Source organism: Sphingobacterium chuzhouense, from assembly GCF_014692525.1.
GTDB classification, from domain to species: Bacteria; Bacteroidota; Bacteroidia; order Sphingobacteriales; family Sphingobacteriaceae; genus Sphingobacterium; species Sphingobacterium chuzhouense.
This window is the reverse complement of the sequence record NZ_JACNYL010000002.1, coordinates 403,699-461,369: the sequence shown is the minus strand read 5'-3', so window position 1 is coordinate 461,369 and position 57,671 is coordinate 403,699. Positions and strand designations below refer to the sequence as shown.

The window sequence follows — 57,671 nt, the reverse complement described above, 5'->3', positions numbered from 1 at the left end:
TATAACAAGTCGTAGCGAAGATTACTCGCAATGGTATAACGACTTAGTCGTCAAGGCTGATTTGGCAGAACATTCTGCCGTTCGCGGTTGTATGGTCATCAAGCCCTATGGCTACGCTATATGGGAGCGTATGCAGGCAATATTGGATAAGAAATTCAAAGATACCGGGCATTCGAATGCTTATTTCCCACTATTTATCCCCAAATCCTTTTTCTCTAAAGAAGCTTCGCATGTGGAGGGTTTTGCAACGGAATGTGCCGTGGTAACGCACTATCGGTTGAAAAATGATGGCGAAGGAAATATTGTGGTGGATGAAACGGCAAAATTGGAAGAAGAACTAATTGTGCGGCCTACTTCAGAAACTATTATCTGGAATACGTATAAAGGCTGGATTGAGTCTTACCGTGATCTACCTATTCTAGTAAACCAGTGGGCGAATGTGGTACGATGGGAAATGCGTACCCGTTTATTTTTGCGCACCGCGGAGTTTTTATGGCAGGAGGGACATACAGCGCATGCTACAAGTGAGGAGGCTGTTGAAGAGGCTGAACGTATGCTGGAGGTATATGCAGATTTTGCAGAACAGACATTGGCTGTTCCTGTGATCCGAGGTGTAAAGACGGAAAATGAACGCTTTGCAGGTGCATTAGAGACGTATTGTATAGAAGCGCTGATGCAAGATGGTAAGGCATTACAAGCGGGTACATCACACTTCCTAGGACAAAATTTTGCGAAAGCTTTTGATGTGAAATTTACATCGAAAGAAGGAAAATTGGAGCATGTTTGGGCAACTTCTTGGGGTGTATCTACTCGCTTGATGGGCGCATTGATTATGGCACACTCCGATGATCAAGGGCTTGTGTTGCCACCAAAATTAGCTCCTATTCAGGTGGTTATCGTCCCTATTTACAAAACAGAAGAAGAAAAGGCGAACATCGATGGCTTTGTTAATAAGCTAACAAGCGAATTGCAAGACATGGATATATCGATAAAATATGACGATAGGGATACGCAACGTCCGGGTTTTAAATTTGCAGAGTGGGAAATGAAGGGCGTGCCTTTACGTGTTGCTGTTGGTGCGCGTGATATACAAAATGGCACCGTGGAATTGGCACGGCGCGATACACAAACAAAAGAAACGGTATCACAGGAAGGGCTGGCAGTGACCATCGAAAATCTATTGGGTATTATCCAGGAGAATATCTACCATAAAGCGTTGTCTTTCCGTAGCGAACACATTACGGAGGTGAATTCTTATGAAGAATTTAAAGACGTTTTGGAGAATAAAGGAGGTTTCATTTCCTGTCATTGGGACGGTACGGTAGAAACCGAAAAACGTGTGAAAGACGAGACGAAAGCAACCATACGTTGTATTCCTTTGGATGCGAAAGATGAAGTGGGCGTTTGTATCTTCACAGGTAAGCCATCCGGTAAGCGTGTATTATTTGCGAAAGCGTATTAACTATATATAGATGGTGTCCGAACAGACAAAAGTACCTTTTCGGACATCCTCTAAGAAGAGATTAAAAAGAGATATGTTTAAAAAAATAGTCGCCGTAGAGCCGCTAAACTTAATTCCCTCGGCGGAAAAAGCGTTATTCGATTATGCGGAGAAAGTTGTTTTCTATCCGAACAGTCCGCAGTCTGCAGAGGAGATGGCTTTACGGATTGGCGACGCCGATGCTGTTTTAATCAGTTATATTTCCCCTTTGGGAAAGGATGCACTTAAAAAATGCCCTAACGTGAAATATATTGGTATGTGCTGTTCGCTGTACAGCCCAGAAAGTGCTAATGTGGATATCCGGTATGCTAATTCAAGAGGTATTGCCGTTTTAGGCGTTCGGGATTACGGAGATGAGGGTGTTGTGGAATATGTTGTGAGCGAACTGGTGCGTTGTTTACATGGCTTCGGGAAGCACGATGATGGTACGCAACGTGCGCCGTGGGATGGTGTGCCCCGGGAAATTACGGACACGAAAGTCGGTATCTTAGGTTTAGGCAAATCGGGTGGTATGGTGGCGGATGCGCTTGCGTTCTTTGGTGCGGAGATCTCTTATTTTGCACGTTCGGAAAAAGAGGACGCTAAGCGAAAAGGCTATCGGTTTTTACCGTTAAGGCAACTCTTAAAAGAAAATGAAGTTATTGTTGCTTGTTTAAATCGCGGTGTTGTTTTGATGCATGAAGAGGAGTTCGCCGAAATGGGTGACAGGAAGATCTTGTTTAATACCGGACTTTCACCAGCTTGGGATGAAGAGCCTTTTGCAAGGTGGATAGACCGGGATAATCGCTGTTACTGTGATACCTTAATTGCCTTGGGAAATGAGAAGTTTCTGACGCATACGAATGTACATTGTATGCAGGTTTCGGTAGGCCGTACCCGCCAGGCGTTTATACGCCTGAGCGAGAAAGTGCTGGCCAATATCGAAAACTATCTTAAAACACAATAGGCGAAACGATATTTCGCAACGTGTTTACAATGCTCCATCCTGCAATGTGGGCGGTAGCACTGTAGACATTAACTACCGCATGGACTTGTTCATTTTTGATCTCTATGCGGTGATTATCCCCAACAAAATCGGGAGTAGAGGTTATCGATACCTGCATGTTCTCCGGACCTACGGATGCAATTGACGCAGCGACAGATACGTTGACGCTTGTCGGGAAAAGGGCAATGGCCTCGATGGCGTTCCCTTCGAATACCTTTTTTTTCTCGTGTTGTAAGGATTCTTCATAGATGGCATATTTTCTAAGCGAGTTGGGACTTTTCTCGGTTTGAAAAGAAGCTTCGCATTTACCCATCAAGGAAGCTGTCCGTAAAACATCCAGTCCACCGATAGCCCCGGAAGCGATGTGCACTTTCGTTCCATATTTTTTTGCTGTTTTCGCGACATCCTCATAAAATGCCTGGTCTGCAAAAGCTCCCATCGAGAGTGTCACGATAGACGAACCGTTTTTTAAAGCGTCGAGCGCAAATTCCTTCAGGGCATTTGGGGAGGCTGTTTCGATAATATAATCGGGTTTCATCGCTAAAACATCTTGAATCGATGCACAAGGTGTACAAGTCGATCCGGAATCTATTGTGTTTACTTTATCGGCAATATGTTGCGCTTTTTCCTTGCTTCTGGAATAAGTCGCAACTAATTTATACTCCGGAAGTAGATTGGAGTTATACGCGTCCACAACAAGTGCGGCCAATTTGCCACAACCAACGATAGCTAAAGTCTTTTTTTCCATGTTGTCCAACATACAGCTTTTTTCAAGCAAAGCAAAATCGTTTTTGCTTTTGGGTTAAACGTATCGCTATATTAATGCTTCCTTAATAATGCGAAACGATTCCAGACGCTTTTGGTCGTCATAGATATAATTTGTCGTCATGATTTCATTGATCTGATAACGGCTGACAAAATCATAGATATCCTGTTTAAGCGTTTCCTTATCACCTGTAAAGGTACATGCAGTCATGCTATGGACGGCTCTCTCAATTTCGGGAATGCCGTGGTATATTGGCTGTTCCGTTGGCGGAGACAATGGACGACGGTGGTTCGTGATAATTCCGGCAAACATATTGAATAAACTCGTGGAAAGGAAGTCGGCTTCTTCCGTCGTTTCAGCACCTATAATATTGACGCAGGCGATGAAATAGGGTTCTTGCAGATGTATGGAAGGTTTGAACTCCCTTCTGTAAATCTCAGACGCTTGTGCGAGCATAGCTGGTGCAAAATGTGCGGCGAAAGCATAAGGTAAACCTAGTTCGGCAGCCAAATGTGCGGAGTCTGTACTGGAGCCTAATATATAAATCGGAACATCCAATCCTTCACCGGGGAAGGCACGCACTTTCTCTGATGGATCATCGTTTTCAAAATATTGTTGGAGAGCCTGTACATCATCCTTAAAATAAAAGGCAGTGTTCAGATTGTTACGACGGAGTGCCATCGCGGTGACTTGGTCAGTGCCCGGAGCGCGGCCCAGTCCCAAATCAATTCTGCCGGGATATAAGGTTTCTAACGTACCAAACTGCTCGGCAACAACTAGAGGAGAATGATTGGGTAGCATGATGCCTCCCGATCCAATACGTATATGATTAGTCTTACCCGCGACATGGCCAATCAAAACAGCTGTCGCAGAACTGGCAATATGCTCCATATTGTGATGTTCTGCAAACCATATCCGCTGGTATTCTAATTTCTCAATATATTGAGCTGCTTCAACACTTCTAGCAATAGCCTGTTGTGCATTTTGTCCTTTGCAGACAGTCGCTAGATCCAAAGCCGAAAGTTTAATTTTTTCCATGCCACAAAATTACAGGCTTTGTTATGAAATATGGTAATCCTTATGTAATACCTATTCTTTTGGAATGTCTTTATCTTTCTTAAATGCTATCGGCATATCGAGCTCTGAGCCATCACGTATAGCGCGAAAATGTGGAGACAAAAGTTCTATTCCAGCCGCATGAAATACATCCAGGATGTGTTTGTGTAATTCAGAATAGATAGCCGCCTGTTTATGAGGGTTCCGTGTATAAGCGTTGATTTGATACGTGACATAAAAATCGTCAAGGCTTGTTTGTAGAATAAAAGGTGCGGGGGTCTTCTCCAATAAATCTACTTGTTCACACGCTTTTTTAGCCAACTCGTGTACATCCTGCCAAGGGATTTCATAAGCCATGGTAATATTTGTATATATAATTAATGGGTTCTCTGCGACGTCCATACTATAATTGATCGTATGGCTATTCATTACTTGGGAATTTGGAACGGAAATGACTTCATTCTTAACCGTACGGATACGGGTTACCAATAAACTTTTTTCAATAATGTCGCCTGAAACATCACCAATCTTTACGCGGTCACCAATAGAGAACGAACGCATATAGGTTAATAGAAGACCCGCTATGATATTGCCCAGTGCGCCTGCAGAACTGAAGGTGAAAAGCACGCCGATAAATACCGATACACCTTTAAATATAGGGGTATCGGCTCCCGGAAAATAAGGGAAAATAATGATGAGCAAGAAAGCGAATAGCAATACACGGATAATCTGGTAGGTGGGCAGTGCCCACTCTTTGTAAAAACCGGGGAAGTTTAATACGCCATTATGTATTTCCTGTGCAAAGAAACGCAGCATTTTCAGGAGATACCTGAAGATAACACAAATGACAAGAATGGTTATCAGGTTCGGCAAGTAGGCGATGATAGCTTGAGCAACATCTTTAATGGGCTTGATGAAGTAACCCAATAAAATAGGCGCATAACCTTCCGTGGTCGGAAATAGGTTTAATAATATCGGAAGTGCAAGATAAACGGATATCAATATAAGCAGCCATTTTAAGATATTAAGAAAGGTCCAGACAAACTTTATCTGTCGATTTGCAGAAACAATCTCGTAGCCTTTTATACGGAAACCTTGGAAGAAGTTTCCCCGTAACATGAGTAATCTCTTTTTGACCCATTTTATCATTTTTCCTATACCGACAATGATGAGAGCTACAGCGAATATAATAATGACGGCAAAGACAATTCCCAATGCTATTTTTCGTAGGCTAGTATCCTCCCGATATTGAACAATGGTGTTTTTTATATTCGTTAAATACATATTTGCCAATTGCGCTGTTTGAAGATCGGCCCACATGGCATCCTCATCATCTATGCTGGCAATCATTTGGTCTTCCCAATACACGATCCAGTTCGTTTCGTTATGTTCCAAACGTAGAGAGTCTACATCAAATTTATAATTGTCAGCAAGCGAACGGATTCGATTCTCGACAGCGGCTGCCCGCTCTTGCGGGGTGTAACTACCAACTTGGATATATACCGTAAATATGGTGTCTCGGAAAGGTACGACGGGTACACCTTTGTTTAACGTACGAAGTGAGTCTACCGCTTGCTTTCTTTTCGCAAATAGAATGGAATCTCGGCTTCTTAATATGTTGATTTCTTGTAAAAGACGCTGCCGCTCGTTGTCTCCTTGTGTCGATAGGGAGATGAGTTGTGCTTCGAGTTTCTTCCGTTGAAGTGAATCTTGCTTTTGCTGTTCGCGTATTTGGAGAAGATCATGCGCTTTGGAAGATATTTCTTTCGCTGTATCTGCAAGAGAAACAGCGGTATCCTGCCCCAAAGAGAACTCTATATTACAGATATATACCGCAATGAATAAAAATAATAACCGAATCGAAGACATATTTTATTTGATACTATTCCTATAAATATAGAAAATTGTTAAGTAATTACCATCCCCCGTAATATTTTAGGATAGTATATAACTAGTGTAATGGCCCGCGCGACGACATAAATAATAAAACTAATCCACAATCCTACGTTGCCATAGGGGGTTGTTAACAGTAATGCCGAGCCGATGAAAATAAATAAAGCCATCAGCGTCGCGTTTCGCATTTCCACACTTTTTGTTACCCCGATGAAAATACCATCTAATTGGAAGGCGGCGAAAGATAATGCAATGTAGATGGCAGCATACAAACTGTGGGCAGAAGCTATAGCTTGAACTTGCATATCTTTAGTGAGCAGCGGAATGAGTAAATCGCTCAGCATGTATACGCTGCATGCGAGGATTAACGCGGTAATACCTGCTAAAATACTGGAATGCCGAACCTGCTCTATAAAATAGGCTTTATCTTTTGCTCCAAATGCCTTGCCCGTTAACATTTCGGCAACATGGGCATAGCCATCCAAGAAGAAGGCAGAAAGCGATACAAATTGTAATAGGACATGATTGGCTGCTAAAACCTGGTCACCGAAATCAGCTCCCTGATTAGCGAACCAGGCAAAGCCGCTAAGAAGAGCCAAAGTGCGGATCATGATGTCGCCGTTTACTTTGAATAACGCGATAAGCTTTTCTTTGTTAAAAACGCGAGATCGTAACTGCTGTAAGCGATGGGAAAAACCCTGCAATTGCATCTTTTTGAGAAGTAAATAAGAGGCAAAGAACAACGTAGACCATTCGGCTATTACGGTACCGAATGCGATGCCGCGTACACCAAGGTCGTATCCGACAACAAACAGAACGTTCAACAAGATATTGAGTCCATTGAGGAATAATTGGACGAATAGTAAGTGTTTTGTCCAGCCCATTCCGATAAATGTGCCTAGCAGGGTGAAGGTAACTAACGTGGCTGGAGCGCCCCAGATGCGAATATAAAAATAGTCCCTTACAAGGATTCTAATTTCATCGCTTGCTTTCAATAAACTGATGGACGTTTCGCCAATCAGTCGTTGGAGTATGATAAGAAGTATACCGATTCCCCCGCCCAATAACACTGTGCGAAATAATAAAGCATGCGTTTCATCGAGGTCATTTGCTCCTGCAGCTTGCGATATAAAGCCGGTTGTACCCATACGAAGAAAGCCGAATCCCCAATAGACAAAATTAAAGATCAACGAGGCTAAAGCGATAGCTCCAAGGTCGACAGCAGCCCCGGTTTGTCCAATGGCAGCGGTATCCGCCAACCCTAGCAGGGGAACAGAAGCATTTGCCAGAATAACCGGGAATGCAAGTTTAATGATGCGGATGTAGTTTCTATGGATCATAACCCGCCCAAACTTACATAATATCTTTCTTTAATTAGATTCGTCTCTTGTATTGAATTCGTTGAATATCGTCGTAAATTCGGCTTTGTGCCTGTCGTCAATATCAGGGTCGAAAGATATGGTAACTTCATAATCATTTAACACACGTCCTTCGGGAAGGGCGGCGGTAATATGGTCGATGTGATCTTCAATCGCATCTCTTATCTCACTTTTGTCCGTTATCGACTCCTCTTCTATAGCGATTTCCGTTTCGTTTTCTGTTTGATCGTTCAACGCCCATTTCAGTCGCTTGAATTGCGTTTTATAAAACGATGTGACATCAATATCTAGTGTACTTCTCATATCTAAATAACAAAAAACAACAAAAATAGTTTCTTGTGTCTTCGTTTCATGGAAGTCCGACAGGCAGATATTGCTACGTATGGCTTCGACGTTTGTCAACCAAGAAATATATTAAGTAGGCGATTGACGCACTGGCGCACATAACGGCAACCATGGGCACCATCGAGCCATTATGGAAATAACTGACAGAAGCGGAAGTCAGTGCACCTAACGCCATTTGGATACAACCTAAAAGCGCGGATGCAATTCCTGCAAGTCTTCCAAAAGGAGCTAACGCTAACGCGGAAGTGTTCGGAAAGATAAAGCCTTGGCTACAAAGAAATAGACAGATAAGTCCGAGTAGTATATAGAGGTTCATGCCTCCTGCTAAGGTAATGATTACGAGCAATATTCCTGCAGACGCTTGTAGAAAGCTTGCTTTTTTGGAAATCGACTCGCTATTCCATCTATTTAGCAGAACACGGTTAAGCTGGGTGGCCAAAATCAACGACGAAGCGACTAACGCAAATGCAGCACCATATTGGGCTTCGGACAAACCAAATAAACGCTGTAGCACAAATGGTGAGCCAGACAGGTAGGCATAAAGTCCGCTCGAAGCAAAGCCACCGACAGCGGCGTATAGAAGAAATGTCGGATTTCGAAAAACTTGCCAGAAATCCGTTATAATATACTTAGGACGTAGGGACATCTCCTTGTTGCCCTGGTAGGATTCTGGTAAGATAAAGATGACACTTAATAAGATGAAAAACGCGAGTACCGCTAATATGACGAAGATGATATGCCAATCAAAATTGGTCAGAACGAAAGCACCGATGCTTGGTGCCAGAATAGGAGAGATGCCAATCACCAACATTAGCATGCTGAATACCTTGGCGGCTTCGCGTGGTTCAAAAATATCCCTTACCATAGCCCGGCTGGCGACCATGCCGGAACAGCTGCCCAACGCCTGCATAAACCGCAAGAAAATAAGATGGTCAGGCTCCTTCGTATAAGCACACAGTATAGATGCTACGATATAAATCACAAGGCCAAAAAGAAGCGGTTTTTTTCGTCCAAATTTGTCGAGCAGCGGGCCATAGATTAGTTGGCCAAAAGCAATGCCGATGAAGAAGGAGGTCAACGAGAGTTGTATGTGTTCAATGGTTGTTTCGAAATCTAAGGCAATAGTTTCGAAAGCGGGGAGATACATATCTATCGAAAAAGGACCAATAGCAGATAATAAACCTAATGTCAATAATATCGCAAAACGCTTTTTTCGGGAAACGGCATTAATATTCATGTGTGGAACGTCTCTTTGTAATGGGATAATGTCGGCACAAAATTAAGATAATATCTTAACTTTACTATAGTAGGTATTGGATTGCTTTTTAATCTAACATCGGATATCTATTTTGTAAAAATTTGCTAACTTATTCAAAATATAGTTCATTTGCATTTCATGATCGGATTACCAAAAGAGTATATACTGGCAAATACAAACATTGAAAGTCTTTCGGTGTTTGAGTTGCTCAAACATACAGCAAGTGGAGATTTTATTGACAAGCGAGATTTTCAAGATATTTCTGTTGTTTCGCTGGAATTAAATGTGGGTGTATTCACAAAAATAAATGTTGTAGGATTTCCAAATGTTGCGGTGAGCCAAGTAGGTCATGCTATTATATCATCATGTTCTTGTGAGAATCCTTCTCCGAAGTTGTGTGCGCATCAGGCCGAAATCATCTATGGTATTCTAGAACGAAAAGACTACCGCATTTTCTTTGATAGGATGCTCCGGTATAAAACTATGTTAACTCAAACAAAAAGTTATGGCTTAGAAAATGAACCTGATTTGGATGACTATTTTCAATTGAGCTATCAGGAGGGAAAAGTTCACATCGAAACCAAGATTAAAGAATTGCTTCCGATGGATGAACAACTTTTCAGAAAAATGCTGTTACCCAGGCGACAGTCGATTTTAAAAGACTTGAACAAAACGGAAACGGGTAAAAGAAAGCTATTGGTAATCGGTAGACATCGTTACTACCAGCAGCTGAATTTTCTATTGATGGAAGCCAATATCACACAAGCCGGGAAAATCAAAAATCCGATAACAAATGTAGATCCTATGCAGTTGGTCTGGAAATCGGATGATCCGCAAGAGGTTAAATTCTATACCGCTATAACGAGTTTTCAGCATAAATATAGTGAACACTATACGGAAGCAGAGCTGGAAGCATTGAAACAGATTGTTAAGAATCCCTTGGAATTGGAGGTTTACTACCATGATCGGGATATCTCGGAAACTGTAAAAGCGAAGTCGCTATTACCTGTCGAATTGGAGGTGCTAAAAGCGGAGATACGGCTACAGGTGTTTAAAAAGGAACCGTTCTATGAGGTGACGGGTGAATTGCGATTCAACGATACGTCGCTTCCGTTCAGTAATGTGGTTATTCGACATGATTATTTTGTTTACCATCAACAGGTTTTCTATTTTGTAGACCATCCGGATATGCTTCGGGTGATTAAATTCTTCAAATCGAACAACGAAATTCTGCTGATACATGCTGCCAAATACGATGAATTCCTTCAAACGGTGCTTGCCCCATTGGAGGAGCTTCTACATATTGATTATAGTTATATCCGTGTCGCGACACCGGTACAGTTGTCGGAAAAGACTTTCCAAACGGAATCTATCATATACTTACATCAAGAAGGTAACTACATCTCGATTACACCGACGATGAAATACGGTTCTATCGAGATTCCTGTGTATTCCCGAAAGCAGCTTTTTGATACGGATCAAAATGGGAATGAATTCAAAATCGAACGTGATAAGGAAGCGGAAGAACGCCTCACCCTGCTCGTTATGCGCCAACACCCGGAGTTTCGGGAACAAGTGAAGGAACGTGAATATTTCTATCTGCATAAGAACCAGTTTTTGGATGAAGATTGGTTTTTGGAAACTTTTGAAGTGTGGCAGGCGAAAGGAGTCACCATATTAGGATTCAATGAACTCAAGAATAATAAATTAAATCCACATAGGGCGAAGATAAGCATAGAGGTAAACAGTGGTTTGGATTGGTTCAATGCGAAATTAAAAGTACGTTTTGGGAAAAATAACGCCAGCTTAAAACAAGTACACCGTGCCATTCGAAACAAAAGTAAATTTGTCCAGTTGGATGATGGGACACACGGGATATTGCCGGAGGAATGGATAGTCAAAATTTCGCGTTATTTTCAAGTAGGAGAGATAGATGAAGAATTATTGAGAATTCCGAAAATCAATTTTTTGGAGGTAACAAACCTATTTGAAAAAGAAGTGTTAAGCCGGGAAGTGCAAACCGAAATTATAACTTTTCAGGAGCAGTTCGCTATGTATAATAACTTCCCGGACGTTCCGGTTCCGGCTGCACTGCGAGCACAGCTGCGGGATTATCAACGGGAGGGATTGAAATGGCTAAACTTTTTGGATGACTTCAATTTTGGGGGATGTCTTGCGGATGATATGGGATTGGGGAAAACCTTGCAAATTATTGCCTTTATCTTAACGCAAAGAGAAAAATATGGACATACAACTAATCTAGTTATTGTGCCCACCTCTTTGCTATTCAACTGGCAGGAAGAACTGTTTAAATTTGCGCCATCCATAAAAACGTTATTGCACTACGGCATGGAAAGAGATAAAGGTGTCGAGAAAATGGGACAATATGAAGTGGTATTGACCAGTTACGGTATGTTGTTGTCGGATATTCGTTTTTTGAAAACGTTCCATTTTAATTATATCTTTCTGGATGAGTCGCAAGCCATAAAGAATCCAAGTTCCGAACGCTACAAAGCTGCCCGACTGTTGCAATCGCGTAATCGGATTGTACTGACCGGAACACCTATAGAGAATAACACATTTGATCTCTATGGGCAGCTATCGTTTGCCTGTCCGGGATTGCTGGGGAGTAAGCAATATTTTAGAGACACGTATGCTCTTCCGATTGATAAATTCGAATACGGTAAGCGTGCCACGGAGCTACAAAAAAAAATCAAGCCTTTTATATTACGCCGAACGAAAAAACAAGTTGCAAAAGAATTGCCTGAAAAAACGGAGATGATCATTTATTGTGAAATGAATGCGGAGCAACGCCGGATTTATGATGCATATGAAAGAGAGTTACGGGAATTTATATCGGCGACTGATGAATCCGAAATCCTTAAAAATAGTATGCACGTATTGACGGGATTGACTAAGCTTCGTCAGATATGTAACTCTCCTGTGTTAGTTAAGGAAGGTCATTCGGGCGATAACGCTGTTAAAATCGACGTATTGACGGAGCAAATCGAAAACCAATCTAAAGGGCATAAAATTCTGGTTTTTTCGCAGTTTGTGGAGATGCTGAACCTTATTAGAGACGAACTGGAGCGGAAAGATATTCCGTTTGTCTACTTGACTGGACAAACGAAAGATAGAGGAGGTTCGGTACAGCGTTTTCAGACGGACGAGAACGTACGTGTATTTCTAATCAGCCTGAAAGCGGGTGGAGTAGGGCTCAACCTCACTGAAGCGGATTATGTTTATCTTGTTGATCCTTGGTGGAATCCTGCAGTGGAAAATCAGGCTATAGACCGTAGTCATCGTATCGGTCAACAGAAAAATGTAATAGCCGTTCGGCTAATCTGTTCGGATACGGTCGAGGAAAAAATCATGCATCTGCAAAAGAAAAAGAATAAGCTGGCACATGAGTTAATTAAGTCCGATAAATCTTATTTAGATAGGCTATCAAAGCATGACTTGTTGGAAGTATTAGGTTTTATTCCCAAAAAAGTATTATCTTAGTCCCACACTTTAGGGGTGTCTGCGTTTAGCAGACTGAGATTTTACCCTTTGAACCTGATCCGGATCATACTGGCGTAGGGAAAAGTAAGATGTCTTCATCGGTGCGTTCTGCATCGTCGTAGCCATTCCTAAAGTTTTATTTATAGAATAAAATATAAACAGGAATGGAACTTATCATCAATCATCAACAAAAATTTTTTGGCGAGGCTCCGGCTTCACTTGAGGAGTTAATGCAATTAGAAGCTCCGGGCAAATCCAAAGGTATCGCCGTAGCCATTAATAACCAAGTCGTACCCAGAACACAATGGGCATCTACCGTATTGCGAGACAGGGATTTCGTTCTCATTATTACGGCCACGCAAGGTGGTTAATTTCCTAAATCTATCAAATCAGCATATTATGAACAAGCAAACAATCACACACAAGCCGTTTCCTAATTCCAAAAAAGTCTACGTCGACGGAAAACTCTTTCCAATTAAAATAGCGATGCGCGAGATTGCGCAGCATCCAACAAGGTTGAGTACAGGAGAGTTAGAGATTAATCCTCCAATAACCGTGTATGACACCTCCGGCCCCTATACAGACGAACATGCGGAAATAGATGTCCGCAAAGGCCTTTCAAGAATTCGCGAACAATGGATACTGGACAGAGAGGATGTGCAGGTACTAGACAGTATCAGTTCGGAGTACGGAAAAGCGCGATTGGCAGACCAAAGCCTAGATGAGTTACGTTTTGAATATAGCCATAAACCAAAGGTTGCCAAAGACGGATATAATGTGACGCAGCTGCATTATGCCAGAAAAGGGATGATTACTCCCGAAATGGAATATATCGCTATTCGCGAAAATCAGCGCATAGAGCAATTGGAAGCGGCGACTACAGCTATGCGTCAACAGCATGATGGGCAGAGTTTTGGCGCCCGCACCCCGAAGCAAAAAATTACACCGGAATTCGTACGCGATGAGATCGCCGCAGGGAGGGCTATTATTCCCAATAATATCAATCACCCCGAAAGTGAACCCATGATCATCGGTCGCAATTTTTTGGTGAAGATAAATGCCAATATCGGAAACAGTGCGGTTTCTTCCAGTATTGAAGAGGAGGTAGAAAAAGCCGTATGGGCTTGTCGATGGGGAGCCGATACCATTATGGACCTGTCCACTGGAAAAAATATACACGAAACCAGAGAGTGGATTATCCGAAATTCGCCCGTACCGATCGGAACAGTACCGATTTATCAAGCGTTGGAGAAAGTAAAAGGCATTGCCGAAGATTTAACTTGGGAAATCTTTAGGGATACGTTAATAGAGCAGGCGGAACAGGGCGTGTCCTATTTTACGATCCATGCTGGTGTCCTACTGCGGTATATTCATTTGACGGCAGAACGCGTGACGGGTATTGTTTCCCGCGGCGGATCTATCATGGCAAAATGGTGCCTGTTTCATCATAAAGAGAACTTTTTATATACGCATTTCGAAGAAATCTGTGAAATCATGAAGCGCTATGATGTCGCCTTTTCGCTGGGCGATGGCCTGCGTCCAGGTTCTATTGCGGATGCCAACGATGCGGCCCAATTTGCTGAGCTGGAAACGCTGGGAGAGTTGACTAAAATTGCGTGGAAACACGATGTGCAGGTGATGATCGAGGGACCGGGGCATGTGCCTATGCACATGATTAAAGAAAATATGGATAAACAGCTTGCTGAATGTGATGAAGCACCTTTCTATACGTTAGGGCCATTGACGACCGACATCGCACCGGGATATGACCATATCACGTCGGCTATCGGGGCTGCTATGATCGGTTGGTATGGTTGTGCCATGTTATGCTATGTGACGCCAAAGGAACATCTGGGCCTTCCAAATAAAAAAGACGTAAAAGATGGTGTAATCACCTATAAATTGGCTGCCCATGCCGCAGATTTGGCAAAAGGACATCCAGGGGCTCAGTATCGGGACAACGCATTGAGCAAGGCCCGGTTTGAGTTCCGCTGGGAAGACCAGTTCAACTTATCACTAGATCCTGATACTGCACGTGAATTCCACGATGAAACGCTGCCGGCTGATGGTGCCAAGGTAGCCCATTTCTGTTCGATGTGCGGTCCGAAATTCTGTTCGATGAAGATCACACAAGAGATAAGGGATGTCGCTAAACAGGGAATGGCAGAGAAATCTAAAGAGTTTATAGAGCAAGGCAAAGAAATCTACTTATGATTATGCTACTATCGCCAGAGCAACCCATAAGAGATGAATCAGCCATTGTCATGGCACTTTTTAAAAGAGGTTTATCACTGTTTCATATCCGTAAATATCGGTTTACCGATACGGAGATGATGGCGTATGTGAACAATATAGATCATTTTTATAGGAAGCAATTGGTACTACACTCCCATTTTCATTTGGCAAATGAATTGGGAATTGAACGCCTGCATATTAGAGAAGAGGATCGGAAACAGCATAAACAAGAAGCGTTCATGACTGGTTTTACCTTATCTACTTCGGTCCATGCCATATCAACGTTTAATACTTTGGATGCGATATGGGATTATGCTTTTTTGTCGCCGGTTTTTCCTAGTATTTCAAAAAAAGGATATGGCATAACCGACACGGTTTTGGATGATTTGTGTCTGCGGTGTAATTCAGATGTGCGACTCGTTGGATTAGGAGGTATAAATGAACTTAATTATACCGAAGTTTTTACAGCAGGAGCAGATGCCATCGCCTTATTAGGCGCTGTTTGGAACAGTCCGAAACCGATACAGGTATTTGATAAGATAAATAATAACAATTTTTCACCTAACTAATGGGTAGACAAAAAAATAGACCGATTGTATTGAGCATAGCGGGATTCGATCCTTCGGGTGGTGCAGGTGTTCTGGCGGATATCAAGACTTTTGAACAGCTTGAAGTACAGGGCATGGCTATCATCACGGCAAATACGATACAAACTGAAAATACACTTTCGTATGTAGATTGGCTAGATATCAAGGTGATACGAAGGGGAATTGAAGTGCTGATGCAACGTTATATGATTACCGTCGTGAAAATTGGGATTATAAAAAACGTCGCATTTTTAGAGGATATTTTGACGTGTGTACGTGCATGTAACCCCGGTGTTTTTATTATTTGGGACCCTGTTCTTAAAAGTTCATCGGGGGCGGTATTTTTTCAGGAAGATGGCGGACGTTCCTTAGCTGCTGTTATCAACCATATTGATTTGATTACCCCTAATTTTGATGAATACCAGATCTTAGAACCGTATTTTAAAAATGATTTTTCAAATGCGCTCCTTATAAAAGGAGGGCATCGCGATGATCATACAGGAATGGATGTTTTGAGGCAGGGTACTGCTGTAAGCGAAATTCATCCACATGCGCCGAAAATTTATCCCAAACACGGATCGGGTTGCGTGCTTTCCTCGGCCGTCGCCGCCTATATTGCATGGGGGAATGGGTTGGAAGAAGCATGTCGTAAAGCGAAAGTGTATACAGAACGATTTTTAAACAGTCATTCATCACTATTAGGATTTCATTATGAAAATAAGTAAACTACAATATATATCACAGGGCATAACTGCTAAAGAACAAGCATATAATATTCGGCAAGCATTGGATCATGGTGCTGATTGGATCCAGCTTCGCTGGAAAATGGCTACAGACGAAGAGCGCCTAAAGCTCGCTGAACGAGTAAGACGACAATGCCAGAATTACCAGGCTATCTTTATTATTAATGATAGCATTGCTGTTGCCAAGCAGATTGATGCTGACGGTGTACATCTGGGATTGGATGACGAGGGGATTGAAAAGGCACGAAAAGTTTTAGGACAAGGCAAGATTATCGGCGGCACCGCCAATACGATAACAGATGTTACAAAAAGAATACATGAGGGATGCGATTATATCGGTTTAGGTCCATATCGCGCAACGAACACCAAGGAGAAGCTAAGCCCGATTTTAGGTCTTGAGGGATATCGGAATATAATTCAATATCTAAAAAATCAAGACATACATTATCCGCCAATTTATGCAATCGGAGGCGTTGGCTTAGCCGATATCCAATCGTTGTTAGCGGAAGGAATTTACGGTGTTGCGGTATCTAAGGCCATAGCAGAGAGGCCGACGATTGTTTCTGATTTTAAAAAAATATTGGAATGAAGATATTAACGATAGCAGATAAAACATTTAACTCCAGACTTTTTTTGGGAACAGGGAAATTTGGTAGGTTAGAAGAAATGACGGAAGCCGTCCGCAGTTCCGGATCGGAATTGGTAACTATGGCCTTGAAGCGTGTGGATTTACAGTCGGATTCGGATGATTTGCTACAGGCCTTACAAATTCCCGATATTAATCTATTGCCGAATACCTCGGGTGCGAGGAATGCCGAAGAAGCTATCTTGGCAGCACAGCTGGCTAGAGAGGCCTTAGAAACCAATTGGGTAAAGTTGGAAATCCATCCCGATCCAAGATACTTGCTGCCTGATCCGATAGAAACGCTCAGGGCTACCGAACGGTTAGCAAAGGACGGTTTTGTTGTGATGCCTTATATCCATGCTGATCCTGTATTATGCAAAAGATTAGAAGATGTGGGTACAGCCGTAGTGATGCCGCTGGGTGCCCCGATTGGCAGTAACAAAGGTCTGTTGACCTTAGATTTTTTGGAGATCATTATTGAACAAAGCAACGTTCCCGTAGTCATCGATGCGGGCATCGGTGCGCCTTCGGATGCAGCGAAAGCAATGGAGATTGGAGCGGATGCGGTTCTGGTCAATACAGCTATTGCAGTTGCAAAAGATCCGATGGCGATGGCTGTAGCATTTAAAGAAGCGGTCGTTGCCGGACGAAGGGCTTATGAAGCTGGTCTGGCGGCGTCGAATGCAGTTGCCGTGGCATCAAGCCCTTTGACGGATTTTTTGCTGGATTAAATAACAAAGAAAATGCAATCATTTGAAAATACATTTCATCAATATAGCTGGACTTCCGTTCACGACCGCATCTACAGTGTTGGTAAAACAGATGTACAGCGCAGTCTTCACAAGACTAAAAAAACAATAGATGATTTTTTAGTGCTGTTATCGCCTGCGGCGAATGATTCGCTGGAAGAGATGGCACAGTTGACGCAGCAGCTCACTCAAAAGAGATTTGGAAAAACCATACAACTGTATGCGCCGCTGTATCTGAGCAATGAATGTCAGAATATCTGTACGTATTGTGGTTTTAGTATGGATAACCAGATTAAACGCAGAACCCTGAGCAGTATCGAGATTATGCAAGAGGCCGCCGCGCTGAAAGCCATGGGTGTAAATCATGTCCTCTTAGTCAGCGGCGAAGCGAATAAAACGGTGGGTATAGATTATTTTCTCAAGGCAATAAAGCTGTTACGCCCACTTTTTGCACATATCTCCATCGAAGTGCAACCTTTATCTCGAGAAGAATATGAAGCTTTGCATGAAGCTGGCGTGCACGCCGTGCTTGTGTACCAGGAAACGTACCATGAAGACGTATATAAGCGCTATCACCCGAAAGGTAAAAAATCAAACTTTGCATTCCGCCTGGATACACCCGATAGGATAGGGCAGGCGGGATTACATAAAATAGGCTTGGGCGTTTTGTTGGGTTTAGAAGATTGGCGTGTGGACAGTTTTTTCAACGCCCTGCATATCGACTACCTACAAAAAACGTATTGGCAGACGAAATATTCTGTTTCTTTTCCGCGTCTGCGACCGGCCGAAGGTATTATCGAACCGAACTTTATCATGGAAGATCGGGATTTATTGCAGCTAATCTGTGCCTATAGGATCTGGAACGCAGATTTGGAAATTTCCATTTCTACCCGGGAGCATGAAAAATTCCGAAATCACATCATCTCGCTCGGTGCTACGACGATGAGTGCGGCATCGAAAACTAATCCAGGAGGATATGTAGTGGATCCGCAATCTTTGGAACAGTTCGAAATCAGCGACGAACGTAGTATGGACGAAGTGCGGAAGGTTATTTATCAGGCAGGATATGAGCCGGTTATGAAAGATTGGGATACATATTGGTAAAAAGATAAAATAGATGCAGACAAACGATATATTTAACCGATACAGCAGACAGATATTTATCGAGGAGGTAGGTGTAGAAGGCCAGCGGAAGATTGGCAATGCCAAGGTTCTCGTCGTCGGCGCAGGAGGATTGGGCAGCCCGGTCTTACAGTATTTAGCGGCTGCCGGTATTGGGAAATTGGCGGTTGTTGATTTTGATGAAGTAGAGGTACATAACCTCAATAGGCAGGTTATCCATCGGGAAAATGCAGTTGGGAAATCCAAGACGGAAAGTGCTGCACATTTTGTAAAGGCGCTCAATAGCCAAATTACCTTTGTTCCGGTCTGTCAAAAAATAGACGCCGAAAATGTCCAGGATGTCATCCGTGATTACGATATTGTGGTGGACGGTTCTGATAATTTTACAACGCGCTATATCGTGAATGATGCGTGTGTAACGTTGAATAAACCACTAGTTTACGGTAGCATTTTCGCTTTTGAAGGACAGGTCGCTGTTTTTAATTTTCAGGGGAGCAAAAATCTCCGGGATCTGTTTCCGGAGGCTCCTAATCCCGAAGATGTGCCTAATTGTGATCGGAATGGTGTATTGGGCCCGCTTCCTGGCATCGTTGGTACGATGATGGCCATGCAGGTACTTAAGGTGATTACGGGCTTACCCATAGTGACCAATCAACTAACTATTGTCGATACATTAAACTGGAATTTTATGACAATTACATTTTGATGTCCCCGGATTATGACTTTTAGATGAGACATATTCCATTAATTTTGGCTGCATCAATGAAAAAGTTTTTAATTCGAAGTATGCAGATTCTACTTGTCCTCATTATACTGATCGTTATCGGTGGACTTATATACCTGCGCCATGATCGCTTCGGTGCAAATGCTACCGGGAATCGTCTTGCGCTGATGGAAAGCAAACCCAATTATCAAAACGGTGCGTTTGATAACTTAGAACCTACGCCGGCACTAGCAGAAGGAGTTACTTATCGGGATATTATCAGAGCATTCTTCTTTACCAAAAAGGTACGCAATGTACCGCAGGATTCCATACCTGTCGTCAAAACTGACTTGCACACTCTTCCTGCGGACAGTAACCTTTACGTATGGTTTGGGCATTCCTCGTATTTTATCCAACTCGATGGAAAGAAAATTTTAGTAGACCCTGTATTTAGCAAATACGCTACTCCTATACGTATTAATGTGCGTGCTTTCAATAGTACGTATAACTACACGGTTCAGGATATGCCGGAAATAGATATACTTTTTATTACACATGATCATTGGGATCATTTGGATTACAATACGTTTATGAAGCTTAAGCATAAAGTTAAACATATCGTCACTGGTCTAGGGGTAGGAGCACACTTGGAAAAATGGGGCTATCCAACCCATCAGATTACGGAATTATATTGGGGAGATAGCGTTGAACTTGAAGGTATGCAGATTACTTCCACTACAGCAAGACACTTTTCGGGCCGTACGTTTAAAAGGAATACGACGCTTTGGTCATCATTCGTCCTGAATGGATCTAAAAAGTTATTCTTGGGTGGAGATAGTGGTTATGGTAAGCATTTTAAAAATATTGGGCAGCAATACGGACCATTCGACTTTGCGATTTTGGAAAACGGGCAGTACAATGAAATGTGGCATAATATCCACATGATGCCTGAAGAGGTCGTCACAGCGACACAGGAACTGCAAGCGGCTTATGTAATTCCTGTTCATTCTGCAAAATTTCCACTTGCGAACCACCCTTGGGATGAACCGCTGATCAGAATTACCAAAGCAGCTCAGGAAAGCGATGTGGATGTCATTACTCCACAGATAGGGCAGGTGGTTTATATGGACAGTATTGCATCGAATAGCGCTTGGTGGGAGGGGATTCGGTAGCTTCCGGAAATCTAAGGGATGTTTCCGCTATATTCTAAATGACGGGCGGTTACGAGTAGTTGTCCGATATGTCGTTGTGCGTGTTCCGCTGCATGAAAAAGCAATCCGATCAACGTGGTGGGAATACGTTTCCGACCGAGATATCGGGTATCTCCCAAAGTTAACGGATCCACCTTTTTTAAATATATAATGGATTGATCGATCTGGTTTTGTAAAGTTACCAGAAGACGCGAAAGGGAGGCGCGGGTATCCTGTTGGCCTTCTTTCGAAAGAAAATCAAATTGTTCTTCGGACAAACTGCGCTCGTCAGCGTAGGTAAACATCCGATCGATTACCCCTGTCATGTGTTGAATATGAAAGGCGATATTGGCTAATCCATAAGGACGGATCCAGATATCTTCATCTTTTAGCTTCTGCGTGTACCGGATAGAATCTTCTTGCACTTGAAGTAGCGCATGGGCGACCGGTTGCAATAATGCGGGAACTTCTTCAATTGGTCCGCGCATCCAAACTTCCACTGATGGTTTGTTGTTCATGTTATTATAAGTATTTTTAATACCTCAAGATAGCCATTAAAATTGAACAGCTCACGTATAAAATAAACTAGGATGAAAACACCATATGAAAATATTGTTAACACCAATCACATCGCTTCATTTGTTAGTAGAGAAAATATAGCAGATATCTTGGCGTTAGCGCAACGTGAACATATCGCACCTGCTTCGCAAGATGTAAAACGAAGTTTACTTTTAGCTATCGATGTGCAAAATGATTTTATGGAAGGCATAGGCAGTCTGGGTGTAGCAGGCTCGAAAGGAGATGTACGACGTCTAACGAAATGGATGTACCATAATCTCAAATCGTTGACCGGAGTGATTTGCAGTCTGGATTGCCATTCGATGATGCAAATTTTTCACCCGGTTTGGTGGTTGGATGAGGAGGGGAAGCATCCAGCACCTTTTACAATTATCAGCTATCATGATGTTGTAAACGGAGTCTGGACAGTAGCCAATGGAGAGACGGGACGTTCTTTAGAATACTTGCGTAACCTGGAATTTGAGGGTAAAAAGCAACTTTGCATCTGGCCGTATCATTGCCTAGAGGGTACATCGGGTGCGAAACTCGAGTCCGAGTTTACAAAGATGTTATATTTTCATGCAGCAGCACGTAACGCTAAGCCTAAATTGGTTTATAAAGGACAAAATCCATATACCGAAATGTATGGCATCATCAAAGCGGAATACGACGAGGAACACTTTGTAAACCATACAGTGCTTAACGCCATCCGTGCGTATGATGCTATTTTTATCGCTGGCGAGGCTTCGAGCCACTGCGTGTTAGCTTCTGTGGAACAAATTTTGGAGCATTATGCAACCGATAGATCGATTACGTCGCGTATTACGGTGTTGGAAGACTGTATGTCTCCGATAACGGGTTTTGAAAACAGTACACGACAGCGGTTTGAAGAACTAAAGGATACGTATGGCATTCAGATCAGAAAATCTACGGAAGTAGCGATATGATAAGAATAGCCACAATTTAAATCGTGGCTATTCTGCAAATTTCTATTTCTTTTTTTTCTTTCCTTTTGTTGCTTTTTTTTCTTTTTTATCCAGGACGTCTTCAATCAGCTTTCTTAATTTTTTCTTGAGTCCACCAAGTGGTTTTTCGTCTTTTACCTTTGTCTTCTTATCAACCGTCTTTTTAGACTTTGGCTTGGTCTTTTTGCTGTCTTTCTTCTTTTCCTCTTTATCCTTTTCCTTCTTTTTGCCAGGCTTCACTTGCTCTTTTATTTCACTTTTATAAGATGCCTCTTTAACAAGTTTCTTGGCGTCGGCCGATTTTTGCTTTTTCTGTCCACTTTTTTCAGTTGACGAAGATGTAGAACCCTTTTTTAACTTAGGGGTATCTTTAATTGCACTATCGGTTTTTGGTGCTACGGTCTTTGTTGCAGAAGCTGCTTTTGGCTTGTTAGCGGTAGCTGGCTTAGCGGGTACAGTCTCGCTTGCTACGGTAGCCGCAGGCTTCGCTGCACTATCGGTTTTTGGCACTGCAGTTTTCGTTGCAGAAGTTGCTTTTGGCTTGCTAGCGGTAGCTGGCTTAGCGGGTGTAGCCTTGCTTGCTGCGGTAGCCGCAGGCTTTGCTGCACTATTGGTTTTTGGCGCTGCAGTTTTCGTTGCAGAAGCTGCTTTTGGTTTGCTAGTGGTAGCTGGTTTAGCGGGTGTAGCCGCAGGCTTCGCTGCGCTATCAGTTTTTGGCGCTGCAGTTTTTTTTGCAGAAGCTGTCTTCGGTTTGCTCGCCGTAGCGGGTTTAGCAACGGTGGTCTTATCTACGGTTGCTGTAGGTTTTACCGATGACGCCGCTGTTTCTTTAAGCGGTTCATTCTCCGGATTTGATTTCTTTTCTGTAGCCATGAAGATATGTTTAAATAAACTAAATTATCTGTTTCCGTTCTAAATATAACGAAAACAAATAATTTTTCGTAATTTTGTAAATTATATAATCATGGGGTCGACCGGAATTGACAGGATAGCGATGGTTATGTAAGCATGCAGTGCATTGTTAGTCTAGCACTTTAATCTGAACTTTCAACTTTATAATTGGCGAAGAAAACTACGCCTTAGCTGCTTAAGTTAGACTTAACATAGCTATTTGTCCCGTTAGATCCTGTTCTTTGGTCTAACATCAGGGGCATCGAACTATAGAACTGGCAAGTGTGATGTTGCTAAGCACTTGCGAGATACAGCAACTACGGAGAACGGTATAGGTAAGTTTCTCACCTTCCCTCTCCCGACAACTAAAGAGAAACTAAGCATGTAGAAAGCGTAAATCATACTATGTTTGGACGAGGGTTCGAATCCCTCCGGCTCCACTAAAAGCAAGAAAAGGGCAATTTTGGCCCTTTTTGCAATTAGATATTATATCGTGGCAATTACGTGGCACTTTTCATTTCCAAACTGGAAAAATCGGTTTTGATGAGAGTAAAATCGTACAGGTTCGAAGCCACCCATCTCCAAGAAATGGATGTACAATGTATGTTTTAGTTTCATGTCAGCGCAATTTTATCTTTTTCGATTGTACTCGTTTTCATAAATGCCGATTCGGCAGTTTCGTCATACGCTATTTCCATCCTGTCTATAATTTTATTTATTGACTGTAATCAAGTATGTGAACAGCTCATAGTCGCCACTTTGATAGGCTACCACAACAGATAGGATGAATAGATTTTTCATTTTGCTATTTTTAAAATCAGTTCTTGCTCTTTTCTTACTATAATGTAAGTGTTTTCCATTGTATGTTGTCCGGAATAATCGCTGTAATCAAAATTCAAATACAATACTCCGTCTCTTAAGCGCCATTTTGAGTTGGTAATTTTTAAATTCTGAATAGCTGATCTACCATCTCCAAATTCCTGTTTGAAATCTTCATTTTTTGTATTGCTAAAAGTCAATGTGCTTCCTTTGATCTTTTTATCCGCTCGGGTGTTTCATTAAAGTCTTCTCTCACTTCCAGCTCAAATCCATATCAGTTCTTTTGACGGCTTTCAGCCGGACTATCGTAGTATCATTTTCAATAAAGTTATATCTGACTTTTTCGCCAGCCTGTCGCCTGACGGATGGAATAGTGTCTGTTTCATATCCTTCTTTTATAAATACCAATGTGCCCAGCCAATCGGGGCTTCGGTCTAATTTAAAATATCCTGTTTGATCTGTCCAGGTCTGTTTCACCTTCCTGTTCTCCTCCATTACGGTTACGCCTTCAAGAGATTTGCCGTTTTCGTCCATGACCTTTCCCTGGTAAAAGTTATTTGCTGTTTTACAGGATAATAGAGTCAATAGTAAGGTGTAAAACATATATTTCATTGAATGCTCTTTTTACTTGTCCGTTATTTTTACCTTATAATATTCATATTCATTGCCATCGTCCTTGTATTCGGCGACCAATCCAAAATAAAGTGTATGATCATCTGTCCAAAATTCCTTTTCTATCACACAGAGCCATTTGCCGGTTTTCTTTTCAAAGATTTCATTTAACCCGGCTATTTTTTGAAACTTACCCCTTTGCTTTTTCTGGATGAAATGTTCAAAACATTGTTGTCCTTCAAAAACCCTGTTCAATCTGTATTCACCACGTGGAGATACTGTTGCAGTACCTGGATTACCGGCATCATAGGTACTTTGCCCTGTGCCTAAATTAAAACTTACATCGGTAGTATGTCCGCCTTCTAAGAGCAGGATGTCATCAGCCGGAAAATAAGCCACAAAGGAACATTCCCGCAACTGTTCCTCGTCTTCAACCAAAGCGCCGTTCCTGAAATTTATTTTATTGATACCCAGATAGCCGTCCGCTTCGTAAAAATCTACAATGCCGGCCAATTGTTTTTGTACGGTCTTGTAATCAATGACTTTTTCTGCAGGTTTGCTGAACTTCTCCTGTTGTTTGGCGGAAGAGAACTGATCCTTATTTATTTTTTCAATTTCTATATTAATGATGGGTGGATCAGGTTTAACAACAGTAACGTTTTCTTTCTTGCTTGGTTCGATAATTTCTGTTGATTGCTTATCCTGATTGTTTTTTAGATTCTGCTCACAGGAAATCAGACCAATAAATAATAACGCTAATATCGAGTTACTTTTAGAAGATACAATTTTCATTTTCGGAATGTTGTTAAATATATAGTGTTTATAAAAGTTGAAAAATTTCGTTTTTCGTATACAAGCCTATTAACATTTTTGATCAATGTAGAAAGTACTGCTAAAGGCATGCCAAATAATCTATTACAAGCTGGGTAGAGATCTTGTTCATCTCACAGAAATGGAATATCTCCCTGATGTCGTACTTAGCGTGAAATACAGCTATGCATCAAAATGGTTAATTGAAAGATTGACCGACTAATCCTTCAATTCGTCCGCTCAAAACCTTTATTTGAAAATTGCTATGGCAACGACCTTCCGACGATTTACATCACATGTCCGAATCCTCAGTTACCCATTATGAAAGAAAGTAGAAATGACGACGTGAAAAAATTCAATTATTAATTGAACCTTGCCCGAAATTCCGAAGGTGTTTGAAGGTAGAAAGCGAAAAATCAACCCGATGATCCAAATTACGGATATTTGTAGCCGAATACATGGTATTAAATTATGATTTGTCACTTAAAGTTGCCAAATGTTAATATGGAAAACAATGCATCGCTAATATTGATCGATTGTGACCATAGTGAAATCCAGTTTTTAGCGAATCGATCAGCAGTAAAAAAAGCATTGGAAAAAAATCGGACGACCATTTTCGAAGGTAATCTGATAAAAACCTGCGTCTCCCAACATAATGCGATAAACATGAGGTGCAAATACTCTATCTACATCAATGAAACGCCCGAATTTTCGGATAAAATCATTTTCAGCATACGCGCAATCAATGATTTCTTTTCCCACTATCCACGCGTTATCCTTTGTAAGAGCTAGGCTAAAAACGCTTCCTGCTATCTTCTCTTCATTGTACTTCTCGAAAGCTAAGACAACGTCTTTGTCTAGGTAAAAATGCAACGGCTCCCACCCGCACTCGGGGGCGTCCGGGATACTCTTCGCATATTTAAGGCCAATCTGCTGCGCCTGTCGATCCGATATTCTTCCGTCATGCAATATTGTCCCACGAATCCGATAGTGCGCGTCTAACCTGATCCATTCCTGAAGGTATGTGCTATGATCAGGTTTCAACCCAATCTGTTCGGCCAGCAGTAATTCCTGTTCTATATCGATCCGAGGATTTTTTTGTCCTGCCCGATGATACACCTCTTCATACAAACGCAGCGTTTGTGGTAAATGCTTATGGTTATTTTTCCATGCAATCTCCCGAAGCCGTCCTACGAAGATCAGCTCCCGTTGTAAATCTTTGCCTTCTACAGCCTTGTAAGCTTGCCATACATCCTCATATTTAAGCTCTACACCCAGATATTTGGCCTGTATATATTTCGGTTCCCGGTGTCGTGTGTCACCAAAATATACCCATCCATCTTCATATAATGGCCAGTAATCGAAGAATGCCATTTCGTTAATAGCCACCTTGCCCACTATGTTGCATTCGATCGATGGTCCGCTTCGCACACGCAGCTCCGCAACCTGTACATACCGATGTGGAGACTGAAAACCCTCTTTGCCACGGTAAAAATATTCCGAAGGTTCGCCGTAGTATTTACTGGCGAATAGCCGACCGACCAGTGGTTGCCGTTCGATAAAGCCGATATCGCCGTTTGAAACCATTACGTGATAGTATGAAGTCGTAGAATCAAGTACGATAATGGCTGCATGGGTTGCAAATACCCCCAAACGCTGTGAGCGCTCACTAGCATCGGAGTAGAGGTATCCCCATGCCGAAGTATATATATAATCATCCCAAGAGACTTTTTTTTCCTGTGCTTGGACGGTAAGGCCGAAAAAGGAAGGTAATATAATAAGTATTAAGACGTGAAATAACGACCTATTGACCATTCGTTTTTTGAATATGATACGAATTATGAAAGTGCAGAGGAAAAAACCGATCTGGTATACGCAAACCAACGAACCTATAGTAAAAAGTAAACCGTGGTATCCTAAAGATTCCAAAAAGAGGTAATTCGTGAGACTATACGTAAATAGCGTACTCAGTATGCCCGCCGCCGTTCCACAAGCTACAAAAGACCAGCTTTGCCCCCTTATTTTACGATCTCCTATCACGAAAATGGCAATAATATAAGGTATAATCAAGAAAACGCATAATAACGTATTGCTGGCCAGTTGCGTACCTACATGGAGCGCAATATCAGTAGAAATGTGCATGTGGTTCTCCTCGTTTATTGCTACGATATAAACTAAAGTCAATGCGACAATAGCTGAAACTAGCGCATACAGGAACATATCCGCCTTTTCTGCCTTATGTTCTTTTATGATGCACTGGCTATGCGATAGTCGACGTAACATTAGGCGATAAGCGAAACGGCTTAAGGTAAATGAAATCAAGGTGGCCAACAAAAGAAAACCATTGATCAGGATTGTACTCGCAAATTCCGAAAGTGTGCCGAAGGGTCTGTTGTCCCCAAAGATAAATGGTGTTAATCCGTAGTAAGAGATGAGAAAGAATAATCGGCCAGCCGTAATTCTTATCAGAAACAAAAGGCTACCAAACCCTATTAGCTGCTTATTTGTAGTCAGCTTTAATGTTCCTTTCTTCAGCGAACGTTGTACACAAACGTAAAGAACCAGCCATTCGACAAGCATACCCAGTACATCCGGAATAATCCATTTAGGTATAAAACTATAGTTAGCTCCCATTTCTGATGACGAAAGCAGTATTTCACCCAGCATATATACATTATCCAGTATATATCCTATTAAGAGGATGAAAGGTGCTGCCAGCGCGCTGTTGTTTTTGATATTGAGCTTTTGCATTACCCTCAAAAGTATAGATACTTGTGGACCAATACAATCCCTTTTTTCCGGTATTTCTAACATTCCGCTTCAAAACTACCGGAATTTAGGGATAGCATGTTTTGGGATAATAGGCTATTTTTGAACAAACATACTACGAGATGAAACTTCTGTTATCTATAACTCTATTTTTATCCGTTTGCTTGGGGTTTTCTCAAGAACAACAAGTGGTAAGCTCTGTAGCATTCGGCGATTATCTGTCTCCCCTGGTAAAAATAAAAAAACAAGGCCGGGACTATTATTTTCATCCTTTTGCCGGACATACGATAGATAAAGTAGAAGAGCATGCTGCAGATCTATTTGTGGTCATTAAAGACGGGTCGTACGGTGTGTTGAAAGAAGATGGAAACCTCATCGTTCCTTTTGTATACGACAACATCAAGCTGCATGCCGAGTACGACGGGCAATGGTATGAAGGCATTCCTTACAAATATAAATTCATCATTTTAAAAAAGAATGGTAAGGTAGGAGCCGCGAATGAAAACGGCAATATTGTCGTACCGCTCCAGTATCAGGACGCCGAGCCCATCAATAAAAATGTGATCGCCATTGCTGAAGATAATCTTTGGGGCTGGGTATCTGCCCTGGACGGCACCACACTGCAGCAACCAGCCTACGAATACGTGAGTGATTTTTTTAACGACGAGTATGTGGAAGTTAGGAATGGCGAGCTTGCAGGACTGGCGCTTAATAGTGGCGAGCTGATTGTCCCGGTAGAATACGACGGATTCATGCGTTTTCTTCCAAACGGCAAGAACACGCTATTTGAAGGGATTAAAGAAAAGAAGTCTTTTTTATTCAATACATCGGGCAAATTAATATCCTACGGGCATTCGAACTATAAATCGATAGCAGATTCGGATCAGCTGATTTTTAAAGAAAACGACCGATATGGGATACTCGATCCGGAGAAACAACAAGTTGTGGCTGCTCCGGAGTTCGAGATTATAAACGATTTCATACGAGGACTGGCTACGGCAAAGAAAAACGGTAAATATGGCGTAATAGATACCAACGGAAAAGCCGTAACCAGTTTTGAATACGATGAAGTTCGCTTTTTATCGGCGGCAGGCCATAGCAAGTCCTATTCGGCGCCCGTAATCTCGATGACGGCACCAAAGCCGAGTCACAATCAGGACGAGAAGCTTAAAGCGCGCTTGCAACACGAGGTCGAGATGGAACAGCAGCCTTACGTCATCGAGATAAAGAACGGGCAATCGATAGGCGTAGCAGATTGGCAAGGTAAGATCTTCATTGCCCCGGATAAATATCAGGCGGTACGGCCAGTATATTACATGGGCAGCACATTTTTTGAAGTGACGCGAAATGGTAAGTTCGGAATGCTGGATGAAAAGGGGGCGGAGATGGTACCCCCACAGTATGAACACGACCGGTCTTATCAGTTTTCCGCCAATGCAGTAGAATATGAGTATGGCATTTATGGTAGGTTTATTCCACTATCCCGGACAACACAGGCAGATATCACGGGTTTTGATGTAGGATTGTTCGATCTTAAATTAAAGAAGACCGTGATCCAACCAGCCCAGCAGACCATCACGATATTAACGAGCGAATGGATAAAAATCCGAAAGACGCTTCCGGATTATAAATATGAGTTGTACGTCTACGATATCAAGCAGGAAAAACCGATTCCGCTCCCTTCCGACGTGGTAGACTTCGAAATGATCAACAATCGATTTTTGATGCAACAATTGAGGGACGATACGTACCGTCTCACAGATCTGAATGGAAAAAAAGTGTATGATAACCCGCAATGGAGCAGGTTGGGATCTTACCACCTGATTCGGTTTCCGCACGTTAAAGATCTCCGAAACGGCGAGTTTTACCATGGCCTCAAGAAAGTGTATGCCGATGAAGGTAACCTTTTTATCGACGAAAAGGGGATAGAAAAACGCTTCGAGGGCATCGATCAGGTCGATGATTTTTACGAAGGCGTGGCATTAGCAGCTCAAAAAGTGGCGAATGAGGAAGGCAGTTCACGAAACAGATATCTATATGGAGTAGTAGATCTAAAAGGAAACCCTATACTGCCTTTTGAATATGATGAAGTGACGGCGGCAAACGGCAACTCGGAACTGTTACAGGTGCGCAAAGGAGAGCTGTTCGGACTGGTCCGTCGAGACGGGACGCAGGTACTGCCTGCGGTTTATAACTACGTGGAGTCGGTTTTCGACTATCCTAATAGGATTGTAGCCAAAAACGAAAAGTACGGCTTGGTCGATAGCTTGGGCAAAGTGCTGATAGAGCCCATGTATGACGACATACGTAGAAACAGCTACGGTACCGATAAGACATGGCCTCTTCTTGTTCAAGATGGCGAGTGGTATTATTTTGTAGACAGTAACGGACAAAAATCAACTATTAAATCTAAACAGAAACACTATTAGTATGCACGCTTTTCAAATAACCTGTCTATTGCTCGGACTAAGTATATCTGTTGCTAGTGGGCAGGTGGTGTACACGACCCCGCAGGAAAGTACAAATACGATCCTACAACCGTTTGACGGTGGCCTGGCGCGGATACAGGAAAATAATCAGATCGTATACATCAACCGCAAGGGAGAAAAATTGATAATCTCCGAGACTAATGGCGTCATCGTAAACGATCCTGCTGCGATCAAGGCGTACGAGGAGGAGCAAAAAAACGGAAAAGGGTTGCCTAAAAATGTGCTGAAGTACCATGCTGATAGCGGATGCGGCGTGCTATCCCCGACCGGCGAGGTGTTGCTTGTGGCGGCTTATGACGAGGTCGATATCAAATTCCAACAATTCTGGAAGCTCAAGAAAGATAATAAGATAAGCATGTATCTGCCAGACAATACCGTACTGCCGTTTTTTGAGGATATGGGTTATCTGGATGGCGAGTATTTCGATGTCATGCAGGGCGGTAAGTGGTATTTATACCATAAAACCCGACAGAAAATAGTCAGCGGTGCTTACGACAAATTTGATTACTGCGGTGGCTGTTCCATTCCTCCGCGGTACGTATATGCCCAGAAAGGCGGCAAATGGGGCATTATCGACTGGCAGGAGAATGTCCTGATACCGTTTCAGTACGATCATACCCATCATGGTATGCGGGGCGACAACTGGGTCACCTCGTTTTCTAAAGACGGTCATGCGGTCGCGGTAAATATATCCACTCAGGAGGAGTTTTTAAGGGGAGAGGTTATGATGGGCTTGCTCGTAACCACGAAGGAAGGCAAACAGGGGGCATACGGGCAGGATGGGACACTGGTCGTGCCTTTCGAATATGATAACATCACGCCTCCGAATGCCAATCATTACCAGGGCTACCGGGGCAATTATCTGCTTACAACCAAACAGCGTAAGACCGGTGTCATTGATCTTGGCGGTAACGTCATCATCCCCAATGAATACGATGAGCTGATGATATACGATGATTATTTTGTAGGTCGCAAAAACAACATATCCTATCTATTAAATAAAAAACACAAAGTATTTTTTGAGATAGAAAATGGTCAGATAGCTCATTTGTCCGAGACGTTTTACTCCTCGGGAAGTAACGGGATTAATGTATTTAAGTTCCATACAAATGCTTTATATGGATTATATTTTGCAGATTCCGGAAAGACAATATCACCACAATTCTACGAGGTGGAAAGAGCAGATTACGCATTCGATGGTCGGGAAGACCTACCTTACATCCGTGCAGAAAAGCAGGGCGTTTTCAACCTCTTTGATCACAATGGAGAGCCGATTGTTCCGGGCGAATACCAGGCCATATCTGCAGAACGATCTTTTCCGTCATCGTTTATTAAAGTAAAGCGCGACGAACTGACAGGTATCTATGATCGCACTCATCAACGCGAAATTATACCTATCCAATATCGTGATGTAGAGGTTCTGGATAGTCTATGTGGACTCATCATAGCCAAAGACGGCGACTACGATAGCCAACTTATTCATCTTTATGATTTTACAGGCAGCCGACTGATCGATGAAGATTTAAAACAAATCTATCCTGTTACGGATGACACATACCTCATGCAGTATACCGAGGACGGCACTTTCGCCTTGTATCATGGCAAATACCGTACAGTATATAATCTGCCGTACAAAGCGGTTTACGATGTAGGTTCGGACAAAGCGATCTTGGTATCAGATGATTCAAAAACGGGAAAGCTCTATGATATACTGCTATTGGAGGAGTTGTCGGCTACGTATGATATAAGTAATTTCACCTATCGGGATAGGTATGATGACACCGGCGAACAAACTACCCCACGTAAATACCCAATACTCCATCGCTTTATCAATAAAATGGCCATTATAGAAGGCGAACAGGGGGTAGGATATATTAACGAACAGGGCAACGTTATTTTAGAGCCTACATTTGCCAAAGCCGACCCGTTTTCTGCTTCCGGTATCGGATTAGTGGCCAATTATACAGGAGGGTATTATAGACAGATGCGTGCGGGGTATGTTGACACCACCGGTAACTTTATATTCTCCATGGAGGATACGGAAAATCTGGGGGCACTGTTGCCGCACGAGATGATCATGAACGAATTTGTACTCTTGTTCAATACGAAAAACAACAATTGGAATATGGGGCTGGGAAATGTCCGTACGCGGGAGATTGTGATCCCGATCGAATATAGCTTCATTCGTGGTACATTTGACCAAGTGTATTTTTTGTTGCAACAGGGTGATAAGTGGGGGATTGCGGACCGCACTGGTGCGATTATTCTTCCTGCAGTGTATGATGGTATTAAGATTAGCGATGCACTTTTTCGAGGTAGTAAGCCTCAGGATCTATTTCCGGTTCTTATTTCGGAAGGCGGTAAATGGAAATATATGAATGAAGGCGGAACCTATTTGCCGGTAGTTGGCGATTACATTTATGATTAGCTAAGCTATACTATTACACATATCTGCTTCGCTCTTCCTTTATACTTTCTTCGCCCATTGACCGTGTTTTTTAAGGTATTTTACCGTGTAGTTACCGAGCCGCGCACGGTAATTACACGTTGGTGACACGGTAAATATACGGTAAATTGGCGAACAGAGTCCGAATAGAGTCCGAACAGATAGCGAAGGTTCTCCGAACAGGAAGTGAACCGGATAGCGATTTATTTCTCATCCACACCAATTTCAAAATCTTTTCGAACTGCACGCAAAGAAACAAATATGTTTCAGCGTAAATTGAGGTGTAATGAAAGAAGCCCAATTTTTATTGGACTTCTTTCTATATATACATTTGCGGTATTATTTTTTATGGCCAAATTCGCCATCCGCTTTTATCCCTACTTCGTCACTGATCATGGGCGCAGGGAATTTAGATCCTAAGCCGAAATCAGACCGCTTGATCTCACCTGTAATTTGGATACCCGCTACAGGAGCACCGTCAGCATTTGGATTTTGTGTAGTTCCCCGATGTTTCATCGTCATGGTAACAGGTTTCGTAACACCTAATAAGGTGAGATCTCCTTTAAGCGTATACGTATCTTGCCCAGATTTTTCAATAGAAGTGCTTTTAAACGTCATCGTAGGATGTTTTTCAGCATCGAAGAAATCAGCACTTTTTAAATGGTTATCCCTAGGTTCTACTCTCGTGTCTATCGAATTTGTCTGTACAGTCAATTCGATAATAGCATCACTAAAATCTTCTTTAGCCGAAACGATAGATACATCGTACGCGTTAAAATGACCGGGAACATCCGCGATTCCCAAGTGTGTGACCGTAAAGCCTAATTTAGAATGGTACGGGTCTGCCGTCCAAGTTGTCTGGGCAAACAATCCTATCGAAACGAATAGGAATGCGAAAAATAAAGTTAACTTTTTCATTTTATTGATGTTTTTAAATAATTAATTCTTATTGTATCTCCATTGGAACTTCCATTAATAATATCTCTGCATCTGCAGTAGCTTCAAGCGTGAATCTTTCAGTCTCCCACAGTCCGTAACCATCACGTTTGTCTAAAACTTGGTCACCAATCCTCACACTACCGTTAAGAACAAAAATGTATACGCCATTGTTTGCCGGGTCCTTGAGCGTATATTCCGTGCTATTTCCATTCTCGAGCAGGCCAATATGAAACCAGGCATGTTGATGTATCCATACGCCTTGTTCTTCTGGGTTTGGAGAAAGGATTTGTTCTAGCTGATTGGGCTGTTGTTGGTAGTGTAACTTGGCTTGATCGTAGCGTGGATCAACGTTACGTTTATTTGGAAAAACCCAGATTTGAAGGAATTCGGTAGCCTCATTGGACATGTTGTTGAACTCCGAATGGTAAATACCTGTACCGGCACTCATTACCTGGATTTCGCCGGGCTTGATGATGCCCTCATTCCCCATATTGTCGCGGTGCTTCAGTTCCCCTTTCAATGGAATGGAAATTATTTCCATGTTATTATGGGGGTGTTCACCAAACCCTTGGCCACCGTCAACCCGGTCATCATTTAGCACACGCAGGGCACCAAAATGTACACGATCGGGATTATGATACGAAGCAAAACTAAAAGTATGGAAGCTTCTCAGCCATCCATGGTCTGCTTTTCCTCGGGAATCTGCTTTGTGTAAAATTGATTTTGCCATAACTTTATTGTTTGATAACACAAAGTTATGGCAAGCTTATATCTAATTTATTGATGTATGTTAAGAAATGGATTAACCAGGTATGTTGGTCCTTACTTCCTTGTTATCCCGTTTTCGTTCACTACGGATTATGAGTCGGAGGTCGGAGTTGGCAGAATAGAAAGACCATACCCAGTTTCCCAATAATTTCCACCTGTTACGGAAGCCTGCAATAGGGAAGAGGTGAATCAGTAGCCATGTTAGCCAAGCAAAAAAACCGGTAAAAGAAAACTTTGGTAAGTCGGCGACAGCTTTGTAACGTGCTATAATGGCCATACTTCCTTTATCCACATATGAAAACGGTTTTAGCCGTTGTCCTTGATCTTTTGCGATAATGTTCTTTGCCAATAATATCCCCTGTTGAATAGCCACTTGTGCTAATTGTGGGTGTCCATTTGCAAATTTAGAATCCGTATCTTGAAAACAGATGTCGCCGATGGCAAAAATATTATCGTAGCCTTGCACCGCATTAAATTGGTTTACTAATACACGACGACCTCTTCCAAATTTTTCAACGGGTAATCCTGGTAACTCACGGGCGATGACACCGGAAGTCCAGATCAATGTTTTGGTTTTTATCTCCGCGCCATTAGCTAGGAGAACCGTATCATCTACATAATCTTTCACTGCTGTGTTCAAGGTGATATCAACGCCTAATTTTTCTAGAACTTCAAGCGCTTCTTTCTGAGCCACTGTACTCATTGGCCCTAATAAGGCTGGGCCTGCATCTACCAGGTGGATGGTTGGTTTTAAACCCGCTAATTCTGGGTACTCTTTTTTAACAATACGTTCACTCAGTTCTGCAATCATACCCGATACCTCCACGCCAGATGGTCCGCCACCTGCAACGACGATGTTCATGTACGCCTCTCGGTTAGCGTCATCTTTCCGTTGGATATAATCTTCCAAGTTTAGTAATAACTTATTGCGGATAGCTAGCGCATCCGTGATATTCTTCATCGGAAATGCTTTTTTCTTGACATTCTCCATGCCGAAGAAGTTGGTTTCTGTACCCGTAGCCAACACCAAATAATCGTATGGTATATTGCCTGTATCGGTTTCGATGAGGTTGCTCTCCGCATGGATATTCAATAACTTTCCGAGGTGGAAAGAAAATCCTTGGTGCTTTCTGAACATTTTACGGAAAGGCATGCTGATATTAGATGCTTCGATGAAAGCAGTAGCAGCTTGGTAAATTAACGGGGGAAAGAAGTTGTAATTATTGATATCCACTAAGGTCACTTTGTAGACAGGATTTTTTCCTAAAGATTTGATGAAATTTATACCAGCAAATCCGCCACCTACAACGACGATGTGTTTTTTATTATCTGCCATAATAAGCTGTTCGTTTGTATAAGTATTTACCTAACAGTAGATAGAACAAAGCCTTCTGCTCTTTTGTTTGGGAAATGTGCTGCAAAGATAGAAAATATTACCTCCTTATCGTAATAGCGTTTTTATGCGCATGCAATCCTTCCAGTTCTGCTAATGTCTCCACGGTAGAGCCGATATGGAGCAGGCCGTCACGTGAAATGTGCTGAAACGTGATCTTCTTAACAAAAGAGTCTACCGATACACCTGAATAAGACCGAGCGTAGCCTGAGGTGGGCAGCGTATGGTTGGTTCCAGAAGCGTAGTCCCCTGCGCTTTCGGGTGTGAGGTGTCCTAAAAAAACCGAACCCGCATTGGTAATGCGCGGAAGTAAACTTTTCCATTCGTCTGTTTCCAGTATCAAATGTTCCGGAGCATACCGATTGGAAAAATCGAGCGCCTCATGTAAGTCAGTCACCTCAATGGCATATGAATTTTTAAGAGCCATGTTCGCTATCTCTGCGCGAGGTAGCACGTCGAGTTGCTTCTGAAGTTCGTCGTTAACCCGCTGAATGATATCTGCTGATGTGGCTACAAGAACCGCTTGACTATCGGGGCCGTGTTCTGCCTGCGCCAGCAAGTCGGCGGCAACAAATGTAGGCTGGGCGCTATGATCGGCCACTACCAATACTTCCGAAGGGCCCGCGGGCATATCAATACTAACGTTTACCATGCTCTGCACCATACTTTTTGCTTTGGTGACAAACTGATTTCCCGGGCCAAATATCTTGTCCACCTTCGGTATACTTTCCGTGCCATACGCCATCGCAGCAACGGCTTGTGCACCGCCTACAAGGTATATCTTTTCAATTTTTAGCAGCTGCAAACAGTAGGCGACGAAACCGTTTATCTTTCCAGTTTGTTGCGGCGGTGAACATACCACGATTTCTTTGCAACCGGCAATACGTGCTGGCACGCCGAGCATCAGCAAAGTGCTGGGCAAAACCGCTGATCCTCCAGGGATATATAATCCTACTTTTTCAATGGGGCGTACCTCACGCCAACATGCTACACCGGGCATTGTTTCAACGACCCGCTCTCTACGGAGTTGGCTACTGTGAAATTTATGGATGTTTTGAAAGGCAATTTCCAATGCACGCTGTTGGTCGCGTGTAATGGTTGAGGCCAATGCTTGGATATCCTCTTTTTCTAAATAAAGCTTTTCAAGGGCTACTTTATCGAACTTTAATGCAAGTTCTCGGAGCGATTGATCGCCACGTTGGCGGACATCATCAATGATTTGCGATACAGCGTTTTGAATGGCATGTGTAGCATCGGTATTGCGCGTAACCAATTGTTCGATATCTACTGCGGTTAAACTGTTAAATGAATACTGTTGTAACATTATAGTATTATTTTTTCGATTGGCATGACCACAATACCTTGTGCGCCTGCGGCTTTCAATTTATTGATTTTGTCCCAGAAATCATCTTCGGGAATAACGGTGTGAACGGCGACCCAACCTTCTTCTGCAAGAGGGACGACTGTTGGACTTTTTACACCCGGCAACAACGCTGTTATTTGCGGTAGGTTATTTTTTTCCACATTTAATACAACGTATTTCGTTTCTTTCGCACGTAATACAGACTGTACGCGTTGCAACAGCTCACAAAGAATAGGATTTTCTGTCAAGCCCTCACGACCTATAAGAATAGCTTCGGAACGGCGTACATCTGCAAAGGGTTTAAGCCCGTTGCTTTTTAGCGTGCCCCCGGTAGAAACAATATCGCAGATGGCGTCACTTAAACCTAAACCGGGCGCTATCTCTACAGAACCCGAAATTTGCCGTATCTCAGCTGATAGATTATGTTCGGCCAAAAACTCCTGCAGAATGTTAGGGTAGGTGGTCGCTATCGCTTTGCCTTGTAGATCTTTGAGTTCCTGTATATCGGAGTCTTTAGGAATTCCGATCTTTAATGTACAACGACCAAAACCGAGCCTTTGCAAATACGTCACCTTCTCTTGAGATTCATCAATAACGTTCTCTCCGACAATACCTAAATCTGCAATACCTTGGGCAACATATCCGGGAATATCATCATCGCGTAGGAACAATATTTCAAGGTTGAAATTATTGACCGTGGTGATCAGGGAACTTTTATAGTTTTCAAAATCAAGTCCACAATTTTTAAGCAACTGAACTGATTTTTCATTTAATCTACCCGATTTTTGGATAGCGATTTTAAGATTCTTCAAAATGTAGGATTTTTAATGTTTATTACTATTAATAAAAGAAAGATAACTCGGGGTTTTTGCTTCACGTAGAAACACATTACATTACATATCGCCAAAATGGCGATGATGGAAATGGATGTGATGTGTAAACAAATAAGTCATTTTTATTAATAATGCAACAAAAATATACTTTTGTTGTGTGTTTTGCAAATAATTATTTAATGATCCTTTTTATTTTATTGGATTTCTTTATTAGTTTATGTAATCCTTCGTAATCTTCTTTATCTAATTTTGTATATAGATTTTGCAGTTGTTTAATATGCTCTTCCAATACTTCTAATACATTCTCACGGTTTTGTTTAAAGATAGGCGTCCACATGTCGGGAGATGATTTTGCCAGACGAACAGTGGATTCGAATCCAGAGCCTGCAAGTTCAAAAATACGTCCCTGTGATTTTTCTTTTTCCAAAACAGTCAATGCAAGTGCGAAAGAAGTAAGGTGGGAGATATGCGATACATAAGCCGTATGCATGTCGTGTTCCTCGGCGGTCATGAATGTTGTTTTCATTTCCAGTTGTTCCGTCAGCGCATCGGCTAGCTCAAAAGCGTCTTCATCTGTTTTGAATGCTTCCACATACACCATCACCTTATCTTTATATAGATTGGGAATGGCGGCTTCCGGTCCCGAATATTCTGTACCCGCCATCGGGTGGGCTGCGATATACCGCCCACGGTTAGGATGATCTGCTATCAAACGTAAAATGTTTGTTTTTGTAGATCCCATGTCAATAACCACTTGATTGGTCACCTTGTCTAAAATGCTTGGTAGCATGTGCATGATCGCATCTACAGGTACAGTCAAGACAATAATTCGGCTGGATGCAATAGCGTCATCTAGTGATTGGATTTCATCAACGAGTCCCAGCTGCAAAGCTTTTTTTGCGTTGGCCTCGTTCTTCTCTACACCGATTATCTTTTTCGCGAATTGGGTTTCTTTTAAACGGATGCCGATAGACCCGCCAATTAATCCAACGCCGACAATAGTTATGTTCATTTTTTGTGATTCCAATTTTTAATTCCTAATGCTTATTCTTTGTTCCGGATGCTTTTATCCGTTCGATAGCTTGATCGAATACTTCCTCTTTTGCACACAGGCTGATACGGATATACTGTTCGCCTGCGCTACCGAATATTCCGCCAGGTGTAATGAATACATGTGATTGATGCAGGATATCATCACTTAATGTATATCCGTCTGTATACTTGCCGGGAACTTTTGCCCAAACGAAAAGTCCGACTTGAGCACGATTATAGTCACATGCCAATATATCCATGATATGAAAAACCTTTTCCCGTCTTTTTGCATAAACAGCATTAAGTTCGGAATACCAGGAGGGATCCAGTCGGAGCGCCGTTGCCGCAGCCAATTGGAGTGGTAGAAACATCCCCGAATCCATATTGCTTTTAAAACGCAAGATTTCGTTGATACGGCTTTCGTCAGCTATCAGCATGCCAATGCGCCAACCCGCCATATTAGATGATTTGCTCAAAGAGTTCAGTTCAATAGCAACGTCTTTCGCTCCTGGCACAGCCATTAAGCTGAGCGGCTTATCATTTAATATGAAGCTGTAAGGATTGTCGTGGCAAATCAATATATTATGTTTCTTGCCGAAAGCTACAACTCGTTCAAACAATTCCATAGTAGCGGATGCTCCGGTAGGCATATGAGGATAGTTAATCCACATCATTTTCACTTTACTTAAATCGCTTTTTTCCAGCGTCTCAAAATCAGGTTGCCAATTATTTTCGGCAATTAATTCGTAAGAGATTGCTGTCGCGCCGCTTACTCTTACCGCGCTTGTATAAGCCGGATAGCCTGGATTGGGGATCAATACCTCATCACCTTCTTGTAAATACGTCATACAGATATGCACGATGCCTTCTTTTGAACCAATAAGGGGGAGGATCTCTGTTTGCGGGTTTAAATTTACACTATAATAGCGTTGATACCAATCGGCCATAGCTTCTCGAAGAATCGCGGCTCCTCTATAACTTTGATAGCCGTGTGTATGGTTTTTACTTGCTTCTTCGCTTAAAACACGTAGTACATCTGGATGTGGCGGCAGATCGGGACTCCCGATACCTAAGTTAATCACCTGTGCCCCGTGCTTATTCATCTCGTCAATTTCCCGCAACTTTTTGGAGAAGTAATACTCCTCTGTATGTTGTAGTCTATGGGCAACTTCTATGTGCATATTAATAAATTTGAAATTTAGCGCCTAAATTACAGATTTAATGCAATAAAGAATCGCATTTAATAGGAAAATATCAAAACATTGCAACAATAGGGTTATGTTGATGCTTTTAGATTAGGTAAAACGTATTTGTTTGTTACTTTTGTAGTCTTAATATAGTACATGAAGACATACTTTAGACTGTTATCTTTTGCAAAACCTATCGGGAAATATGCTGTTCCTTATATTATCTGTACCATTATTACGGTGGTTTTCGGTACACTTAACCTTGCTTTATTAGCTCCGTTATTGCAGGTATTGTTTAAAGGGACAGGCAATGTGGATGTGAATCCTGCAGATACCCCGATAAAGCCAGATGGCTACGATATGGGAGATTGGTTTATGTATTTGGCGGATAAATTGTATTATGATATTGGCCCGTACGAAGCCTTAAAATATGTCTGTATCGTTATTGTCACATCTGTATTTATCAGTAATCTATTTCGTTACCTGTCACAGCGGGTAATGGAAAATTTGCGAATCCATACACTTTTAAATTTACGTAAGGCGGTCTTCAATAATGTGATGGATCTCCACGTAGGTTTTTTTACAAACAGCAGGAAAGGGGACGTGATGTCAAAAATAGCATCGGATGTACAAGTGGTACAGTTTTCTGTAACATCGACCTTGCAAGTTGCTTTTAAAGAGCCCTTACAGCTTATTGCGTATATAGTGGTTCTATTCAGTTTTTCTGCTAAATTGACCCTATTTTCAATAGCGGTTATTCCCGTTTCAGCCTTTTTAATCTCTTTAATTGTGAAAAGATTGCGTGAACAGGCCCGGGAAGCGCAGCAGTCTTACGCGAACATGATTTCGTATTTGGACGAGGCACTTTCAGGCGTGAAAATCATCAAAGCATTTAACGCTATTCCATTTGTCAAAGACCGTTTTAACGGGGAAAGTGAGCATTATTCGAAGATACTGCGGAGAATGGTGCGTAGACAGCAAATGAGTTCACCTGTTTCCGAATTGCTTGGTGTAGTGATGGTGGCGGTTATTTTATTGTATGGAGGGAATTTAGTCCTAACCGGACAGGGGGAGTTGTCCGCATCTGAGTTTATAGCTTATATCGGTATTTTCTCACAAGTGATGCGTCCGGCGAAAGCTTTGACAGAATCTTTTTCAAGTATCCACAATGGTATCGCAGCGGGCGAACGTGTATTGGAACTTATCGATGAACGTAACGCAGTAATCGATAAACCTGATGCAAGGCCGGTACATGGTTTTAACCATGAGATAGCGTTTAAAGATGTGAATTTTGCGTATGGTGAAAAACAGATTTTGCGTAATATTAATATCGAGATACCGAAGGGCAAAACAATTGCTTTGGTTGGGCCGTCCGGAGGTGGGAAATCGACGTTGGTTGATTTGATTCCGAGGTTTATGGACGTGACCGGAGGGGCTATCGTGGTAGATGGCGTCGATGTGCGTGACCTTCAACAGGAATCGTTACGGACATTGATCGGCACTGTCAATCAGGAAACGGTATTGTTCAACGATACCATATTTAATAACATTGCTTTTGCTCAACCGAGCGCGACAATGGAAGAAGTGGAACATGCAGCACGCATTGCGAATGCGCACGATTTCATCTTGAAAACAGAAAATGGTTACGAAACAAATATCGGTGACCGTGGAGCTAAATTATCCGGCGGTCAGCGGCAACGTATATGTATCGCCCGGGCGGTACTGCGGAATCCTCCGATTATGTTATTGGACGAGGCAACCTCTGCATTAGATACGGAATCAGAAAAATTAGTGCAGGACTCGCTCTATAAACTGATGGAGAATAGAACAACTGTGGTTATTGCCCACCGTTTAAGTACGATTCAAAATGCAGATAATATTGTAGTGATTGAAAATGGACAGGTTGTGGAACAGGGTAACCATCACGATCTCATTGCAAAAGACGGGCTATATAAACGGTTGATTGATATGCAGCAATTTATTGATTAGTTTTTTAACTTCTTTTTCCCCGTGAAAAAGAAGCAAAAACCTCGTCACTTCGAATGTTTTACATTTGGAATAGTACTAAGGATGAATTTGTACAGTTGTAAAACATTCGGATGCGACTGTTAATGTTAAGAGGGGGATTGTGCAATTGTATTATCTCATCCTTAACCTTTCAATGCCACATATAAAATTTTGAAATATGTAGAAATTTGATGGATGCACTATCCACCCCATCAAAATTTTAAAGTGGCGAGTTTTTTTGTATACTTTTTTGCGGTAAAAAAAGTATAAAACAATAAATTTGTTTAGGAGGCAGAAATGAACGCAACGGAGAAACTTAATTTTTTAATTCAAGATAACAACTTAGATACCGAATTAAAACATATCGCCCAAAAGGTGCTTCAAAGTGAGCGGGTGAGTTTTGAGGAAGGAGTTCTATTATATGAACGCGGAGAACTGGGTTATTTAGGTGTACTAGCTAACTATATCCGTGAAAAAAACCACGGCGACTATACCTACTTCAACAGAAATTTTCACATCGAACCGACCAACGTATGTGTATACGATTGTAAGTTTTGTGCCTATTCCCGTTTGATCAAGGAAAGGGAACAAGGATGGGAAATGGATGTCTCAGGTATGATGGACGTCGTAAAAAAGTACGACGATGAACCTGTTACCGAGGTACATATTACAGGTGGTGTCGTGCCGAAGCAGAACTTAGATTTCTATGCTGACTTTTTTCGGCAGTGCAAAGCACATCGTCCTGATTTACATATCAAAGGACTTACTCCGGTAGAGTATTACTACATATTCAAGAAAGCAAAAATGAGCCACTACGATGGCTTAAAATATCTACAAGAATGTGGACTTGACTCGATGCCGGGAGGTGGGGCGGAAATTTTCCACCCGGAAGTCCGTGAGAAAATAGCAGGTGACAAGTGTACGGCTGAACAATGGTTGGATATTCATGAGCAAGCGCATAGTTTAGGAATGCGTACTAACGCTACGATGTTGTATGGGCATATCGAAGAATTTTGGCATCGTGTAGACCACATGGAGCGATTACGTGAATTGCAGGACAAGACTGGAGGTTTCCAGGCATTTATCCCGTTAAAGTTCCGTAATCAAGGTCATCAAATGTCACACGTTCCAGAAGTATCGGTGGTGGAAGACCTAAGAAACTATGCGGTAGCGCGAATTTATATGGATAATTTCGATCATATCAAAGCTTATTGGGCGATGATTTCCAGAGATACTGCACAGCTTTCTTTGGCATTCGGTGTGGATGATATCGATGGCACATTAGATGATACTACTAAAATCTATTCCATGGCGGGTGCAGAAGAACAGCATCCGGCAATGAGCACTCGCCAGCTAGTCGAGCTTATTAAGCAGGTAGACAGGCATCCAATCGAACGCGATACATTATATAAAATCGTGACTGATTATAAAGATGTTGTTTTTGACGAGGCAAATAAACCAAATTATTATTCGTTACCCGTAGTAGAATAACAGTTAGACATTGAGAAAGACATTTTATTTTATCCGACACGGACAGACAGATTTAAATTTAAAAGGGATTGTTCAAGGGAGAGGTATAGATTCTCCGCTGAATGAAACAGGACATAAGCAGGCACAGGCTTTTTATGAAGCTTTTAACCATGTCCCTTTTGATAAAATATATACATCCACCTTGTTGCGGACGAAACAAACTGTTCGACCTTTTTTGGAACAAGGTATACCGAGTGAAGAATTGATCGGTCTGGATGAAATTTCGTGGGGGATTTATGAAGGGAAAGAGCAGGACGAAACGATTATGACAGGCTTTGAAGAAGTAGTCAGTTCTTGGAGGGATGGAAACTTAGATTTAAGCATCGAGCTCGGGGAGTCCCCCAACCAGCTTGTAGCCCGCCAACAAGAGGCAATATCTTATATGTTGCAGCAGAAATACGAAGAAACTTTATTAGTGTGTATGCACGGTCGGGCAATGCGTATCATGCTCTGTCATTTAACAGGTGTTCCCGTATGCTTAATGGATGATTTCCCGCATACCAATACAGCGCTTTATGTTTTGGAATATAATGGTAGTTATTTTGAAATAGTTGATCATTATAACGTTAAACATCTAGAAAATCTATAATGGATAAAATAGCGATATCTGCTGTTTCTTATACGAACACACTTCCTTTTTTGAATGGTATAAGAAACTCGGATGTAATAAATGCGATAGACCTCTCCGTAGACTACCCCAGTGAATGTGCGCGAAAGGTTATAGATAATGAGGTGGATATGGGGATTATTCCTATTGCCGCTCTAGCTAAGCTCTCTAATTACCATATTATTGGTGATTACTGTATTGGAAGTGACGGTGCGGTAGATTCCGTGTTTATTTTTTCCAATAAACCGATTGAGGAAATCAAAACGCTGCTGTTGGATAAACAGTCTAGAACCTCCAATGGATTGGCACAAATTCTATTGAAGCATTACTGGAAAAAAGATATAGAAGTGTTGACAGAAGGAGAGGCGGATGCTTATGTATTAATTGGTGACCGTACATTTGGCAAAAAAAACAAAGTACCTTTTGCATACGATATGGGGTATTATTGGAAAGATATGACAGGTTTGCCTTTTGCTTTCGCTGTATGGGTTTCGAATAAAGAATTGCCTGAAGATTTTCAAGAAGCATTCAACCATGCCCTGGCGAAGGGTGTGGCACGTCCAGAGGATGTTATCCCAGGGTTGCCTGTGTATGAGGGTTTCGATTACCACACGTATTTGACGGAGAGTCTTGATTTTCATCTGACCGTGGATAAAAGAAAAGCGATCGATCTGTATTTAGAGTTGTATGCTAAGCTGAAAATATAATGTGTCTTTGGAACAGCAGCTTCCCAAATAGCAAAGTTTTAAATCTCGTTGTGAACCTAAAAAAGCTTAAAGTTTTTAATTCTTTGCGCACTATAGATACCTTTTTTTCCGGAGCTTACATAGCTAATCAGGCAGGTTATCAAGAAAAACAGACCGTATTGCCAACCAAATAACTCCATGGCCATTACTGTACACGCAATAGGTGTTTTTGTGCAGCCAGCAAACACCGAAACAAAACCGGTAGCGGCTAGGAGTGCCAAGGGAAGGGGGATTAAAGGCGCTAATGCATTGCCTAAGGTAGCACCAATGAAAAACAGCGGCGTGACTTCCCCTCCTTTGAAGCCCGCGCTCAAAGTCAGTGCAGTCAATCCTATTTTGATAAGGAAATCTGTTGTAGGAAGAGGTTGCTGAAAGGCAGCAATAATTGTGGGGATACCGAGCCCTATATGTTTAGTGGACTGTAGGAGAAAGACAGCTAAAATAACTAATATTCCACCAATAAAAGGACGAAGTAAGGGTTGTTTTATTTTTTTGAATCCGTTGTTGAATATATCGCCAGTATAGCGAAATAACATGGATGCTAGTCCAAATAGGCTACCCGCAAGCAATAAATAGGCAACGATAGAAAAAGACCAGGTAGGAACTTCACCAATAGGGGGATAATGGGTGTGTAAATCACCGTAGAGACCACATGCCCAGTTAGAAAGTAATGCTGTTGCTAATATAGCACCTACACCTCGCCAACGTATTCTACCTAACTGCACCATCTCGATCGCGAAGATGGCACCAGCTAATGGAGTTCCAAAAAGTGAGGCAAATCCCCCCGCTATTCCACATAACAAGAGAATACGTCTGTCTTGTTTCCCTAGTGGAACGAACTTGTTGAATTGGGCGGCAACAGTGCCTCCATATTGTACCGCCGTTCCTTCGCGCCCTGCCGAGCCACCGAAAAGATGGGTAATCAAGGTTGCGAGTATGACCATAGGTGCCATTTTCCATGGAACACTGAGTGATGTGGGATAATAATATTCTTCCAGCAAAAGGTTATTCCCTTTTTGTGCATTTTCGCCATACCGCTGATACCACCATACAATGAATACGCCTGCAAAGGGTAGCAACGATATTATCCAAAGGTGAGTTTCACGGAACAAGGTGACTTCATTTAAGGCATACAGAAATACCGCAGAAAGAGAACCTACCATTCCGGAAATAGCTAATATTAAAAGCAACCACTTAAAGAAAAGGCGTATTAAAAAGGAAACTGATTTTATCATGCTTTATCAATAACTATCTTGTTTGAAGACCATTCAAATAAAGTAGACGTCATCAGCTTTCACGGCGGTTCAGGGCAGACATCATTGCCACGACTAAACAAATGTACTGTTTTCCGATAAACTTACAAAATATCTTTTTTTGAGTACGTTCTGTAGGTGATTACAAAATTTGTGTAATCTTTCGTTAACTTTAGACGTCGCTGCATATTATTGAATTGCTTCCCGATATGCCGATGGTGTAGAACCCGCAATGGATTTGAAAATCTTATGAAAACTAACGAAATTATGGAAACCGCACTCGAAACATATTTCCTTAATGGGTGCGTTGCCTTCGGATAATAGTTTACAAGCATGTCCTATTCGAAGTTCGTTAACGAATTCAATTAGTGTTTTTCCGGTGCGTTGTTTAAAGTAGCGACAAAAAGAGTTAGACGTCATTCCGGCTATATGAGCAATTTCGTCAAGATGAATCTTAGCCTTATAATGTAAACGAATATAGTCCAATATCTTGTTCATACGAAGATAGTCACCTTGTTGTTGTGGAGTCGTGTAGTTGGCGCTTACCAATGTGGTCGGCGTATGCAAAGTTGCTGTATAATCGAGTATGTCAAGAAGCATAATGAGCCGTTTGGTAGGCATTTGGGTAGATAGATTTTCAAAGAAATGGATAAGGTACGCGTCATCCGGCGGAAATAAAATAGCCCGTTTGGCCAACCGATAAACTTGCTTGACAGTAACCGCTTCTGGTAATCCTAAAAAATCAGAACCAATAAAATCTGGTTTAAAATGGACGGCATGAATGCTGGCTACATTTGGGGAATCTATTTTCATATATTCTTCATCAAAAAGCCAGTAATGTGGTGTTTTAGATCCTATTAAAACGATAAAATTATCAGCGAACTGTTGTATGCAATCACCTACAAAAAACGTCCCTTTTCCTTGTTTGATATAGATAAACTCTAACTCTTCATGGTAATGCCATACATTGTGGTTTTGTGGTGTATTATCATGCCGAATTGCAATAGAACTTGGGGTAGACGAAGTATGGTCTAGTCGCTGCATAGAAAAGATATAATTTATTTATTCGTATAAGAGATTAAATTTACATAAAGTGTGTTAATATTGGTTAGTAAATCGGTAAAATAGTTCAATAATGCCGGGGTAATTTATACTAGCTTTACTTTCCAAATATCGTTTCTATGGCACGGGAGAAGAAATATACGCTAGCTATTGCTTTGATAACCTCTTTATTTTTCTTTTGGGGGTTTATCCACAATCTTGACCCTATTCTGATTCCGCATTTGCGAAATGCATTCAGTTTGACGCATTTTCAGGCGTCTTTGGTGGACTCAGCTGTTTTTATTGCTTACTTTTTGTTAGCTATTCCTGCGGGTTACATTATGAAACGCTTTGGATATAAGATAGGTATCACTGTAGGTTTGCTTGTTTTTGCGTTGGGATGTTTTCTTTTTGTGCCCGCAGCGAATAAGATTAACTACTATTTCTTTTTGGGCGCCTTGTTTGTTGTATCTTGTGGCCTTGCTATATTGGAGACGGCAGCGAACCCTTATATCACCGTATTGGGGGATCCCGAAAAAGCGACTCAACGGCTTAATTTTGCACAATCTTTCAACGGTTTGGCTGCATTTATTGCGCCTATTGTTGGAGGTAAATTTATTCTAACGGAAGAACCGAAATCAGCTGAAGAGATTGCCGCCTTGAGTGAACAGGCGAGAAATGCATATATACAAGCAGAAACTGCTTCCGTAAAAGGACCTTACTTCGTGTTGGGATTGATTCTGCTATTGGTAACTGTCTTTTTTATTTTTACAAAATTACCCGAAATCAAAGAAGAAGATGATGGTAATGGATCACGGGGTGTGTTTGGTTCGCTACGGCACAAAAATGTCTCTTGGGCAGTAATAGCACAATTTTTCTATATCGGTGCACAGGTTTGTATATTAAGCTTTTTAGTTATGTACGCTACGGAGGTCTCAGGTATAGCTCCTACGCAAGCAAGTTATTACGCCGGTGTTGCGGGGCTTGCCTTTATGCTTGGAAGATTTATTGGAACATTCTTTATGAGATATATAGAGCCACTTAAGTTGCTGTTGATATACGCATTGATTTCCATGTGCTTAACCTTATATGTAATTTATGGTAATGGGATAGGAACCTTATACGCCATGATTGGTATTGCTTTTTTTATGTCTATTATGTTTCCGACGATTTTTGCCGTAGGTGTAGAAGGTATTGGTGCGGATACGAAATCAGCTTCCAGCTTGATTGTCATGTCGATTGTAGGTGGGGCTGCACTGCCCCCCGTGTTGGGTTTGGTGTCAGATTGGACCGGAAATTTCCAGCTAGCGTATTATGTAGTGTTTGTTTGCTTTGTCGTAGTGGCGCTGTTCGCTTGGAATAACAAAGGAGCAAGAATAAAAGAACAAGGATAAAGGATAATAAGTGACGGATCCCAAGAGGTCCATCTTTAAACTAGAAATAAAAAATGAGGAGATACGCATTAGCACTAGATCTGGTTGAAGATCCGAAATTGATAGCGGAATATGAAGCTTATCACCAAGCGGTATGGCCTGAAATCCGCGCATCGATAAAAGATGCAGGTATTGATGATATGGCAATATATCTATTTGGAAATAGGCTGTTTATGATTATGGACGTAAATAATACATTTAGCTTTGAAAAGAAAAACGAAATGGATGTAACCAACGCGAAAGTGCAGGAGTGGGAGGCACTGATGTGGAAATATCAACAAGCTATCCCCGGCGCTAAACCAGGGGAAAAATGGGTATTGATGGAGAAAATTTTTGAGTTGTAAAATGGATAGGGAGCGGTTATCATATTTACAAATACATCCGAAGGACAACGTATTAGTGGCATTACGGGATTTGCCGAAAGGATTTAAGGTGGAGTTAGGTGAACAGCGATTCTTTTTACGGGAGGCTGTCCGCGCGAAACATAAATTCACGATTTATCCGCTGGAAAAAGATGCTGATATATTAATGTATGGTGTTTTAGTTGGCAAGATGAACTATGGAGTGCTGGAAGGCGCGTTAATCACCACAGATAATTTGCGTCATGCTTCCGATGATTTTAAACTGGGTAACAGAAAATTATATTGGGAGAAACCCGATGTATCGGCCTTTGAAGGACGTACTTTTAATGGATTCCATCGTAGTAATGGTACAGTTGGAACGGCTAATCATTGGCTGGTTATTCCATTGGTGTTTTGTGAGAATAGGAATGTGCTGACCCTAAAATCAGCACTGGAAGAGAAATTAGGCTATCAGGTAGAGTCAAAGGACTATTCCGACGAAGTGGAAGAATTAATTGTGCGCTATCAGGCGGGTGCTTCTGTGGATGAATTGTTGGCCGTAGACCTTTCGTCAGCGAAAATCCGTAAAGGGAAAAACCGTTTGTTTCCAAATGTAGATGGTGTCAAGTTTTTAAATCATGATATGGGCTGTGGAGGTACACGGATGGATTCGGATGCGCTATGTGGATTGCTTGCGGGATATATTACACACCCGAATGTCGCTGGTGCTACTATTTTAAGCCTTGGTTGCCAGCACGCACAAGCCTCTATATTGCGGGATGAAATTAAAAAGCGGGATGCTAAATTTGATAAACTGTTGTATATTTTTGAGCAACAATTGGAAGGTACGGAACAGGGGTTGATGCAAAAGGCTATTAAAGCGACTTTCGCCGGGTTGACGAAAGCAAATAAACAGATCCGCCAGCCGGCAGCTTTAGATAAATTATGTATCGGATTAGAATGTGGGGGTTCGGATGGATTTTCGGGTATTTCGGCCAATCCAGCTTTAGGATATGTATCGGATATGTTAGTGACAATGGGAGGTTCGGTTATTTTAGCAGAGTTTCCAGAGCTTTGCGGTGTGGAGCAGGAACTGAGTGACAGATGTGTTGATGAGGTGACTGCCGAGAAATTTATGCATTTGATGAAGACATATAATGCGAAAGCAGAAGCAGATGGTTCCGGTTTTTATATGAATCCGTCACCGGGAAATATTCGCGATGGATTGATTACGGATGCAATAAAGTCTGCAGGTGCCGCAAAGAAGGGAGGAAACTCCCCTGTAACTACAGTAGTAGACTATCCCGAGGTGGTGAACGCACCGGGACTAAACCTGTTATGTACACCGGGCAACGATGTGGAAAGTACAACGGCGGAGGTGGCAGCAGGGGCGAATATCGTGCTTTTTACAACCGGATTGGGGACACCAACAGGAAACCCTATTGTACCCGTTATTAAACTCTCTACGAATACCAAAACATTTGAAAAGATGCCCGATATTATCGATATCAACTGTGGGACGATTATCGATGGGGAGGAAACCATTCAAGAAACAGCACATCGGATATTGGAATATGTGATTAGGGTGGCGAGCGGAGAAGAACAACCGAAAGCTGTCCAATTAGGACAGGATGATTTTATTCCTTGGAGAAGAGGAGTATCGTTGTAAATTAATATGGAAATTAACACTTAAAATAATATGTCAAAGCTAAATAACAAAGTAGCAATTATTACGGGAGGTGGCAGTGGTATAGGAAAAGCTATAGCAGAACTTTTTGCCCACGAGGGAGCTTATGTACACATAGTTGATTTAAATGCCGAGGTGGCTCAACCTGTTGTCGATGGTATTATATCAATGGGGGGGCAAGCCAAATTACATACGTGTAATGTTGCAGAGCAAGCCGATATACTACGTGTAGTAGAAAGCATTGGGAGAGTAGATGTTTTGGTTAACAATGCCGGCATCGCGCACGTCGGTAATTTGGAAAAATGTTCGACGGAAGACTTCGAACGTGTATTTAATGTAAACGTAAAAGGAGCATACAATGCACTTTACGCCGTAGTGCCTGTCATGAAAGCGAATGGAGGGGGAGCAATCTTGAATTTAGCATCTATTGCAGCGGTGGTAGGTATCAGTGATCGATTTGCTTACTCTATGAGCAAAGGTGCGATCTATGCGATGAGTATGTCAGTAGCTCGGGATTACATGGCGGACAATATCCGTTCTAACTCTATTTCTCCGGCGAGGGTACACACGCCTTTTGTGGACGGTTTTATTGCTAAAAACTATCCCGGGCAGGAAGCAGAAATGTTTGAGAAGCTTTCCAAATCCCAACCCATAGGCAGAATGGCAAAACCGGAAGAAATCGCTAAATTAGCGTTGTTTCTGTGTTCCGATGACGCGGGCTTTATAACAGGGAACGATTACCCGATCGATGGTGGATTTATTAAATTGAATAATTAATTACAAATATCTAAATACTTAATACTGAAATAAAAATGAAATTAATACGATTCGGAGAATTTGGAAGAGAAAAAATTGGCGTACAAATCGATGGTATAAATTATGATGCGTCCGCTTTCGGTGGAGATTACAATGAGCAATTTTTTGCTGAAAATGGTTTAGCGAGATTAGATGAGTTTGTAAAAGCAAATGAAGGTAAGTTGACAGAGATACCGTCGGATACACGCTTAGGTGCTCCTTTTGCCCGTCCTTCTAAAATTGTTTGTATAGGTTTGAATTACAAGGATCATGCGGAGGAAACTGGAGCAGCGATACCAAGCGAACCGATTATCTTCATGAAATCGACAACTTCATTGGTGGGACCTAACGACCAAATAGTGATCCCTAGAAACTCGGCAAAAACCGATTGGGAAGTAGAATTTGGTATTGTAATAGGGAAAAAGGCCTCTTATGTAGAAGAGGCAGAAGCATTGGATTATGTAGCAGGTTATGTACTGCATAATGATGTGTCGGAACGAGCGTATCAGTTGGAACGTGGAGGCACTTGGGATAAGGGAAAAGGCTGTGATACATTTGCACCGATGGGACCTTATATGACTACAGTTGACGAGATTCCGGATATCAACAACGTACGTCTTTGGTTAAAAGTGAACGGTAAAACATATCAAGACGGTAATACGGCCAATTTGATTTTTTCTGTGCAACATGTCGTATCTTATGTCTCACAATTTATGACCTTGTTACCAGGAGATGTGATTTCAACTGGAACACCGGCAGGTGTTGGGTTAGGTTTTAATCCGCCGATTTACCTCAAAGCCGGAGATGTAGTCGAATTGGGAGCAGATTATTTGGGCGAATCACGCCAGGAGGTTGTTGCTTATGCGTATTGATTCACATCAGCACTTTTGGATATTCAATGCCGATCGGGATGCTTGGATAACCGATGATATGGAAGCCATTCGGCAGAATTTTTTGCCGATCGATTTGGCGGCAGTGCTCAAAACGAGCGGGATAGACGGCACAATCGCTGTACAGGCCTCGCAATCACACGAAGAAACACAATTCTTGGTAGATTTGTCGACTATGTATGCGATGATCAAAGGGGTTGTCGGATGGGTGGATCTGCAATCAGAAGACATAGAGAAACATTTAGAGAGCTTTAGCCGATACAATATTATCAAGGGATTCAGGCACGTAATAGAGGGGGAAGAAGATCCCGATTTTTTAATCCGTCCGGCGTTCCTACGAGGGATTAAGGCATTGACAGCACGTCAGTATACATATGATTTATTGATCCGTCCGAGACATTACAATAGCACGTTAGCCTGTGTGGAGCAAAATCCAGAACAACGTTTCGTGTTAGACCATATGGCAAAACCAGCTATACGAACGAAAGAATTTGATGAATGGGCAACGTTTATCGAGAAATTGGCCGTATTCCCGAACGTATACTGTAAGATTTCGGGGTTGGTGACAGAAGCGGATTGGAATAATTGGGTCGTCGATGATTTCAAACCTTATATACAGCATGTCATAACTTGCTTTGGAAAACAGCGTGTCATGTTTGGGACGGATTGGCCAGTTTGCCTTGTCGCTGCTACGTATGAAGAAGTAATGAAGATCGTTGAGACGGGGTTGGAAGATTTTTCCGAAGAAGAATTAGATGCTTTTTGGGGAGGAAATGCCGTTCGATTTTATGGGATAAAGTAAAGCATAGAGCATGGATTTAAATTTAAAAGATAAAGTCGTTATTGTAACGGGTGGTGCGAAAGGCATTGGTAAGGCCGTCGTTCTGGCATTAGCAAAAGAAGGGGCACTACCTGTTATTGTGGGGCGGAAGCAAGTCGATAATAATTTCGTTAAAGCAGAAGTGGAAGCTTTAGGAGGGAAAGCTCTTGCGGTTGAAGCCGAGCTCTCGAAACCCGACGATTGTAAGAAAGCGGTAGAAGAGACACTGGATGTTTTAGGACGTATTGATGGTTTGGTCAATAATGCAGGGCATAATGATGGAGTAGGACTGCTTTCTGGTGACTATGAACGTTTTGTAGAATCATTGCATAAGAACTTGATTCACTATTATTTGATGGTTCATTATAGTATTGATGCTTTACGTATTTCTAAAGGCAGTATTGTAAATATTAGTTCAAAAACAGCAGAGACCGGACAGGGGAATACTTCGGGCTATGCGGCTTCAAATGGAGGGAGGAACGCGCTCACGCGCGAATGGGCGGTAGAGTTATTGCCATACGACATTCGGGTGAACGCTATTGTCGTGGCTGAATGTGCAACACCACAGTACGATTCTTGGATCCAGACGTTGGATAATCCGGCAGAAACCTTGAAGAAAATTACGGATCGTATACCGTTGGAACATCGTATGACTACACCCGAAGAAATAGCCAATACAACAGTGTTTTTGCTGTCTAATAAATCAAGCCATACTACTGGGCAACTTATTCATGTAGATGGTGGATATGTGCATTTGGATAGGGCGCTGATCAAAGAAGATTAATCTTCTTCAAACGGCTCAATATGCACAAAGACATTCCCGATGTTGTCTAAGTTTGCGATTAGATAGTCTTTGAGGTCATGCGCTATAGCATGCCCCTCGCGTACGGACAGGTTGGGATTCACAACGGCATGCAAATCTATCTGGAAGAGCATGCCGATTTTCCGGATATAACATTTTTCTATCAACTCGACTCCTGCTACATGCAGGGAGTGTTGACGCACTTCTTCCTCCAACTCTTCATAACGGTTCTCGTCCATGATTTCCGCTAACGCCGGACGAAATATGCCATAACAATTATAGATAATTAATCCGGAAGCCAATAATGCTGCCCAATCATCCGCACTTTCATAGCCCTCACCGAAAATCAAAGCTACTGATATACCGATAAAAGCGGCTACCGAGGTAATGGCATCACTACGATGGTGCCAGGCGTCGGCCTTGAGAGATGTACTATTGAGTTTTTTGCTTCTCCGCATAATCACCCTAAAAGAAATTTCTTTCCAGATAATAATCGCTCCTAATACATACAATGTCCAGGATTTGGGTGCCTCGTGTGGTGTCTGAATGTTATGAATACTCTCTTTCGCAATAATGAAAGCCGAAACAATAAGGAAAATAACAACGATAAAGGTAATCAAAGGCTCTATACGTCCATGTCCATAAGGGTGTGTCTGGTCGGCTGGACGTTTAGAATATTTTAATCCCAATAATACCAAAAACGAAGAAAAAATATCTGCGGTAGATTCAATGGCATCGGCAATTAAGGCATGGGAATGTCCGAAGTAACCCGCTAACCACTTCACCAATGCCAACAAGAAGTTGGTCAGTATGCTAAAGTAAGTAGTTCTAATCGCCTTATCCGAGTTTGACATTATTTCGACCTATTTTCCTCAAAGATAAGGCATTTTATGTAAGAAAGGGGCAAGGTGGAAAACTACTTGTCGTACCCAGAAAAGCAGTCTGGCGTATTATATCGAAAAAAAGTATGTCTTTTTGCAAAAAAAATCCGTTCTTTAAGGCACAGAAATACCTTACATAACCAAATGATTCAAAAAAATATATGGAAAGTATTGTAAAAATGGTATCCAATCTTGTTTGGAGTGATTTCTTTATATACCTATGTTTATTCACAGGATTATATTTCTCTATCCGAACCCGATTTTTGCAAGTAGGGTATATCAAAGAGATGTTGCGGTTACTATTTGTAAAACGCGACTCCGATAAAGGTATTTCTTCTTTTCAGGCCTTTGCCTTAGCTATTTCGGGACGGGTAGGTACGGGTAATATTGTTGGGGTGGCTACTGCAATTTTTATGGGTGGACCAGGTGCCGTATTCTGGATGTGGGCGATTGCTTTTCTGGGCTCTGCTTCCGCTTTTGTGGAAGCAACGTTAGGACAGGTTTACAAACAGGAACTGGACGGGGAATATCGGGGAGGACCCGCTTATTATATAGAAAAAGGATTAGGTGTAAAATGGTACGCGGTCCTTTTTGCGATTGTGACTATTATTAGCACGGGGCTTCTGCTGCCGGGTGTGCAGAGTAACGCTATTAATGGTACCGTATCCAATGCCTTTAACGTACAACTGACCTCATTTTCGGTCTTGGGGATCGATTTTCCCATCAGTTGGATAGGCATAAGTGTTATTGCGTTGCTGGCAATTATTATTATCGGCGGTGTAAAGCGTTTGGGAAAGGCGGCTGAATATATTGTCCCTTTTATGGCAGGTGCATATATTTTAATGGCGTTAGTCATCATCGCGCTGAATGTCACGGAGATTCCCGCTGTATTCAAACTTATTGTTTCTTCTGCTTTTAGTATGGACGCCACCTTTGGAGGAATTGTAGGAATGGCTATCGCTTGGGGTGTAAAACGCGGAATATATTCCAATGAAGCTGGACAGGGAACAGCACCACACGCTGCCGCTGCCGCGGAAGTAAAACACCCCGCTCAACAAGGGTTGGTGCAGGCGTTTTCGGTGTATGTAGATACGTTGTTTATTTGTACGGCGACCGCTTTTATGATTTTATTTACAGATATGTTCAATACGGGCGAGACGTTTGATGCCACAGGGAAAGCGTTGACATTTGTAACAGAACACGTGCCAGGAGTAGAAGCAGATGGCTTTACACAAGCTGCTGTAGCACATCATTTTCCGGCAATAGGAAACCAGTTTGTGGCAATAGCCCTGTTCTTTTTTGCCTTTACCACGATTATGGCATATTACTATTATGCGGAAACCAATATCGCATACATCTTTAAAAAAGGGAATACAAAGGTGGTGATCTGGATGTTGCGAATAGGTTTTCTAGCGGCAACCTATTTTGGAACAGTCAGAACGGCTGGTCTAGCCTGGGATTTGGGTGATATCGGTGTAGGATTGATGGCGTGGGTCAACTTGATTGCTATCTTGTTACTAAGCAAACCTGCGTTGAAGGTGTGGAAGGATTACAAAACGAAACGTAAAGCAGGAATCAAAGATCCAGATTTCAATCCCAAAGAATTGGGTATTAAAAATGCAGACTTTTGGGAAAAAGAAAAGTAGTATTCTTTTACCCTATTCCGGTACAAGTAGTCGCAAATATCATGACCAGCACGACGAGTGCGACAATGATGATTGTGGTATATGGTGTTCTTCTCATGACCTTATCCTTTTTATATTCTACATAGAAAATAACAAAAGACATGCCTTGCTTCGTGAGAAAACGGAATAAATGTTATTCTGTAGATAATCGTCGACCTACCGTTTTATTCCAACCCGGCACATGTAGTCGCAAATATCAATACCAACGCTATCAAGGCTAATATAACGAATGTGGTTGCAGGTGTTCTTTTCATTTTTTTTACCGCTAGTTTGTGTGCTTAAGGATAGCAAAAGCTATGCCTTAAACATACAAAACGATACAAATCGTTAAAAAGTAACAGGTCGGTTAAGATTTTATATATTATTCAGCTACGACAGCTGCTCCATTAGTTCGTCAAATTCTTTCTTTAAGGCGGCCAATTGCTCTTCCAATGTACTTACACGCCCCTCCAATTCTTGTATGCGGCTCGATGAGCTGCCATCCGAAGCACCGGTGAGGTTTTCGTAATCTTCTTCGTTCACTTCGCCTAGCAGATGTACGTAACGTACTTCTTTTTGGCCGGGGCGCTTTGCCAATTGTTTTACAAAAGGAGGTTCCTGTTCTTGCAAGCGGTTCAATACGTCCTGTACCTCATCTA

At 42.0% G+C, this 57,671-nt stretch carries 50 protein-coding genes, 1 other RNA gene and 2 riboswitches (2 of these 53 only partly in view); of the genes, 28 read left to right on the top strand and 23 right to left on the bottom strand.

All coding sequences use genetic code 11. The annotated features are described in order from the left end of the window. A protein-coding gene (gene proS, locus H8B21_RS08305; RefSeq protein WP_190313321.1) for a proline--tRNA ligase crosses the window boundary here: on the top strand, positions 1–1,462 show its 3' portion. It extends 11 nt beyond the left edge of the window; the window shows 1,462 of its 1,473 coding nt (coding positions 12–1,473); the start codon falls outside the window, past its left edge; it ends in the stop codon at positions 1,460–1,462. Positions 1,463–1,535: 73 nt separating this feature from the next. Then, positions 1,536–2,447, top strand: coding sequence for an NAD(P)-dependent oxidoreductase (locus H8B21_RS08300; RefSeq protein ID WP_190313320.1), 912 nt, complete (start codon positions 1,536–1,538; stop codon positions 2,445–2,447). Here the strand turns inward: H8B21_RS08300 and H8B21_RS08295 are convergent. The 6 genes from H8B21_RS08295 to H8B21_RS08270 all read right to left on the bottom strand — a co-directional run bounded on the left by H8B21_RS08295 (position 2,434) and on the right by H8B21_RS08270 (position 9,162). Next, a complete protein-coding gene (locus H8B21_RS08295) occupies positions 2,434–3,234 on the bottom strand; it encodes an aspartate dehydrogenase domain-containing protein (RefSeq protein WP_190313319.1) in 801 nt (266 codons plus the stop codon). The genes H8B21_RS08300 and H8B21_RS08295 overlap by 14 nt on opposite strands. Positions 3,235–3,300: 66 nt before the next feature. Further along, on the bottom strand, positions 3,301–4,290 hold the full coding sequence (locus H8B21_RS08290; protein ID WP_190313318.1) for an LLM class flavin-dependent oxidoreductase: 990 nt from the start codon (positions 4,288–4,290) through the stop codon (positions 3,301–3,303). 51 nt (positions 4,291–4,341) lie between these two features. Then, positions 4,342–6,177, bottom strand: a complete 1,836-nt coding sequence (locus H8B21_RS08285; RefSeq protein ID WP_190313317.1) for a mechanosensitive ion channel domain-containing protein — start codon at positions 6,175–6,177, stop codon at positions 4,342–4,344. Positions 6,178–6,215: 38 nt separating this feature from the next. After that, complete coding sequence (locus H8B21_RS08280) at positions 6,216–7,541, bottom strand: MATE family efflux transporter (RefSeq protein WP_190313316.1); 1,326 nt, start codon at positions 7,539–7,541, stop codon at positions 6,216–6,218. Between the two features lie 30 nt (positions 7,542–7,571). Beyond that, complete coding sequence (locus tag H8B21_RS08275) at positions 7,572–7,883, bottom strand: hypothetical protein (protein WP_190313315.1); 312 nt, start codon at positions 7,881–7,883, stop codon at positions 7,572–7,574. A gap of 73 nt (positions 7,884–7,956) precedes the next feature. Continuing rightward, positions 7,957–9,162, bottom strand: a complete 1,206-nt coding sequence (locus H8B21_RS08270) for a multidrug effflux MFS transporter (protein ID WP_190313314.1) — start codon at positions 9,160–9,162, stop codon at positions 7,957–7,959. Between the two features lie 159 nt (positions 9,163–9,321). On the opposite strand from H8B21_RS08270, the gene H8B21_RS08265 reads away from it, so the two are divergent. From H8B21_RS08265 to H8B21_RS08220, 10 genes are all read left to right on the top strand, one after another. After that, positions 9,322–12,687: a DEAD/DEAH box helicase gene (locus tag H8B21_RS08265; RefSeq protein ID WP_190313313.1), complete on the top strand. Its 3,366-nt coding sequence runs from the start codon at positions 9,322–9,324 to the stop codon at positions 12,685–12,687. A 1-nt stretch (position 12,688) separates the two neighbouring features. After that, a riboswitch (TPP riboswitch) is annotated at positions 12,689–12,785 on the top strand. A gap of 66 nt (positions 12,786–12,851) precedes the next feature. After that, positions 12,852–13,058, top strand: a complete 207-nt coding sequence (gene thiS / locus H8B21_RS08260; RefSeq protein ID WP_190313312.1) for a sulfur carrier protein ThiS — start codon at positions 12,852–12,854, stop codon at positions 13,056–13,058. 28 nt (positions 13,059–13,086) lie between these two features. Next, the gene (thiC, locus tag H8B21_RS08255; RefSeq protein ID WP_190313311.1) at positions 13,087–14,901 is read left to right on the top strand and encodes a phosphomethylpyrimidine synthase ThiC; all 1,815 of its coding nucleotides are present in this window, start codon (positions 13,087–13,089) and stop codon (positions 14,899–14,901) included. Continuing rightward, positions 14,898–15,491, top strand: coding sequence for a thiamine phosphate synthase (locus H8B21_RS08250; protein ID WP_190313310.1), 594 nt, complete (start codon positions 14,898–14,900; stop codon positions 15,489–15,491). The genes thiC and H8B21_RS08250 overlap by 4 nt, the downstream gene beginning before the upstream one ends. After that, complete coding sequence (locus H8B21_RS08245; RefSeq protein ID WP_190313309.1) at positions 15,491–16,234, top strand: hydroxymethylpyrimidine/phosphomethylpyrimidine kinase; 744 nt, start codon at positions 15,491–15,493, stop codon at positions 16,232–16,234. The genes H8B21_RS08250 and H8B21_RS08245 overlap by 1 nt, the downstream gene beginning before the upstream one ends. After that, a complete protein-coding gene (gene thiE, locus H8B21_RS08240; protein WP_190313308.1) occupies positions 16,221–16,841 on the top strand; it encodes a thiamine phosphate synthase in 621 nt (206 codons plus the stop codon). Before H8B21_RS08245 ends, thiE begins: the two co-directional genes overlap by 14 nt. Continuing rightward, entirely contained in the window at positions 16,838–17,608 is a 771-nt protein-coding gene (locus H8B21_RS08235) for a thiazole synthase (protein WP_223814915.1), read from the top strand. The genes thiE and H8B21_RS08235 overlap by 4 nt, the downstream gene beginning before the upstream one ends. A 12-nt stretch (positions 17,609–17,620) precedes the next feature. Beyond that, positions 17,621–18,730, top strand: a complete 1,110-nt coding sequence (thiH, locus tag H8B21_RS08230; RefSeq protein ID WP_190313307.1) for a 2-iminoacetate synthase ThiH — start codon at positions 17,621–17,623, stop codon at positions 18,728–18,730. A 13-nt stretch (positions 18,731–18,743) separates the two neighbouring features. Then, positions 18,744–19,454, top strand: coding sequence for a HesA/MoeB/ThiF family protein (locus tag H8B21_RS08225; RefSeq protein WP_190313306.1), 711 nt, complete (start codon positions 18,744–18,746; stop codon positions 19,452–19,454). Positions 19,455–19,534: 80 nt separating this feature from the next. Next, on the top strand, positions 19,535–20,623 hold the full coding sequence (locus tag H8B21_RS08220) for an MBL fold metallo-hydrolase (protein WP_190313305.1): 1,089 nt from the start codon (positions 19,535–19,537) through the stop codon (positions 20,621–20,623). Positions 20,624–20,634: 11 nt separating this feature from the next. Here H8B21_RS08220 and H8B21_RS08215 read toward each other — a convergent pair whose 3' ends face one another. Continuing rightward, positions 20,635–21,159, bottom strand: coding sequence for a DinB family protein (locus tag H8B21_RS08215; protein WP_190313304.1), 525 nt, complete (start codon positions 21,157–21,159; stop codon positions 20,635–20,637). Positions 21,160–21,231: 72 nt separating this feature from the next. Here H8B21_RS08215 and H8B21_RS08210 point away from each other — a divergent pair, with 72 nt between their 5' ends. After that, positions 21,232–22,146 carry a cysteine hydrolase family protein gene (locus H8B21_RS08210; protein WP_190313303.1) on the top strand — a complete coding sequence of 305 codons (915 nt, stop codon included), beginning with the start codon at positions 21,232–21,234 and terminating at the stop codon, positions 22,144–22,146. A gap of 42 nt (positions 22,147–22,188) precedes the next feature. Here the strand turns inward: H8B21_RS08210 and H8B21_RS08205 are convergent, their stop codons facing one another. Then, entirely contained in the window at positions 22,189–23,037 is an 849-nt protein-coding gene (locus H8B21_RS08205) for a hypothetical protein (protein ID WP_190313302.1), read from the bottom strand. 93 nt (positions 23,038–23,130) lie between these two features. Here H8B21_RS08205 and ssrA point away from each other — a divergent pair. Then, positions 23,131–23,498, top strand: a transfer-messenger RNA (tmRNA) gene (gene ssrA, locus H8B21_RS08200). Positions 23,499–23,852: 354 nt separating this feature from the next. Here ssrA and H8B21_RS20575 read toward each other — a convergent pair. The 4 genes from H8B21_RS20575 to H8B21_RS08185 form a co-directional block, all read right to left on the bottom strand. Next, positions 23,853–24,074 (bottom strand): hypothetical protein, encoded by a 222-nt coding sequence (locus tag H8B21_RS20575; RefSeq protein ID WP_223814914.1) that lies wholly within the window; start codon positions 24,072–24,074, stop codon positions 23,853–23,855. A gap of 52 nt (positions 24,075–24,126) precedes the next feature. Further along, positions 24,127–24,486, bottom strand: coding sequence for a carboxypeptidase-like regulatory domain-containing protein (locus H8B21_RS08195; protein ID WP_190313301.1), 360 nt, complete (start codon positions 24,484–24,486; stop codon positions 24,127–24,129). A 12-nt stretch (positions 24,487–24,498) separates the two neighbouring features. Continuing rightward, positions 24,499–25,278 (bottom strand): hypothetical protein, encoded by a 780-nt coding sequence (locus tag H8B21_RS08190; protein ID WP_190313300.1) that lies wholly within the window; start codon positions 25,276–25,278, stop codon positions 24,499–24,501. 591 nt (positions 25,279–25,869) lie between these two features. Then, positions 25,870–28,047, bottom strand: coding sequence for an SH3 domain-containing protein (locus H8B21_RS08185; protein ID WP_190313299.1), 2,178 nt, complete (start codon positions 28,045–28,047; stop codon positions 25,870–25,872). Positions 28,048–28,187: 140 nt separating this feature from the next. Here H8B21_RS08185 and H8B21_RS08180 point away from each other — a divergent pair, with 140 nt between their 5' ends. Together H8B21_RS08180 and H8B21_RS08175 are read left to right on the top strand one after the other, a co-directional pair. Further along, complete coding sequence (locus H8B21_RS08180; protein ID WP_190313298.1) at positions 28,188–30,494, top strand: WG repeat-containing protein; 2,307 nt, start codon at positions 28,188–28,190, stop codon at positions 30,492–30,494. A 1-nt stretch (position 30,495) separates the two neighbouring features. Further along, positions 30,496–32,982: a WG repeat-containing protein gene (locus H8B21_RS08175; RefSeq protein ID WP_190313297.1), complete on the top strand. Its 2,487-nt coding sequence runs from the start codon at positions 30,496–30,498 to the stop codon at positions 32,980–32,982. 357 nt (positions 32,983–33,339) lie between these two features. Here H8B21_RS08175 and H8B21_RS08170 read toward each other — a convergent pair whose 3' ends face one another. From H8B21_RS08170 to H8B21_RS08140, 7 genes are all read right to left on the bottom strand, one after another. After that, positions 33,340–33,918, bottom strand: coding sequence for a YceI family protein (locus H8B21_RS08170; protein ID WP_190313296.1), 579 nt, complete (start codon positions 33,916–33,918; stop codon positions 33,340–33,342). Between the two features lie 28 nt (positions 33,919–33,946). Then, positions 33,947–34,669 carry a pirin family protein gene (locus tag H8B21_RS08165; protein ID WP_190313295.1) on the bottom strand — a complete coding sequence of 241 codons (723 nt, stop codon included), beginning with the start codon at positions 34,667–34,669 and terminating at the stop codon, positions 33,947–33,949. Positions 34,670–34,741: 72 nt separating this feature from the next. Continuing rightward, complete coding sequence (locus H8B21_RS08160; RefSeq protein ID WP_190313294.1) at positions 34,742–36,043, bottom strand: NAD(P)/FAD-dependent oxidoreductase; 1,302 nt, start codon at positions 36,041–36,043, stop codon at positions 34,742–34,744. A 97-nt stretch (positions 36,044–36,140) separates the two neighbouring features. Next, complete coding sequence (gene hisD / locus H8B21_RS08155) at positions 36,141–37,424, bottom strand: histidinol dehydrogenase (protein ID WP_190313293.1); 1,284 nt, start codon at positions 37,422–37,424, stop codon at positions 36,141–36,143. Next, on the bottom strand, positions 37,424–38,275 hold the full coding sequence (gene hisG, locus H8B21_RS08150) for an ATP phosphoribosyltransferase (protein ID WP_190313292.1): 852 nt from the start codon (positions 38,273–38,275) through the stop codon (positions 37,424–37,426). Before hisG ends, hisD begins: the two co-directional genes overlap by 1 nt. Before the next feature lie 193 nt (positions 38,276–38,468). Then, positions 38,469–39,308, bottom strand: coding sequence for a prephenate dehydrogenase (locus tag H8B21_RS08145; protein WP_190313291.1), 840 nt, complete (start codon positions 39,306–39,308; stop codon positions 38,469–38,471). Positions 39,309–39,333: 25 nt separating this feature from the next. Next, a complete protein-coding gene (locus tag H8B21_RS08140) occupies positions 39,334–40,509 on the bottom strand; it encodes a pyridoxal phosphate-dependent aminotransferase (protein ID WP_190313290.1) in 1,176 nt (391 codons plus the stop codon). A 162-nt stretch (positions 40,510–40,671) separates the two neighbouring features. On the opposite strand from H8B21_RS08140, the gene H8B21_RS08135 reads away from it, so the two are divergent. From H8B21_RS08135 to H8B21_RS08120, 4 genes are all read left to right on the top strand, one after another. Further along, complete coding sequence (locus tag H8B21_RS08135; protein WP_190313289.1) at positions 40,672–42,504, top strand: ABC transporter ATP-binding protein; 1,833 nt, start codon at positions 40,672–40,674, stop codon at positions 42,502–42,504. A gap of 315 nt (positions 42,505–42,819) precedes the next feature. After that, positions 42,820–44,013 (top strand): radical SAM protein, encoded by a 1,194-nt coding sequence (locus H8B21_RS08130; protein ID WP_190313288.1) that lies wholly within the window; start codon positions 42,820–42,822, stop codon positions 44,011–44,013. Between the two features lie 10 nt (positions 44,014–44,023). Then, on the top strand, positions 44,024–44,641 hold the full coding sequence (locus tag H8B21_RS08125) for a histidine phosphatase family protein (RefSeq protein WP_190313287.1): 618 nt from the start codon (positions 44,024–44,026) through the stop codon (positions 44,639–44,641). Further along, on the top strand, positions 44,641–45,366 hold the full coding sequence (locus tag H8B21_RS08120) for a menaquinone biosynthetic enzyme MqnA/MqnD family protein (RefSeq protein ID WP_190313286.1): 726 nt from the start codon (positions 44,641–44,643) through the stop codon (positions 45,364–45,366). The genes H8B21_RS08125 and H8B21_RS08120 overlap by 1 nt, the downstream gene beginning before the upstream one ends. Before the next feature lie 56 nt (positions 45,367–45,422). Here the strand turns inward: H8B21_RS08120 and H8B21_RS08115 are convergent, their stop codons facing one another. Together H8B21_RS08115 and H8B21_RS08110 are read right to left on the bottom strand one after the other, a co-directional pair. Then, positions 45,423–46,640 carry a chloride channel protein gene (locus tag H8B21_RS08115; protein ID WP_190313285.1) on the bottom strand — a complete coding sequence of 406 codons (1,218 nt, stop codon included), beginning with the start codon at positions 46,638–46,640 and terminating at the stop codon, positions 45,423–45,425. A 36-nt stretch (positions 46,641–46,676) separates the two neighbouring features. Further along, positions 46,677–46,738: riboswitch (Fluoride riboswitch) on the bottom strand. A gap of 109 nt (positions 46,739–46,847) precedes the next feature. Continuing rightward, a complete protein-coding gene (locus H8B21_RS08110) occupies positions 46,848–47,702 on the bottom strand; it encodes a helix-turn-helix domain-containing protein (RefSeq protein WP_190313284.1) in 855 nt (284 codons plus the stop codon). 137 nt (positions 47,703–47,839) lie between these two features. On the opposite strand from H8B21_RS08110, the gene fucP reads away from it, so the two are divergent. From fucP to H8B21_RS08075, 7 genes are read left to right on the top strand one after another with little or no spacing between them, the layout of a single operon-like run. Then, the gene (gene fucP, locus H8B21_RS08105; protein ID WP_190313283.1) at positions 47,840–49,093 is read left to right on the top strand and encodes an L-fucose:H+ symporter permease; all 1,254 of its coding nucleotides are present in this window, start codon (positions 47,840–47,842) and stop codon (positions 49,091–49,093) included. A 53-nt stretch (positions 49,094–49,146) separates the two neighbouring features. Continuing rightward, entirely contained in the window at positions 49,147–49,476 is a 330-nt protein-coding gene (locus tag H8B21_RS08100; RefSeq protein ID WP_190313282.1) for an L-rhamnose mutarotase, read from the top strand. Position 49,477: 1 nt separating this feature from the next. Then, complete coding sequence (locus tag H8B21_RS08095) at positions 49,478–51,142, top strand: UxaA family hydrolase (RefSeq protein ID WP_190313281.1); 1,665 nt, start codon at positions 49,478–49,480, stop codon at positions 51,140–51,142. Between the two features lie 30 nt (positions 51,143–51,172). Next, positions 51,173–51,937: an SDR family NAD(P)-dependent oxidoreductase gene (locus H8B21_RS08090; RefSeq protein ID WP_190313280.1), complete on the top strand. Its 765-nt coding sequence runs from the start codon at positions 51,173–51,175 to the stop codon at positions 51,935–51,937. 35 nt (positions 51,938–51,972) lie between these two features. Then, complete coding sequence (locus tag H8B21_RS08085; protein WP_190313279.1) at positions 51,973–52,827, top strand: fumarylacetoacetate hydrolase family protein; 855 nt, start codon at positions 51,973–51,975, stop codon at positions 52,825–52,827. Beyond that, positions 52,817–53,647, top strand: a complete 831-nt coding sequence (locus H8B21_RS08080) for an amidohydrolase family protein (RefSeq protein ID WP_190313278.1) — start codon at positions 52,817–52,819, stop codon at positions 53,645–53,647. Before H8B21_RS08085 ends, H8B21_RS08080 begins: the two co-directional genes overlap by 11 nt. A 10-nt stretch (positions 53,648–53,657) precedes the next feature. Further along, a complete protein-coding gene (locus tag H8B21_RS08075) occupies positions 53,658–54,449 on the top strand; it encodes an L-fucose dehydrogenase (protein WP_190313277.1) in 792 nt (263 codons plus the stop codon). Here H8B21_RS08075 and H8B21_RS08070 read toward each other — a convergent pair. Continuing rightward, the gene (locus H8B21_RS08070; protein WP_190313276.1) at positions 54,446–55,321 is read right to left on the bottom strand and encodes a cation diffusion facilitator family transporter; all 876 of its coding nucleotides are present in this window, start codon (positions 55,319–55,321) and stop codon (positions 54,446–54,448) included. The genes H8B21_RS08075 and H8B21_RS08070 overlap by 4 nt on opposite strands. 188 nt (positions 55,322–55,509) lie before the next feature. Here H8B21_RS08070 and H8B21_RS08065 point away from each other — a divergent pair, with 188 nt between their 5' ends. Continuing rightward, on the top strand, positions 55,510–56,994 hold the full coding sequence (locus H8B21_RS08065) for an alanine/glycine:cation symporter family protein (RefSeq protein WP_190313275.1): 1,485 nt from the start codon (positions 55,510–55,512) through the stop codon (positions 56,992–56,994). A gap of 408 nt (positions 56,995–57,402) precedes the next feature. On the opposite strand, the gene H8B21_RS08060 is transcribed toward H8B21_RS08065, so the two are convergent. Continuing rightward, on the bottom strand, positions 57,403–57,671 hold the end of the coding sequence (locus H8B21_RS08060; protein WP_190313274.1) for a YceH family protein. The gene runs 391 nt beyond the window's last position; the window shows 269 of its 660 coding nt (coding positions 392–660); its start codon lies beyond the right edge, outside the window; it ends in the stop codon at positions 57,403–57,405.

What these genes read in the sequence shown, in the direction of transcription:
- H8B21_RS08065 (WP_190313275.1), top strand. Translation starts at nt 55,510, where the DNA reads ATGGAAAGTATTGTAAAAATGGTATCCAATCTTGTTTGGAGTGATTTC.
- H8B21_RS08215 (WP_190313304.1), bottom strand. Translation starts at nt 21,159, where the DNA reads ATGAACAACAAACCATCAGTGGAAGTTTGGATGCGCGGACCAATTGAA.
- H8B21_RS08195 (WP_190313301.1), bottom strand. Translation starts at nt 24,486, where the DNA reads ATGAAATATATGTTTTACACCTTACTATTGACTCTATTATCCTGTAAA.
- H8B21_RS08135 (WP_190313289.1), top strand. Translation starts at nt 40,672, where the DNA reads ATGAAGACATACTTTAGACTGTTATCTTTTGCAAAACCTATCGGGAAA.
- H8B21_RS08090 (WP_190313280.1), top strand. Translation starts at nt 51,173, where the DNA reads ATGTCAAAGCTAAATAACAAAGTAGCAATTATTACGGGAGGTGGCAGT.
- thiE (WP_190313308.1), top strand. Translation starts at nt 16,221, where the DNA reads ATGAAAATAAGTAAACTACAATATATATCACAGGGCATAACTGCTAAA.
- H8B21_RS08140 (WP_190313290.1), bottom strand. Translation starts at nt 40,509, where the DNA reads ATGCACATAGAAGTTGCCCATAGACTACAACATACAGAGGAGTATTAC.
- H8B21_RS08095 (WP_190313281.1), top strand. Translation starts at nt 49,478, where the DNA reads ATGGATAGGGAGCGGTTATCATATTTACAAATACATCCGAAGGACAAC.
- H8B21_RS08290 (WP_190313318.1), bottom strand. Translation starts at nt 4,290, where the DNA reads ATGGAAAAAATTAAACTTTCGGCTTTGGATCTAGCGACTGTCTGCAAA.
- H8B21_RS08120 (WP_190313286.1), top strand. Translation starts at nt 44,641, where the DNA reads ATGGATAAAATAGCGATATCTGCTGTTTCTTATACGAACACACTTCCT.
- H8B21_RS08160 (WP_190313294.1), bottom strand. Translation starts at nt 36,043, where the DNA reads ATGGCAGATAATAAAAAACACATCGTCGTTGTAGGTGGCGGATTTGCT.
- H8B21_RS08250 (WP_190313310.1), top strand. Translation starts at nt 14,898, where the DNA reads ATGATTATGCTACTATCGCCAGAGCAACCCATAAGAGATGAATCAGCC.
- H8B21_RS08245 (WP_190313309.1), top strand. Translation starts at nt 15,491, where the DNA reads ATGGGTAGACAAAAAAATAGACCGATTGTATTGAGCATAGCGGGATTC.
- H8B21_RS08295 (WP_190313319.1), bottom strand. Translation starts at nt 3,234, where the DNA reads ATGGAAAAAAAGACTTTAGCTATCGTTGGTTGTGGCAAATTGGCCGCA.
- H8B21_RS08165 (WP_190313295.1), bottom strand. Translation starts at nt 34,669, where the DNA reads ATGGCAAAATCAATTTTACACAAAGCAGATTCCCGAGGAAAAGCAGAC.
- H8B21_RS08235 (WP_223814915.1), top strand. Translation starts at nt 16,838, where the DNA reads ATGAAGATATTAACGATAGCAGATAAAACATTTAACTCCAGACTTTTT.
- thiS (WP_190313312.1), top strand. Translation starts at nt 12,852, where the DNA reads ATGGAACTTATCATCAATCATCAACAAAAATTTTTTGGCGAGGCTCCG.
- H8B21_RS08130 (WP_190313288.1), top strand. Translation starts at nt 42,820, where the DNA reads ATGAACGCAACGGAGAAACTTAATTTTTTAATTCAAGATAACAACTTA.
- H8B21_RS08100 (WP_190313282.1), top strand. Translation starts at nt 49,147, where the DNA reads ATGAGGAGATACGCATTAGCACTAGATCTGGTTGAAGATCCGAAATTG.
- H8B21_RS08270 (WP_190313314.1), bottom strand. Translation starts at nt 9,162, where the DNA reads ATGAATATTAATGCCGTTTCCCGAAAAAAGCGTTTTGCGATATTATTG.
- thiC (WP_190313311.1), top strand. Translation starts at nt 13,087, where the DNA reads ATGAACAAGCAAACAATCACACACAAGCCGTTTCCTAATTCCAAAAAA.
- H8B21_RS08220 (WP_190313305.1), top strand. Translation starts at nt 19,535, where the DNA reads ATGCAGATTCTACTTGTCCTCATTATACTGATCGTTATCGGTGGACTT.
- H8B21_RS08145 (WP_190313291.1), bottom strand. Translation starts at nt 39,308, where the DNA reads ATGAACATAACTATTGTCGGCGTTGGATTAATTGGCGGGTCTATCGGC.
- hisD (WP_190313293.1), bottom strand. Translation starts at nt 37,424, where the DNA reads ATGTTACAACAGTATTCATTTAACAGTTTAACCGCAGTAGATATCGAA.
- H8B21_RS08285 (WP_190313317.1), bottom strand. Translation starts at nt 6,177, where the DNA reads ATGTCTTCGATTCGGTTATTATTTTTATTCATTGCGGTATATATCTGT.
- thiH (WP_190313307.1), top strand. Translation starts at nt 17,621, where the DNA reads ATGCAATCATTTGAAAATACATTTCATCAATATAGCTGGACTTCCGTT.
- H8B21_RS08110 (WP_190313284.1), bottom strand. Translation starts at nt 47,702, where the DNA reads ATGCAGCGACTAGACCATACTTCGTCTACCCCAAGTTCTATTGCAATT.
- H8B21_RS08080 (WP_190313278.1), top strand. Translation starts at nt 52,817, where the DNA reads ATGCGTATTGATTCACATCAGCACTTTTGGATATTCAATGCCGATCGG.
- H8B21_RS08190 (WP_190313300.1), bottom strand. Translation starts at nt 25,278, where the DNA reads ATGAAAATTGTATCTTCTAAAAGTAACTCGATATTAGCGTTATTATTT.
- H8B21_RS08075 (WP_190313277.1), top strand. Translation starts at nt 53,658, where the DNA reads ATGGATTTAAATTTAAAAGATAAAGTCGTTATTGTAACGGGTGGTGCG.
- H8B21_RS08275 (WP_190313315.1), bottom strand. Translation starts at nt 7,883, where the DNA reads ATGAGAAGTACACTAGATATTGATGTCACATCGTTTTATAAAACGCAA.
- H8B21_RS08070 (WP_190313276.1), bottom strand. Translation starts at nt 55,321, where the DNA reads ATGTCAAACTCGGATAAGGCGATTAGAACTACTTACTTTAGCATACTG.
- H8B21_RS08210 (WP_190313303.1), top strand. Translation starts at nt 21,232, where the DNA reads ATGAAAACACCATATGAAAATATTGTTAACACCAATCACATCGCTTCA.
- H8B21_RS08265 (WP_190313313.1), top strand. Translation starts at nt 9,322, where the DNA reads ATGATCGGATTACCAAAAGAGTATATACTGGCAAATACAAACATTGAA.
- H8B21_RS08225 (WP_190313306.1), top strand. Translation starts at nt 18,744, where the DNA reads ATGCAGACAAACGATATATTTAACCGATACAGCAGACAGATATTTATC.
- H8B21_RS08175 (WP_190313297.1), top strand. Translation starts at nt 30,496, where the DNA reads ATGCACGCTTTTCAAATAACCTGTCTATTGCTCGGACTAAGTATATCT.
- H8B21_RS08280 (WP_190313316.1), bottom strand. Translation starts at nt 7,541, where the DNA reads ATGATCCATAGAAACTACATCCGCATCATTAAACTTGCATTCCCGGTT.
- H8B21_RS08085 (WP_190313279.1), top strand. Translation starts at nt 51,973, where the DNA reads ATGAAATTAATACGATTCGGAGAATTTGGAAGAGAAAAAATTGGCGTA.
- H8B21_RS08180 (WP_190313298.1), top strand. Translation starts at nt 28,188, where the DNA reads ATGAAACTTCTGTTATCTATAACTCTATTTTTATCCGTTTGCTTGGGG.
- fucP (WP_190313283.1), top strand. Translation starts at nt 47,840, where the DNA reads ATGGCACGGGAGAAGAAATATACGCTAGCTATTGCTTTGATAACCTCT.
- H8B21_RS08185 (WP_190313299.1), bottom strand. Translation starts at nt 28,047, where the DNA reads ATGCAAAAGCTCAATATCAAAAACAACAGCGCGCTGGCAGCACCTTTC.
- H8B21_RS08205 (WP_190313302.1), bottom strand. Translation starts at nt 23,037, where the DNA reads ATGGCTACAGAAAAGAAATCAAATCCGGAGAATGAACCGCTTAAAGAA.
- H8B21_RS08170 (WP_190313296.1), bottom strand. Translation starts at nt 33,918, where the DNA reads ATGAAAAAGTTAACTTTATTTTTCGCATTCCTATTCGTTTCGATAGGA.
- H8B21_RS08115 (WP_190313285.1), bottom strand. Translation starts at nt 46,640, where the DNA reads ATGATAAAATCAGTTTCCTTTTTAATACGCCTTTTCTTTAAGTGGTTG.
- H8B21_RS08300 (WP_190313320.1), top strand. Translation starts at nt 1,536, where the DNA reads ATGTTTAAAAAAATAGTCGCCGTAGAGCCGCTAAACTTAATTCCCTCG.